General features: G+C 72.9%; 51 protein-coding genes and 1 riboswitch (1 of these 52 cut by a window edge). Of the genes, 22 read left to right on the forward strand and 29 right to left on the reverse strand.

The annotated features are described in order from the left end of the window. Nucleotides 1–114, reverse strand: a 114-nt coding sequence (locus B073_RS48960) for a helix-turn-helix domain-containing protein (protein WP_267881449.1), incomplete at its 3' end; no start/stop codon positions are given. Nucleotides 115–381: 267 nt separating this feature from the next. On the opposite strand from B073_RS48960, the gene B073_RS0137280 reads away from it, so the two are divergent. The 3 genes from B073_RS0137280 (at nucleotide 382) to B073_RS49515 (ending at nucleotide 2799) form a co-directional block, all read left to right on the forward strand. Further along, entirely contained in the window at nucleotides 382–864 is a 483-nt protein-coding gene (locus tag B073_RS0137280) for a nitroreductase family deazaflavin-dependent oxidoreductase (protein WP_018543150.1), read from the forward strand. An 88-nt stretch (nucleotides 865–952) separates the two neighbouring features. Further along, nucleotides 953–1378 carry a MerR family transcriptional regulator gene (locus tag B073_RS42485; RefSeq protein ID WP_018543151.1) on the forward strand — a complete coding sequence of 142 codons (426 nt, stop codon included), beginning with the start codon at nucleotides 953–955 and terminating at the stop codon, nucleotides 1376–1378. Nucleotides 1379–1527: 149 nt separating this feature from the next. Next, complete coding sequence (locus tag B073_RS49515; RefSeq protein ID WP_078508400.1) at nucleotides 1528–2799, forward strand: CHAT domain-containing protein; 1272 nt, start codon at nucleotides 1528–1530, stop codon at nucleotides 2797–2799. Here B073_RS49515 and B073_RS0137295 read toward each other — a convergent pair. Next, nucleotides 2700–3989: a cytochrome P450 family protein gene (locus B073_RS0137295; protein WP_018543152.1), complete on the reverse strand. Its 1290-nt coding sequence runs from the start codon at nucleotides 3987–3989 to the stop codon at nucleotides 2700–2702. The genes B073_RS49515 and B073_RS0137295 overlap by 100 nt on opposite strands. Nucleotides 3990–4073: 84 nt before the next feature. Further along, nucleotides 4074–4838 (reverse strand): TetR/AcrR family transcriptional regulator, encoded by a 765-nt coding sequence (locus B073_RS0137300; protein ID WP_018543153.1) that lies wholly within the window; start codon nucleotides 4836–4838, stop codon nucleotides 4074–4076. A gap of 246 nt (nucleotides 4839–5084) precedes the next feature. Between B073_RS0137300 and B073_RS0137305 the strand changes: the two genes are divergently transcribed. The 3 genes from B073_RS0137305 (at nucleotide 5085) to B073_RS0137315 (ending at nucleotide 8203) form a co-directional block, all read left to right on the forward strand. After that, the gene (locus B073_RS0137305; protein WP_018543154.1) at nucleotides 5085–5777 is read left to right on the forward strand and encodes an RraA family protein; all 693 of its coding nucleotides are present in this window, start codon (nucleotides 5085–5087) and stop codon (nucleotides 5775–5777) included. Nucleotides 5778–6352: 575 nt separating this feature from the next. Next, nucleotides 6353–7531, forward strand: a complete 1179-nt coding sequence (locus B073_RS0137310) for a PP2C family protein-serine/threonine phosphatase (protein ID WP_018543155.1) — start codon at nucleotides 6353–6355, stop codon at nucleotides 7529–7531. Nucleotides 7532–7762: 231 nt separating this feature from the next. Further along, nucleotides 7763–8203, forward strand: a complete 441-nt coding sequence (locus B073_RS0137315; RefSeq protein ID WP_026248094.1) for an SRPBCC family protein — start codon at nucleotides 7763–7765, stop codon at nucleotides 8201–8203. An 89-nt stretch (nucleotides 8204–8292) separates the two neighbouring features. On the opposite strand, the gene B073_RS0137320 is transcribed toward B073_RS0137315, so the two are convergent. Continuing rightward, nucleotides 8293–8580: a hypothetical protein gene (locus B073_RS0137320; protein WP_018543157.1), complete on the reverse strand. Its 288-nt coding sequence runs from the start codon at nucleotides 8578–8580 to the stop codon at nucleotides 8293–8295. A gap of 254 nt (nucleotides 8581–8834) precedes the next feature. Between B073_RS0137320 and B073_RS0137325 the strand changes: the two genes are divergently transcribed. Together B073_RS0137325 and B073_RS0137330 are read left to right on the forward strand one after the other, a co-directional pair. After that, a complete protein-coding gene (locus B073_RS0137325) occupies nucleotides 8835–9968 on the forward strand; it encodes a site-2 protease family protein (protein ID WP_018543158.1) in 1134 nt (377 codons plus the stop codon). 87 nt (nucleotides 9969–10055) lie between these two features. Next, nucleotides 10056–10844: a PP2C family protein-serine/threonine phosphatase gene (locus B073_RS0137330; RefSeq protein ID WP_037814171.1), complete on the forward strand. Its 789-nt coding sequence runs from the start codon at nucleotides 10056–10058 to the stop codon at nucleotides 10842–10844. Between the two features lie 176 nt (nucleotides 10845–11020). Here the strand turns inward: B073_RS0137330 and B073_RS49520 are convergent, their stop codons facing one another. After that, nucleotides 11021–11173 (reverse strand): hypothetical protein, encoded by a 153-nt coding sequence (locus B073_RS49520; RefSeq protein ID WP_420706495.1) that lies wholly within the window; start codon nucleotides 11171–11173, stop codon nucleotides 11021–11023. Between the two features lie 149 nt (nucleotides 11174–11322). After that, the gene (locus B073_RS0137335) at nucleotides 11323–12210 is read right to left on the reverse strand and encodes a hypothetical protein (RefSeq protein ID WP_018543160.1); all 888 of its coding nucleotides are present in this window, start codon (nucleotides 12208–12210) and stop codon (nucleotides 11323–11325) included. A 283-nt stretch (nucleotides 12211–12493) separates the two neighbouring features. Here B073_RS0137335 and B073_RS0137340 point away from each other — a divergent pair, with 283 nt between their 5' ends. Then, complete coding sequence (locus B073_RS0137340; protein ID WP_026248095.1) at nucleotides 12494–13579, forward strand: sugar ABC transporter substrate-binding protein; 1086 nt, start codon at nucleotides 12494–12496, stop codon at nucleotides 13577–13579. A 73-nt stretch (nucleotides 13580–13652) separates the two neighbouring features. Here the strand turns inward: B073_RS0137340 and B073_RS0137345 are convergent, their stop codons facing one another. Then, on the reverse strand, nucleotides 13653–14141 hold the full coding sequence (locus tag B073_RS0137345) for an Lrp/AsnC family transcriptional regulator (protein ID WP_018543162.1): 489 nt from the start codon (nucleotides 14139–14141) through the stop codon (nucleotides 13653–13655). 200 nt (nucleotides 14142–14341) lie between these two features. Between B073_RS0137345 and B073_RS0137350 the strand changes: the two genes are divergently transcribed. Further along, complete coding sequence (locus B073_RS0137350; protein ID WP_018543163.1) at nucleotides 14342–14869, forward strand: DUF6624 domain-containing protein; 528 nt, start codon at nucleotides 14342–14344, stop codon at nucleotides 14867–14869. A 10-nt stretch (nucleotides 14870–14879) separates the two neighbouring features. On the opposite strand, the gene B073_RS0137355 is transcribed toward B073_RS0137350, so the two are convergent. Next, entirely contained in the window at nucleotides 14880–17204 is a 2325-nt protein-coding gene (locus B073_RS0137355) for a glycoside hydrolase family 3 N-terminal domain-containing protein (protein ID WP_018543164.1), read from the reverse strand. 247 nt (nucleotides 17205–17451) lie between these two features. On the opposite strand from B073_RS0137355, the gene B073_RS0137360 reads away from it, so the two are divergent. The 3 genes from B073_RS0137360 to B073_RS0137370 all read left to right on the forward strand — a co-directional run bounded on the left by B073_RS0137360 (nucleotide 17452) and on the right by B073_RS0137370 (nucleotide 21085). Continuing rightward, on the forward strand, nucleotides 17452–17979 hold the full coding sequence (locus B073_RS0137360) for a GNAT family N-acetyltransferase (RefSeq protein WP_018543165.1): 528 nt from the start codon (nucleotides 17452–17454) through the stop codon (nucleotides 17977–17979). Nucleotides 17980–18292: 313 nt separating this feature from the next. After that, on the forward strand, nucleotides 18293–19795 hold the full coding sequence (locus B073_RS0137365) for an FUSC family protein (RefSeq protein WP_199788239.1): 1503 nt from the start codon (nucleotides 18293–18295) through the stop codon (nucleotides 19793–19795). 198 nt (nucleotides 19796–19993) lie between these two features. Further along, complete coding sequence (locus tag B073_RS0137370) at nucleotides 19994–21085, forward strand: lactonase family protein (RefSeq protein WP_018543167.1); 1092 nt, start codon at nucleotides 19994–19996, stop codon at nucleotides 21083–21085. Between the two features lie 19 nt (nucleotides 21086–21104). Here B073_RS0137370 and B073_RS0137375 read toward each other — a convergent pair whose 3' ends face one another. From B073_RS0137375 to B073_RS0137405, 7 genes are all read right to left on the reverse strand, one after another. Continuing rightward, nucleotides 21105–21461, reverse strand: a complete 357-nt coding sequence (locus B073_RS0137375; protein ID WP_018543168.1) for a nuclear transport factor 2 family protein — start codon at nucleotides 21459–21461, stop codon at nucleotides 21105–21107. A 355-nt stretch (nucleotides 21462–21816) separates the two neighbouring features. Further along, entirely contained in the window at nucleotides 21817–22755 is a 939-nt protein-coding gene (locus tag B073_RS0137380) for a hypothetical protein (protein ID WP_018543169.1), read from the reverse strand. Between the two features lie 72 nt (nucleotides 22756–22827). Beyond that, a complete protein-coding gene (locus B073_RS0137385) occupies nucleotides 22828–23868 on the reverse strand; it encodes an N-acetylglucosamine kinase (RefSeq protein WP_018543170.1) in 1041 nt (346 codons plus the stop codon). Next, entirely contained in the window at nucleotides 23861–24892 is a 1032-nt protein-coding gene (locus B073_RS0137390) for a phospholipid scramblase-related protein (RefSeq protein WP_018543171.1), read from the reverse strand. Before B073_RS0137390 ends, B073_RS0137385 begins: the two co-directional genes overlap by 8 nt. A gap of 39 nt (nucleotides 24893–24931) precedes the next feature. Further along, complete coding sequence (locus B073_RS0137395) at nucleotides 24932–25609, reverse strand: uracil-DNA glycosylase (RefSeq protein WP_026248096.1); 678 nt, start codon at nucleotides 25607–25609, stop codon at nucleotides 24932–24934. Nucleotides 25610–25664: 55 nt separating this feature from the next. Next, on the reverse strand, nucleotides 25665–26750 hold the full coding sequence (locus B073_RS0137400) for a WD40/YVTN/BNR-like repeat-containing protein (RefSeq protein WP_018543173.1): 1086 nt from the start codon (nucleotides 26748–26750) through the stop codon (nucleotides 25665–25667). Nucleotides 26751–26841: 91 nt separating this feature from the next. Beyond that, nucleotides 26842–27945, reverse strand: coding sequence for an NADH:flavin oxidoreductase/NADH oxidase (locus B073_RS0137405; protein ID WP_018543174.1), 1104 nt, complete (start codon nucleotides 27943–27945; stop codon nucleotides 26842–26844). A 206-nt stretch (nucleotides 27946–28151) separates the two neighbouring features. Between B073_RS0137405 and B073_RS0137410 the strand changes: the two genes are divergently transcribed. Then, a complete protein-coding gene (locus tag B073_RS0137410) occupies nucleotides 28152–28523 on the forward strand; it encodes an ArsR/SmtB family transcription factor (RefSeq protein WP_018543175.1) in 372 nt (123 codons plus the stop codon). 45 nt (nucleotides 28524–28568) lie between these two features. Here B073_RS0137410 and B073_RS0137415 read toward each other — a convergent pair whose 3' ends face one another. After that, nucleotides 28569–29942 carry an FAD-dependent oxidoreductase gene (locus tag B073_RS0137415; protein ID WP_037814140.1) on the reverse strand — a complete coding sequence of 458 codons (1374 nt, stop codon included), beginning with the start codon at nucleotides 29940–29942 and terminating at the stop codon, nucleotides 28569–28571. A gap of 138 nt (nucleotides 29943–30080) precedes the next feature. Between B073_RS0137415 and B073_RS49525 the strand changes: the two genes are divergently transcribed. Further along, entirely contained in the window at nucleotides 30081–31013 is a 933-nt protein-coding gene (locus B073_RS49525; protein WP_018543177.1) for a DUF6214 family protein, read from the forward strand. A gap of 197 nt (nucleotides 31014–31210) precedes the next feature. On the opposite strand, the gene B073_RS0137425 is transcribed toward B073_RS49525, so the two are convergent. Both B073_RS0137425 and B073_RS0137430 read right to left on the reverse strand, forming a co-directional pair. Next, complete coding sequence (locus B073_RS0137425; protein ID WP_018543178.1) at nucleotides 31211–31858, reverse strand: TetR/AcrR family transcriptional regulator; 648 nt, start codon at nucleotides 31856–31858, stop codon at nucleotides 31211–31213. 1156 nt (nucleotides 31859–33014) lie between these two features. Continuing rightward, nucleotides 33015–33746 carry an MgtC/SapB family protein gene (locus B073_RS0137430; protein ID WP_018543179.1) on the reverse strand — a complete coding sequence of 244 codons (732 nt, stop codon included), beginning with the start codon at nucleotides 33744–33746 and terminating at the stop codon, nucleotides 33015–33017. Nucleotides 33747–34127: 381 nt separating this feature from the next. Beyond that, nucleotides 34128–34298: riboswitch (M-box (ykoK) riboswitch) on the reverse strand. Between the two features lie 143 nt (nucleotides 34299–34441). Here B073_RS0137430 and B073_RS0137435 point away from each other — a divergent pair. The 3 genes from B073_RS0137435 to B073_RS0137445 all read left to right on the forward strand — a co-directional run bounded on the left by B073_RS0137435 (nucleotide 34442) and on the right by B073_RS0137445 (nucleotide 41028). Further along, complete coding sequence (locus tag B073_RS0137435) at nucleotides 34442–35221, forward strand: hypothetical protein (protein WP_018543180.1); 780 nt, start codon at nucleotides 34442–34444, stop codon at nucleotides 35219–35221. A gap of 447 nt (nucleotides 35222–35668) precedes the next feature. Beyond that, nucleotides 35669–39628, forward strand: coding sequence for an epsilon-poly-L-lysine synthase Pls (pls, locus tag B073_RS42490; RefSeq protein WP_018543181.1), 3960 nt, complete (start codon nucleotides 35669–35671; stop codon nucleotides 39626–39628). Next, a complete protein-coding gene (locus B073_RS0137445; RefSeq protein WP_018543182.1) occupies nucleotides 39625–41028 on the forward strand; it encodes a M1 family metallopeptidase in 1404 nt (467 codons plus the stop codon). The genes pls and B073_RS0137445 overlap by 4 nt, the downstream gene beginning before the upstream one ends. 87 nt (nucleotides 41029–41115) lie before the next feature. On the opposite strand, the gene B073_RS0137450 is transcribed toward B073_RS0137445, so the two are convergent. The 4 genes from B073_RS0137450 to B073_RS0137465 form a co-directional block, all read right to left on the reverse strand. Then, a complete protein-coding gene (locus tag B073_RS0137450; RefSeq protein ID WP_018543183.1) occupies nucleotides 41116–41598 on the reverse strand; it encodes a DUF5709 domain-containing protein in 483 nt (160 codons plus the stop codon). 83 nt (nucleotides 41599–41681) lie between these two features. Then, nucleotides 41682–42098 (reverse strand): DUF2795 domain-containing protein, encoded by a 417-nt coding sequence (locus tag B073_RS0137455; protein ID WP_018543184.1) that lies wholly within the window; start codon nucleotides 42096–42098, stop codon nucleotides 41682–41684. A gap of 179 nt (nucleotides 42099–42277) precedes the next feature. Continuing rightward, the gene (locus B073_RS0137460) at nucleotides 42278–43717 is read right to left on the reverse strand and encodes an MFS transporter (RefSeq protein ID WP_018543185.1); all 1440 of its coding nucleotides are present in this window, start codon (nucleotides 43715–43717) and stop codon (nucleotides 42278–42280) included. After that, the gene (locus B073_RS0137465; protein WP_018543186.1) at nucleotides 43714–44661 is read right to left on the reverse strand and encodes a nucleoside hydrolase; all 948 of its coding nucleotides are present in this window, start codon (nucleotides 44659–44661) and stop codon (nucleotides 43714–43716) included. The genes B073_RS0137460 and B073_RS0137465 overlap by 4 nt, the downstream gene beginning before the upstream one ends. A gap of 291 nt (nucleotides 44662–44952) precedes the next feature. Here B073_RS0137465 and B073_RS0137470 point away from each other — a divergent pair, with 291 nt between their 5' ends. The 3 genes from B073_RS0137470 (at nucleotide 44953) to B073_RS0137480 (ending at nucleotide 47724) form a co-directional block, all read left to right on the forward strand. After that, nucleotides 44953–46017 carry a LacI family DNA-binding transcriptional regulator gene (locus B073_RS0137470; RefSeq protein WP_018543187.1) on the forward strand — a complete coding sequence of 355 codons (1065 nt, stop codon included), beginning with the start codon at nucleotides 44953–44955 and terminating at the stop codon, nucleotides 46015–46017. A gap of 61 nt (nucleotides 46018–46078) precedes the next feature. Continuing rightward, nucleotides 46079–46594, forward strand: coding sequence for a lytic polysaccharide monooxygenase auxiliary activity family 9 protein (locus B073_RS0137475; RefSeq protein ID WP_018543188.1), 516 nt, complete (start codon nucleotides 46079–46081; stop codon nucleotides 46592–46594). 182 nt (nucleotides 46595–46776) lie between these two features. Further along, the gene (locus B073_RS0137480; RefSeq protein ID WP_018543189.1) at nucleotides 46777–47724 is read left to right on the forward strand and encodes a hypothetical protein; all 948 of its coding nucleotides are present in this window, start codon (nucleotides 46777–46779) and stop codon (nucleotides 47722–47724) included. A gap of 198 nt (nucleotides 47725–47922) precedes the next feature. Here the strand turns inward: B073_RS0137480 and B073_RS0137485 are convergent, their stop codons facing one another. From B073_RS0137485 to B073_RS0137495, 3 genes are all read right to left on the reverse strand, one after another. Then, nucleotides 47923–48309, reverse strand: a complete 387-nt coding sequence (locus tag B073_RS0137485) for a DUF779 domain-containing protein (protein ID WP_026248097.1) — start codon at nucleotides 48307–48309, stop codon at nucleotides 47923–47925. Between the two features lie 213 nt (nucleotides 48310–48522). Then, nucleotides 48523–49449, reverse strand: coding sequence for an aminoglycoside phosphotransferase family protein (locus tag B073_RS0137490; RefSeq protein WP_018543191.1), 927 nt, complete (start codon nucleotides 49447–49449; stop codon nucleotides 48523–48525). 356 nt (nucleotides 49450–49805) lie between these two features. Next, nucleotides 49806–50759 (reverse strand): ScbA/BarX family gamma-butyrolactone biosynthesis protein, encoded by a 954-nt coding sequence (locus B073_RS0137495; protein ID WP_018543192.1) that lies wholly within the window; start codon nucleotides 50757–50759, stop codon nucleotides 49806–49808. Nucleotides 50760–50866: 107 nt separating this feature from the next. Between B073_RS0137495 and B073_RS42495 the strand changes: the two genes are divergently transcribed. Beyond that, nucleotides 50867–51520 carry a ScbR family autoregulator-binding transcription factor gene (locus tag B073_RS42495; RefSeq protein WP_037814184.1) on the forward strand — a complete coding sequence of 218 codons (654 nt, stop codon included), beginning with the start codon at nucleotides 50867–50869 and terminating at the stop codon, nucleotides 51518–51520. Between the two features lie 24 nt (nucleotides 51521–51544). On the opposite strand, the gene polX is transcribed toward B073_RS42495, so the two are convergent. The 4 genes from polX to B073_RS0137520 form a co-directional block, all read right to left on the reverse strand. Beyond that, complete coding sequence (polX, locus tag B073_RS0137505; protein WP_018543194.1) at nucleotides 51545–53275, reverse strand: DNA polymerase/3'-5' exonuclease PolX; 1731 nt, start codon at nucleotides 53273–53275, stop codon at nucleotides 51545–51547. A 91-nt stretch (nucleotides 53276–53366) separates the two neighbouring features. Next, nucleotides 53367–54353 (reverse strand): NAD(P)H-dependent flavin oxidoreductase, encoded by a 987-nt coding sequence (locus tag B073_RS0137510; protein WP_018543195.1) that lies wholly within the window; start codon nucleotides 54351–54353, stop codon nucleotides 53367–53369. 167 nt (nucleotides 54354–54520) lie between these two features. Continuing rightward, the gene (locus tag B073_RS0137515) at nucleotides 54521–55453 is read right to left on the reverse strand and encodes a LysR family transcriptional regulator (RefSeq protein WP_018543196.1); all 933 of its coding nucleotides are present in this window, start codon (nucleotides 55451–55453) and stop codon (nucleotides 54521–54523) included. A 221-nt stretch (nucleotides 55454–55674) separates the two neighbouring features. After that, nucleotides 55675–56419, reverse strand: partial view of an aldehyde dehydrogenase family protein gene (locus tag B073_RS0137520; protein ID WP_018543197.1) — the end only. The gene runs 779 nt beyond the window's last position; the window shows 745 of its 1524 coding nt (coding positions 780–1524); its start codon lies off the right edge, out of view; the stop codon is at nucleotides 55675–55677.

Consider the following 56419-nt stretch of genomic DNA (forward strand, 5'->3'; position numbering starts at 1 on the left):
CGCGTTGAACCGGTGCAACCACCACCGCACCGCCTTGCGACCGCACCCCAGCTCAGCCGCGATCGCCGATACCCGCATACCCGCCCAACTCAGATTCACGATTCGCGCCCGCATCACCAGATCAGCCGGCGCCTTCCGCGCTCCCGCAAGTTTGTCGATCGCCCTCTGCTCGTCAGTCCCCAAAGCCTCCCGAGCCCACAACAACGCCGGCACATCCACCCCCTACGCGATCCCAACACACCTCTTATGCCCGCAACTTGAGGAATTAAGCACTAGGGCACGGAAAAGCGGAACGGGATCGTCCCACCGGACCGGCATGACCTTCCGACTTGACCTTCCGACTTGACCTTCACCCCGGCGTGAAGGTCGAGGGTGACGCCCATGAGCACCAGCATCGCGACCACCTCACACCCCTCACACCGCTCGGCCGAGGCTCCCGAGGAGGGCAACGACTTCAACCGCCGTGTCATCGCGCAGTTCCGCGCCAACGGAGGCGTCGTCGGCGGCCCGTTGGCGGGGCACCCACTGCTCCTGCTGACGACCACGGGTGCCAAGTCCGGCCTGCCGCGCACCACGCCCGCCTGTTACCTGGCCGACGAGGACGGCCGGTTCGCCGTGTTCCCCTCCAATGGGGGCGCGCCCACCCCACCCGCCTGGTACCGCAATCTGACCGTCCACCCAGAGGTCACCGTGGAGGTCGGCACCCGCACCTTCCGGGCCCGCGCCACAGAGGCCACGGGGGCGCCCCGGGACCGCCTCTGGGACCGGCAGGTGGCCGCCGATCCGCAGTTCGCCACCTTCCAGGCCCGCGCCGGGCGGCTCATCCCGGTGATTGTCCTCACCCCGCTCGGCGACCCGGCTTGACGTTCACGTCCGCGGCAAGGTTTACGCTCCCCCTGACGGCGGCCACCAGGGCCGAACGTCCTGTCGGCAGTCACCAGGAGGGGCAACCATGCGCATCGGGGAACTCGCCCGCGCCACCGGCGTCACCACCCGGGCGCTGCGCTACTACGAGGAGCAGGGCCTGCTTCGCCCGGAGCGGTCCACCAACGGCTACCGCAGCTACGGGGAGAGCGCGGTGCGGGTCGTGGCCAACATCCGGCTCCTCCTGGCCGCCGGTCTGACCACCGACGACCTGCGGCTGCTCGACGGCTGCCTGCGCGACGAGCTGACCGGCGCGCACACCTGCGTCGACCCCAGCCCCAAGATCGAGGTCTTCGAGCAGCGGCTCGCTCTGCTCCAGGCCCGTATCAACGACCTGGTCGCGGTCCGGGACCAGCTCCTGGACCGGCTGTCCGACCTCCGCGGGCAACCGGACCGGGCCGGGCGGCCGGCCTGCCCGGCCTCCGCGCACTCCGAGCCTGCCACCGCGGCCTGATCCGCAGGGCGGGCCCGACGACGGCCCCGCGGGCGGGGGTTGGCGTCATGCCTGGAGTTGGCGTCATGCCTGGGGTCTACGGATCGGGCCTGACAAGTACGACCCTGGGGTTGACGTCGGTCGCCGTTCCCGCCAGGCACCGTTGAGCCATGAACACAGCCATCCGACTGACCAAGCACCCCCGCGACACAGACATCGACACCGCACCGCCACCGCCACCGGCACCGGCACCGGCACCGACACTGAAACCGACACCGCCGCAGACAACGGCGCTGGCACCGGCACAGACAACGGCGCCGGCATCACAGCCGAGGGCCCATCGCTCAGTCCGCCAGCAGCCGCATGGCCGTCCCGGGCACGGCGCAGCGCGGGCGTTCGTCGCTCGGTTCCCGGGGCACCGCGCGCCCGCACCGCCCGCCCGGATCCCCGACCCGCACCGCGACCAGACAGTCCGCCAGCCCCGCCGCCCTTGCGGCCACAGGCCCCGCCCAGCTGCCCCGCCTCTGGCTCTCCGCCACCGGCCCGCTGGCCCTGCTCCCGCTGCGCGCCGCCGGCCACCACACCGACCCGGACCGCGCGTGCTCCCCCTGGAGCGGGCGGTCCCCTCGTACCCCCGACGGCCGCCGCCCTCGCCGCCGCCGTCCGCGCGACCCCCGCCGCGGCCGGCGGCCCTTGCACCTCGCGCCGCTCGGTCGTGGCGATACCGGAGACGCCAGGATTCGCGCCCCTGGCCGGCGCCCTCACCAAGGCCCGCGCCGCCGCCGACCGCTACGGGCCCGGCACGCCCTCGTCACCGGTGCCCGGCCACCCGCGCACGGCTGCTGGCCGTCCTGCCCGCCAGCACGCACGACCCCTTCGCCTGCCACGCCGTCGCCGACGCGAGCAGCCCGTACGGCAGTCACCTGATCCGCCACGACCCGCCGCTGACCGTCGCCGAGATCTCCCGGCTCCGCCTCCCGCACGGCGGGTTCTGCTATCTCTCGGCCTGTACCACCGCCGGTTCCGGCCGCGTCCCCGACGAGGCCGTCCACATCGGCGGCGCCTTCCACCTCGCCGGCTTCGGCCAGGTCGTCGCGACCCTCTGGCCCGTCGAGGCCGCCACCGAGGCCGCCCGCCTCTTCCACACCAGCCCCCGCCCGCGTCCTCCACGAGGCCATACGCACCCTCCGGGCGAACACCCAGCTGCTGCCGGGCAGATGGGCGGGTCACCTCCACATCGAGCCGTAGGCGGCGGACACGCCGGCGTCACCCGCCCGAGCCGGGGCGGGTGCCACCGGGCGGAGCCGCGTCGACGCGAGGTCCCGCCCGGTGGTGGCGACCGTCAGCCGAGCCGGATCGGCAGTGCGGCCAGCCGCCAGTTGCCCGGCAGCGGTACGCGCTGGAGGGCCTCCGGTTCCACCGCCAGCGCCACATCCGGGTAGCGGGCGAGCAGCTTGCCGAACGCGACCTCGCCCTCCTGGCGGGCCAGGCCGGCACCCAGGCAATAGTGCATGCCGTGCCCGAAACCGACGTGGTTCTCGGCCCGGCCCGCCGGATGGCGCGTGAGGTCGAGCCGTTCGGGGTCGGCGTAGTGGCGGGGGTCGAAGTTGGCCGCGACCAGGATGGGCGTCACGGCCTCGCCCTTCTTGATCTGCACCCCGGCCACCTCGACGTCCTCGGTGGCGTACCGCATCTGCGTCAGCTGCGCCGGACCGCACCAGCGCATCAACTCGTGCACGGCACGGGGCAGCAGTTCCGGATCGGACTTCAGCAGCTGCAGCTGATCGGGATGGGTGAGCAGTGCGGCAGTGCCGTTGCCGATGAGATGGGCGGTGGTCTCATGACCGGCGAGGACGAGGGTCAGGACCATCGTGACCATTTCGATGTCACTGAGCCGGCCGCCGTCGTCGTCATGCACCCGGATCAGTTCGCTGAGCAGATCGCCGGTGAGCGCCGCGCGCCGTTCCCGGATCAACTCGTGAATGTGCTCGACCATCGCCGGGAATGCCTCGCTGAGTGGCTTCGGTTGCAGTGAGACGAGCTTGGCACCCCATTCCCGCCACTGCGGCCGGTCCGCCTCCGGAATTCCCACCAGTTCGCAGATGACCGTGATGGGCAGTGGATAGGCGAAGTGCTTGATGAGGTCGACGACGCCGTCCTCGGCGTGTTCGGGCAGTCGGCGCAGCAGATCGTCCGCTATCTCCTCCACCCGCGGCCGCAGATCGGTGATCTTGCGGGCGGTGAACGCCCGCGAGACGAGCCGCCGGAGCCGGGTGTGATCCGGTGCGTCCATGTTCAGGATGCTGCCGGAGAAATACACCCGGTAATGCTCGGGCAGCCCCATGAGTTCCAGCAGCCGGTCGGTGGGCGTCTCCCCGCCCTCGCCACCCGCCGCGCACTTCGGGTTGTTGGCGAAGCGCTGGTCGCGCAGCACGTCGCGGACCTCGTCGAAGCGGGTGATGAACCACACCGGCGTGTCGTCCACGAACCGGCCGCGGACCACCGGTCCCCGCTCGCGCAGCTCCCCGTATCCGGTGAACGGGTCGGTGAGCAGGGCCGGTTCCATCATATTCGGCTCGCCGGGGTGTTTGCCGACGTGCTTGCTGAAGGGCGATTCCGCCAGTTCGCTCATGGCTTTCTCCTGTGAAATGAGCCTGGGGCGGCACGGATGCCGCGATGAGTTGCGGCCGGATTCGTGCCGCGTCCGTACGGGCGTTCAGTCACGCAGTTGCCGGCGCATCTCCCGGGCGCCGTACTCCTCCACCTGCTCGTACAGCGGAATGATTTCGCGCGCCGCGGAGGCCAGTGCCTTCTGTACGGTCGCGCCCCGTGAGAGGGCGGAACCGGACGCGGAAACGGCCCCGGCGTCCGGCACGCGGAAATCCTCCGCCGGTATTTCCAATACGCTGCGGATCGTCTCGGCGAGCAGGGCGCCGCGCACCTCCGGAGTGTCCGGCGCGCGGTCGTGCAGGGTCGCCTCGGCCATGAAGAAGCCGGTGGTCGTGGACAGCAGAATGTACTGCTGGTGCCGGACGTCGGTGTCGGTACGCACCAGCCCGTGTTCCCGCAGCACTTCGAGATAGCGCAGGCCCACCTGGTTGGTGAACTCGATCAGGTCGGCGAATTCCTTCTTGGCGGCGTCCCGGAGCCGGTCGAGAATGTCGACGTCGTCGGTGTAAAGGGCCCGCAGGACCGGCTCCTCCAGGAAGTTGCGGTAGTAGCCGTGCATCATCCGGCTCGGCAGGACATCCCGTGCATCGGCCCGCATCCGCGCCAACTGCCGCTGCTGACCGTGCCATTGGGCCTTCAGGACGACGGCCAGCAGCAGGGAGTCCTTGGTCTTCCAGTGCAGATAGACCGTCCCCTTGCCGACCTTGGCGCGGCGGGCGATCTCGTCGATCGTCACACGCCGATAGCCCCAGGCGAGCAGCAGTTCCCCGGCGGCCTCCAGGATGCGCTCACCGCGCTCGGCCCGTTCCACGTACCCCCTCCTCCGTGTCCGTGACCAGATTTTGAATCTGGTCACGGAGTCAAAGCTAGGCCGGGACCGGTTGCCCCATAAGGCGGTTTCCGGCCACGCGCGGCCGGTGGAGAGCGGGAGTTGGCGCCTCGATGTCATTGGCGCCTTGGCGTATCGGGCCCGAACGGCCGGGAACCATGGCATCGTTCGCCAGAGCCTGCGCCGACCGCGCCGAGGCGGTGACGGGACCGAAACGAGGAGAACGCCATGCTGAAGACCTTCGCCGAGCTGTCCACACCCCTGGTGGCCGATGCCTGCGTCCGGCTCGGCGTCCCGCTGCGCGCCGCCCCGCCCGGCATCGGCGCGGTGGTATCCGGCCACCGGATCGCCGGACGCGCACTGCCCGCCCGCCACTACGGGAGCGTCGACATCTTCCTGGAGGCGTTCACCGACGCCGGGCCCGGCGACGTCCTGGTCATCGACAACGGCGGCCGTCAGGACGAGGCATGCGTCGGCGACCTGCTGGCCCTCGAGGCGCAGGCAGTGGGTCTGGCCGGCGTGGTGATCTGGGGGCTGCACCGGGACACCCCGGAACTGGTCGAGATCGGTCTCCCGGTCTTCAGCTACGGGCGCCATGCGCCGGGCCCGGTCCGGCTCACCGAACGGGAGCCGGACGCCCTGGTCAGCGCGCGCTTCGGCGCCCACCTGGTCACCGCCGCCGATGTCGTCTTCGGTGACGACGACGGGGTGCTGTTCGTCGCCGCGGACCGCGCCGAGGAGGTACTGGACACCGCACGCACCATCTGGGAGACCGAACGCGAACAGGCCCGCAGGATCCGTGCCGGCGAGACCCTGCGCCGGCAAACCGCCTTCGACGACTTCCTTGCGCGCCGCGCCGCCGATCCGGCCTACACCTTCCGCCAGCACCTCCGGCGCATCGGCGGAGCGGTGGAGGAATAGCGAGGTCAGGGGGAGGGCCAGAGGCGCCGGTCGACCGCAGGGGCGCGGCCGGCGCCTCGCGTACAACCTGGGGTTGACGCCGCGTTACCACCCTCGGGTTGACGCCCCCGGACGGCGGATCGCGGACAGTGGAACACGTCGCGGGGCGGCAGGGAACCGCACCGGACGGACCCGACCGACTGTCCGAAAAGAGGGGGCATCATGAACGACTTCGCAGCACACCGGCCGGCACATACGGAGCGGCGTACGGGACGGCGTGGGGAAGGGCGCACGGAAGGGCGGCCGACGCCACGAACGGGAACCGTGCACGGCACGGCCAGGGGCGCCCGCGGCCGACGGGAGACGGGCCGAGAGGAGGTGACATGCCGCCGATGGCGTAATCGTCGGGCTGGCTGGCCGTGCGCGTCAGGCTGTGGGCCTTGGGCACGGTCTGGCAGGAGCAGGAGTCCGGCAGGAGCCGGTGGCGGGAGCCCGTGTGAACAGGTCGCGTGAGTGGGTCGTCGAGCGGTGGCGCTGAAGGCCAGGATGACGGCGTTGCCGGGTCCGGACCCTGCGGCGCGGCAGGAGCCGCCGCCGTGAGGCTGTCGCATCGTGGCCGCCCGGTCCAGCGGATCTCCGGACTGGTGGACAGCAACGGATTCGAGGCGCCGACGGTCCCCACGTGGATGCGCTGGCTGCCCGGCCTCTACGTCCTGGCCGTACTGCTGGTGGAGTTCATCACCCCCACGCAATGGGCGGTGAGTTCCCTGCTGATCGCCGTGCCGGTGCTCGCCGCCTTCACCCACGGTCCGCTCGGTGTCGCCGTCGTCACCGCCTTCGTCGTCGTCCTGGAAGGCGTGCTCGCGGGAACGCCGTGCTGCACGGGCCACAATCCACATCAGCTATGGGGGAACCACTATGTCGCGACGTATATCTCCACCATCGTCGTAGGGATCATGGGCGTGGCGCTGGCCTGGTACCGGCAGCGTCAGCAGCGGCACCTGGTGCGGGTCAACTCCGTGGCCGAGGCGCTGATGCGGACCCTGCTGCGGCCGGTGCCCCACCAGGTCGGCAAGGTGCTGGCGGCCGGTCTCTACCGCTCGGGCGAGATCGGCACCATGGTGGGCGGAGACCTCTACGACATCCGCGCCACGAAGGCCGGCGAGCGGGCCATCATCGGCGATGTCCGAGGGAAGGGGTTGCAGGCGGTCCGCACCGTCGCGGACATCCTCGGCAGCTTCCGCGAGGCGGTCCACGACCCGGGGGACCTGCTGGCGGTGGCCACCCGGATGGAACGCCGCCTGGCTCACGAGGCGGCCGAGATCCCCGACGACGAACTGTTCGTGACCGCGGCCCTGATCGAGTACGACGCCCGCGCCGAGCAGGTGACGATCATCAACCACGGGCACATCGAGCCGGTGCTGATCTCCGGTGGGAAGGTGAGCGCCCTCACCGGGCCGCCCGCCCTGCCGCTGGGACTGGGCGGGTTGGCCGCCGACCCCCCGGTCTCGTACACCCACCGCTTCACCTTCGGCGATGTGCTGCTGCTCTGCACGGACGGACTGATCGAGGCCCGGGATCACACGGGTGCGTTCTATCCGCTGCTGGACCGGCTCGGCCAGCGGTTCGGGGGCCGGTCCACCCCCGGACCGGCCGACGTCATCGACTTCCTCAACGCCGACCTGCCCCGCCACACCCGCATCCTCCACGACGACGTGGCGATCCTCGCCATCGCACCTTGCCGGAAGGACCCCATCGTGGAGGGCCCCGCCTGACGGACCCGGCCTGACGGACCCGGCCTCAAGGGTCCCGCCCAGGCGCCGCACGGGGCACGTGCAGAGGTGGCGGAGGCGGGGGCCGGGGCGGCAAGGCGGTCGGGGACGGGGCAACCGCCGCTGGTCAGGGCGTTTGTAAGTACGCGTAAGCGCACTCGGGTCGCTTCCGGCCCTTGGGCGGAGGACCCTGGAGACGTAATGGGGGGCAGTGAAGAGGTTGTGAGGTGTCCGATGAGCACTCTCGAAGAACACATCGACATCGGTGTTCCCCTCGAAACAGCCTGGGATTGCCTCCATCGTGCGGAGAGCTATCCCCGCTTTCTGAACGGCGTGCGGGAGGCCCGGCCAGAGGGTGAACGGCGGGCGCACCTGGACGTCGACGCGGGCGGCCGAGCCCAGGCGTTCGACGTGGAGATCGTCGACCGGGAGATGGAGAACGTGATGACGTGGCAGACCACGAGCGGCCCCGATCTGGCCGGGACGTTCTCGCTGCTGCCCATCGACCGGGGGCACACCCGGCTCCAGGCCCGGTTCGAGTACGACCCGGGCACGATCAAGGAGACCTTCGGCGGGCCCCAGGGGTTCGCGCAGGCGGTCGCGATCGAGCGGGGTGTGCGCACCGATCTCCAGCAGTTCAAGGAACTCGTGGAGACAGAGGGCAGGACCAAGTAGAAGCACGAGAGAGGAAGAGAAAAGGAGAATGAGGGGGACGTCGGGACGGGGGTGACGGGACGGTGCTCCGGCCGGGGTGGTGCTCGGGCTCAGACGAGGAAGCGTTCGGGCATCGGGCGCTCCACGCCGTCCAGTTCGAGTGTGCAGCGGGGAGCGGTGGGGACGAGCCGCGGCTCCCGGACGCGTACTCGGAACAGCCGGGCGGGGTCGTCGGGAAGTTCGCCGGTCAGGAGGTTCAGGCCGGTGCTGTGTTCCTTCTGGTAGGCGACGACCTTGCCGTTGACCAGGAGTTCTATCTCGCCGTCCCGGCCCGGGCCGACGTTCACGGTGATCGAGTGGCCACCCTGATCGAGGTGGAAGTGATGGCTGCGTCCCATGGCCCTCGCCTCCGTCCCAGGGCGGTACGCGTTTCCGTATCGGCGGCCGCACAGCCGGGCGTCCGCACCTCCAGGTTAGTTCGGGGGACGGGCCGGCACCGGCCGAGGCGGCGACGGAGTTCGACGACGACGGAGTTCGGCAGGGGAGGGGGCGAGCGACAATGGGGGGTGAGTGCCGTGCCGGGCGGTCCGTGGAGTGCGGGGCGTGGGGCCCTGCCCGGAGAAACCACCGCCAGGACCGGCGGGAGACGCTGATGAACGGCTCGGTCCGGATCGGACATGTCGTAGGGGTGCCGCTTCGCATGCACTGGAGCGTGCCGCTGCTGGTGGTGCTCTTCGCGTACGGCCTCGGACGGCAGACGCTGCCGGTGATCGCTCCCGGCCGTTCGGCCCTGGTCTATGCCGTGGCCGGGGTCGTCGGGGCCGCGCTGCTCACCGCCAGTCTGCTGCTGCACGAGACCGCGCACGCCGCCATCGCGCGGCGCAAGCAGATCTCCGTCGAGGACGTGACGCTGTGGGCGCTGGGCGGGATCACACGGATGGGGCGGCCGCAGAGCGCCTCCGCGGCCTTCGCCGTAGCCGTCAGCGGGCCGCTGACCAGCCTGGTCATCGGTGGCGTGGCGCTGGGGGCCGGCTTCGGGCTCAGCGCACTGTCGCTGGGCGCGGTGCCCGCGGTCGTCCTGGTGTGGCTGGGCTGGGCCAATGTGTTCCTGGGCGTGTTCAATCTGCTGCCGGCCGTTCCCCTGGACGGGGGCCGGGTGGTGCAGGCGCTGCTGTGGTGGCGCACCGGCGACCGCGACCGCGCCGATCTGGCGGCCTCCAGGGGCGGGCAGGTGATGGGCGGGCTGCTGGTGGCAGTCGGCTGGATATCCGTACTGCGCGGCATAACGGGCGGGCTGTGGCTGGCGGTGATCGGGCTGTTCATCATGGTCGTCGCCGGGTCGGAGCGGCGCCGTGCGACGCTGCAGTCGGCATTGCGCGGGGTGCGGGCGGCCGATGCGATGTCCAGCCCCGTGACGACCGGGGCGGACTGGCTGACGGTCCAGCGTTTCATCGACGAGGTGGCGGTGCAGACCGGGCACTCCACCGTCCCGTTGCTGGACTTCGAGGGCCGGCCGAGCGGTGTGGTGCAGCTCCGCAGACTCGCGTCGATACCGCTCGCCCAGCGCGAGGAACTCCGTGTACGGGACGTGGCGACGCCGCTGTCCCAGTGCGCGGTGGCCGCGCCGGACGATCTGCTGACCGAGGCGCTGGACCAGCTGTCCCTGCGGACCGGGATGCGGATCCTGGTCGTCGACGCGGGGCATCTGGTGGGGATCATCACCGCGAAGGACGTCTCCCGGCTGATGCAGCGGCACACGCTGAGCGGCCGGGCGGGGACCGGTTGAGCCCGTGGGCCCGGGGCGAGGCCGGATGCGTCGCGGCGGGCCCGGCGGGGGAGCGACCGCGAGGGAGCGACGGCCATGGACACGCCGATGCGGTACATCACGGTGACGGCGCTCAGCCACACCGGCCTGATCCGGGAGCACAACGAGGACAGCCTGGTCGCCGGACCGTGGACGCTGTGCGGCACGGTGACCGAGAATCCCCATACGCTGGTGTTCCCGGTGGGCAGCCCCCTGGTGGTGGCGGTCGCCGACGGCATCGGCGGGCAGCCGGGCGGTGAGGTGGCCAGTGCGCTGACCGTGGCGCATCTGGCGGCCCTCGGGCCGTCGCTGGACAGCGAGGACGCGGTGCGGCAGGCGCTGACCCGGTGCAACCGGGCGGTGTACGCCGCGGCCGAGCGGGACCGGGCGCTGACGGCGATGGGCACCACGGTGGCCGGCGCCGTGATCCTGCCCGATGCGCTGCTGGTCTTCAACGTCGGCGACAGCCGCGTCCTGGAGGCCGGCGACGACGGGCTGCGCCAGGTGAGCGTGGACGACAGCCCGCCGCTGCGGGAGGGGCAGCGGACCACGTCGCTGGTGACCCAGGCGATCGGCGGCGCGCCTCGGTTCAGTGCGATCACCCCGCATGTGCGGTCCGTGCCGCTCGCCCAGGACCGGCGGTACGTGGTCTGCACCGACGGACTGACCGACCCGGTCCTGGAGGAGGAGATCGCCGAGGTGCTGCGGGCGCACGACGGCGGGCGGGCCGTCTTCGAGCTGTGGAAGGCGGCCATGGAAGCGGGCGCACCGGACAACATCACGCTGGCATTGGTCGCCGTAGAGGGAGAGGAAGAGCCGCAAGTCGAGGGCGAGGAGGGACCGGAACGGGCCCGCTGATCCGGCCGGCCGCGCACGCCGACGGAGCCCCGGACGGTGATGGTGGGCGCGCGGGCGGTCGCCGGGTGCCCCGCGGTGGTCTCGTCGAGCCGGTCGCGCCCCCCTTCCGACCTCCCGGCCTCCCGGCTCCCGGGTGTCCACGGTGCCGGCATGTATAGGCGGCGATGGGCGATGCCTCACGGCTGACGACGACGTGCGTCAGCCCGCGGTCTGTCCTGATCGCTGCCAGCGGAGCCATGACTGCCACGGCGATGTCCGGGGCGAGCGCGCGTCGAGGTGACCTCGTCGCACAGCGGCGCGTCCGGTTCGGCGGCCAACGTGCAGGCGATGGCGACCCGTTGGCGTCGGCCGCCGGAGAGCCCACCGCTGTCCCCCTGCTGCGCCGCTCACGCCACCGCCCTGCGCACCCGCCCCACCATCACGCCCGCCCTGCCCGCCCGGCCGCCCCCGGCGCCCGGCCCGTGGACCCGACCAGCCCCTACGACCGGTCGCGAGGTAGTGACGGCAACCCCAGCCGCTCGCCGGTGTCCTCGTCGAATTCCGCGCAGAACGCGCCGATCGCATCCTCAAGATGGGAGAAAGACCGCGCCGCGAACAAAACGGATTGATAGCTGGAAATACGGTACGGAGTGCTGGCTGCCTGGCAGATGTCCAGTTCGCGTACTTCCCGGGCGTCTTGGGCGGCGATCTCCCCGTATGACGACAACAGTGCCGCACCGTAGGCTTTCGGCACGCCGGATTCCGTGATCAGCCCGTATTCGAGGGTGTACCAATAGACCCGGCTCAGAATGTCCAGTGCCTCCGGGGTGCGCACCCGGTTCGCGGCCCGCCCGATGACCCGGTACAGCTCCGCGATGCGCGGTGACGACAGATGGATCCCGTGCCCGAACACGTCGTGCAGGACATCCGGTTCGGGGGTGTACAGCGGCACGGCCGGATGGCGTACGAACTGCACCGCATGGAAGTAGCCGTGCTCCATCGCGCCCAGGAACCGCTCGTTGGGCACCACGCCGCCGGCCAGGGTGAGCGCGAACCCGGTGCGAGCCCGCAGCCCGGGGGTGATGTCGGTGTGCTGCGGAACCCCCTCGGCGGGGATCTCGGCGTCGGCCAGCGCTGCCAGCACTTCCCGGCAGGCGTGCGCACGGTGCGCCGGGGCCAGTGCCCGGTGCACCGTCCGCCAGGTCCGGTGCTCCTCCTCGGTGTACGCGACGCCCGGATACGGCGTCCCCACCTGGTGGTTCTCGGCGCGGGCCGCCAGGGCGTCGCGGCGCTGCCGATAGACGTGGTCGCAGCGCCCGGGATGCTCGTTGGCGCGTCCCAGCCGCCCCTCCGCGGAGATCGGGGTGTACTTCCGTGCCGTGCTCATGGCTGTGAACCTGCCCCGCCACGGGGCGAAGTTCACCTGGCGTAGCCCGCCGCACCGCGGGGCACCGGCCGGCACCGGCCCGCCCGCCGCGCCCCGTTGCATCAGTCGACGTCACACCCTTCGGCATCTCAACGCAGATCCCGCTTCCGGATCGTTATTGCTTCGTTTCTTGACGATTCGGGCTTCGGTGACGTTCACTCAGCCATTCATGGGCCGAGTCAGGGCGGCCCCTGTGGAGGTACATTTCATGAGGCCGATGAAGGCAATGGACGCAGTGAATGTGATGAATGCAACAATACGTCGCCGCGTCGTCGTCAGCGTGCTGGCGCTTTCCCTCGCCGCCCCCTTGGCGGCCTGCGGAAGTGATCAACAGGAAGCGCCCGAAGGGAAGGACCACATCGGCCTCCTCCTTCCCGAGAGCAAATCGACGCGCTACGAGAAATTCGATCACCGCATCATTTCCCGGAGGGTCGCCGCGCTCTGCCTCGAATGCACGGTGGACTACGGAAACGCCGAGTCCAGCGTCGAGAGCCAGCGCACCCAGTTCGAGGCCCTGGTGAAGAAGGGCGTCAAGGTGATCATCCTGGACCCGGTCGACGCCCGTGCCGCCAAGGACTGGGTGGACTCCGCCGCACGTCAGGGCGTACAGGTCATCGCCTACGACCGGCTCGCCGAGGGCGATGTCAAGGCGTATGTCTCCTACGACAACGAGAAGATCGGCCGACTCCAGGGCGAGGGAATTCTGGCCGCGCTCGGCTCCCGGGCGGCCACCGCGAACGTCGCGATGTTCAACGGCTCCCCGGACGACCCGAATGCCCCGTCGTTCAAGAAGGGCGCGCACGCCGCCCTCGACGGCAAGGTGCGCAAGATCGTTTATGAGAAGGACATCCCCGGGTGGTCCGACGCCACCGCGAAGAAGGAGATGACCGATCTCCTCAACGCCCGTGGCGCACAAGGCGTCGACGCGGTCTACTCGGCAAATGACGGGATGGCCGGAGGTATCGCCGACGCGCTGAAGTCCGCCGGGGCGAAAAACGTTCCGCTCGGTGGTCAGGACGCCGAACTGCCCGCCCTGCAGAGGGTGTTGAACGGCACTCAGTCGTTCACCATTTACAAGCAGGTGCGGCCGGAGGCGGAGACCGCCGCGGAGCTGGCCTTCCGTCTGCTGCGGGGGCAGAGCATCGCCTCGCTCACCTCCACCACCGCCGACAGTGCCAGCCGGACCGGCATCCCCGCCAAGCTCTTCAAGGCCGTGATGGTCACCAAGGCGAACATCAAGGAGACCCTCGTCGACGACGGCGCCGTCCGCACCGATCTGCTGTGCACCCCGGCCGTCGCGTCGGAGTGCGCCTCCCTCGGCATCAAGTGAGCCACCCCCGGGGCCGGCCCGCACCACTACGGCCGGCCCCGGGCACCACCCCGCACACCGCGGCCCGCCGGCTTCAACCTGTCTGCCTGGCCGCCGTCGTCCCGCCCACGGCCTCGACCAGCGGCAGCATCCGATGCGGCACCCGCTCGCGCAGCGCCATCTCCGTGCGGGTGCGCACCACCCCCGGCAGGCTGATCAGCCGCTGGATCACATCCTCCAGATGCGCCGCGTCCCGGGCCACCACCCGCGTCAGCAGGTCCCCGCCGCCGGTCGTCGAGAACGCCTCGATGATCTGTGGCACCGCGGCCAGCGCGGCGGCCACCTCCTCCAGGTAGCCCTGCGTCACCTCGATGTGCACGAAGGCCAGCAGCGGGTGGTCCAGCGCGGCGGGCGAGAGTCGCGGGACGTAGGCGGTGATCACCCCGTCCCGCTCCATGCGGTCCAGCCGCGCCTGCACCGTCCCGCGGGCGACACCCAGCAGCCGGGCATACTCCCGCACGCTCGTCCGCGGCTGCTCCAGCAGCAGTCGGAGGATCTTCGCGTCCAGCGCATCCACGGACATCGGCCCACGGCCTCCTCACGGTCGGCGGGTTGGTCGGCGGTGCGCCGAAAGTGCTCGGAGCGTTCCGGGGGTAGATCCATTATCCAGCCGCCGAGCCCCTGCTGTCACCGTACCCAAGAACGATCTTTTGTGCCGATTCAGGCGTTTAGCGTGGACGCACCCGGCCCGACGCAGGGTCACCGACGAAGTCTGGAACGCAGATGACGCACGACGTACCGCAGCACCCCACCGACGACGATCTCGCAGCGGTGGCCGCCGAACTCGTCGCCATGGCCGCCGAGGACAACGCGGCCGCACCCCGCGCCAACAGCGACGACTTCGCCGACCAGTTGGCCTGGCGCCGGCTGACCGCCCGGCACGCCGACCGGCTCACCGAGATCCTCGACGCCCACGGCTGGCCCACCGCGGACCGCTTCGGCGCCGACGCCGCCCGCGCCGCCTGGCTGATCGCCCAGCACGCCGACCGCCAACTCGACGTGCAGCGCCGCGCCTTGAGCCTGCTCGAACGCGCCGTGACCGACGGCCTGGCAAGCCCCCGCGACCTGGCCTTCCTCCAGGACCGCACCCGCGTCAACGACGGCCGCGAACAGCTCTACGGCACCCAGATCGCCGGCGTCCGCAACGGCGCTCCCATCCCCTGGCCCTGCCAGGACCCGGAGTCGATGGACCAGCGCCGGGCCGAGGTGGGCATCCCGCCCTTCGACGACTACGTCGCCCAGTTCTCCTGAGCCCCCCGCCTCAGACCACCGTGAGCGTCGTCCTCGTCGCGGTGGTCGAGCTGGTGCCCACGTAGAGGTCGAAGCTGCCGGGCTCCAGGCGGAAGTCGCCGTGCGGGTCGTTGCTCCAGAAGCCGAGGTCGTCGGCGGCCAGACGGAACGTCACCGTGCGGGTCGTCCCCGGGGCCAGGGTCACCCGCCGGAAGCCGCGCAGGCGGCGGACCGGCTGGGCGAGGCTGGCGGCCCGGTCGTGGAGGTAGAGCTGGACGACCTCGTCGCCGGTCCGGGAGCCGGTGTTGGTGACGGTCGTCGCGACCTCGACGGTTTCGCCGCGGCGGAGGGCGCTCGCCGCGATCCGGTCGGTGCTCACCTCGGGCGCACCGGTGCGGAACGTCGTGTAGCTCAGCCCGTGGCCGAACGGGAACTGCGGCCCGTCCGGCAGGTCGAGGTACTTCGAGGTGTACTTGTCGTCCGGGTCGTAGGGGCGGCCGGTGTTCTCGTGGTTGTAGTGGATCGGGAGCTGCCCGGCCGAGCGCGGGAACGACACCGGCAGCTTGCCGCCCGGGTTGGCCGTGCCGAACAGCACATCGGCGATGGCGTGGCCCGCCTCGATGCCGGGGTGCCAGGCCACCAGCACCGCCGGGGTCCGCGCCAGCCAGCCGCCGAGGGTCAGCGGCCGGCCGCTGACCAGCACCACCGCGAACGGCCTGCCGGTGCCGGCGATCGCCTCGACCAGCCGCTCCTGGGCGCCCGGCAGCCCGATGTCGCTGCGTGCGGCGGCCTCCCCGCTGAGCGCCGGCGGTTCGCCCAGCACCACGACCGTCACCTCGGAGGCGGCGGCCGCCGCGACGGCCGCCGGGATGCCGCCAGTGTCGCCGCCCTGCGGGTCGACGCCGGGGGCGTACCGGACCGTGCTGCGCGGAGCTGCCTGCCGCACCGCTGCCAGCACCGTGCCGGCCGGGAACTTCCGGGCGGCGGGCGGCATCACCCATGTCCCCAGCAGGTCGGGGGAGTCGGCGAACGGCCCCACCACCGCGATCGAGCCGGCCGTGGCGCGCAGCGGCAGCACCCCGCGGTCGTTCTTCAGCAGCACCATCGACCGGCGCGCGGCGTCCCGGGCCGCCGCCCGGGCCTCGGCCGACGGCTCGCCGATCGCCTTCCCCTCGTCGGCATACGGGTGCGCGAACAGCCCCAGCGCGTACTTCAGCCGCAGCACCCGGGTGACCGCCTCGTCCAGCCGGCGCGCACTGATCCGCCCCTCCTGGAGGAGCCGCCTGCCGTGGGTGACCAGGGTGGTGCTGGTCATCTCCATGTCGACGCCCGCGCCGAGCGCCAGCCGCGCGGCGTCCGCGTCGTCCTCCGCGACCCCGTGCGGCACAAGTTCCCGCACCCCGTTCCAGTCGCTCACCACCATCCCGTCGAAGCCCCACTCCCGTCTGAGGACGTCGGTGAGGGTGTGCGGATTGGCGTGCGCGGGGACGCCGGCGATGGTGTTGAACGAGGCCATCACCGTGGCCACCCCGGCATCCACCGCGGCCCGGAACGGCGGGAGGTAGAGGTTCCGCAGCCGGGACTCGGAGACGTCCACGGTGTTGTAGTCGCGGCCGCCCTCGGCGCCCCCGTATGCCACGAAGTGCTTGGCGCAGGCGGCGATCCGGTCTGAGTCGGCGAGCCGGTCCCCCTGGTAGCCGCGGACCTTGGCGGCGGCGAACGCGGCGGTCAGGTACGGGTCCTCGCCGTTGCCCTCCGCGATCCGGCCCCAGCGCGGTTCGTGCGTCACGTCCATCATCGGCGCGAAGGTCCAGTGCACGCCGTTGGACCGGGCCTCCCGCGCCGACACCTCCCCGTCCCGCGCCGCGACCCGTGGATCGAAGCTGGCGGCCTGCGCCAGCGGGATGGGGAACGTCGTCCAGAAGCCATGGATGACGTCGAGCCCGAACAGCAGCGGGATGCCCAGCCGCGACTCCTCGACGGCGATCCGCTGGAGCGCGTTGCAGGTACGCGCGCCGAAGATGCTGAGTACCGAGCCCAACTTCCCGTTGCGGGCGGCCTCTTCGACCACCTTGGTCCCCGGCCCGCCGGGCCCGGTGTCGTACGCCCACGGGAGCTGCTGCAACTGCCCCAGTTTCTCCTCGGGGGTCATGCGCGCCAGCAGTGCGGCGACCTTCCGGTCGTACGGGCCGGGGCGATCTCCAGCAGCCGGCGCGGCCTCCGTCACCCCGGTCGCCCCGGTCGCGGCCGTCCGGGGGTGCGCCGATGCCTGGGACGTTCCGGTGTTCGCCAGACCGGCGGCCGCCGCGGTGCCGCCGGCGGCGGCGAGCAGAGAACGACGTCGCAGCCCACCCATGCCTCCACCTTTCCATCCGAAGCGGGGTAAAGGTTTACTCAAAGGCGCCAGGAGCGGGAGTGACGGTAAGTGTGCGGGCGTTGACCGTCAAGAGTCGTGCAAGGGTCACAAGAGTCATGCGCGGGCCGGTATGTGGACCCGTGTCGGATCTGCGCCGGATCTGCGCCGGATGTGCGTCGGATGTGCGTCGGATCCGTGCCCGGTTCCGTGCTGGCCGCGGAACCGCGCGGCGGATCATGATTCCGGCATGACGAAGCTCCCCACGCCGCTCGCCGCCGCTCGGCTCGACGACTTCACCCCCGGCCACATGACTGAGATCCTCGGCGACGGCCCCGACCCCTTCGGCGTCGACGACGCCGGCCTGACCTGGCTGCCCAAGGAAGAGCACTTCGGCATCCGGCTCGACGGCCGCCTGGTGGCACACGCCGGCCTGCGGCGACTGCCGATCGAGATCGACGGGACCGCGACCTCGGTCATCGGCATCGGTGGGGTCGCGGTGGCGTCCGACCTGCGCGGCCTGGGGCTTGCGCGGCGGGTGGTGGCGGCCGCGCTGGACCACGCCCGCACCATGGGCCCCGACCACGGCCTCCTCTTCTGCCGCCCGCCGCTGGTCGCCCTCTACGCACGGCTCGGCTGGCGGGAGGTCCGCGCGGAGGTGCGGGTCGAGCAGCCCTCCGGGCCGGTGGTGATGCCGCTGCGGACGATGTGGACGCCGCTGCGCGACGGGGCCGGGTGGCCGTCCGGCCCGGTGCGGCTGCGCTCCCTGCCCATGTGACGGCGCCGCGCGGGCCGGCGGTTCGGATCACGCCGCCCCGGCTGGACCGTTGGCCCGCTGTTGGCGCACCGAATGCCCTTCGCATTGGACCAATGGCCCAGCATTTTCGTTCTCTCTTGAGCCAACTGGCCGCTTGATGGTGAGATGGTCCCGTCGATGGCGCTGCGGATTCCGCGGCGCCTTTTTTATGCGTTTTCCATGGGTTCCATGGGTTCCATCGGTTCCGTGGGGTTTCCATGGGTTGTTTCCCGCGCCGGCGCACCGGCCGGCGCGGACGAGGGATGCACACGAAGGGGAGGCCGTGCTGAAGAGGATGTTCGTGGCCCCGGATCCCGGACGGCTGCGGCTGCGCAGCGCCGCCCGGGCCGTCCTGGGCGTCGGGGCCGCGGTGACGGTGGCGGGTCTCGTCGTCCAGTCGCTGCCCGCGGCCGTCGCCGGCGGGGTCGCCGCCCTGCTCGCGCTCTTCACCGTCGGCGACCCCACGGTGCGCGGCCAGGCCGTGACCACCGCCCTGCTGCCGGCCGCCGGCCTCCCGGTGCTGGTCGCGGCGGCCGCGCTCCACGGACACCCCCTGCTGCGCGACGCGGCGTTCCTCGCCGTCGTTGGCGCCGGCGTCTACGCGCGCCGCTGGGGCCCGCGCGGGCACGCCCTGGGGATCTTCGCGTTCATGATGTTCTTCATGGTGCAGTTCCTGCATGCGACCCCGGCCCGGCTGCCGGAGCTGTGCGCCGCGCTCGCGCTCGGATTGCTCGCCTCGTCGTCGGTCCGCTTCGGCCTGTGGTGCTACGAGCGCCGGATGCCGCCGCCCGCCGCGGTGCCGCAGCCCGCCGGCCGCGGCCTGGCCCGGATCACCACCCGGCAGGCGGTCCAGGCGACCGCCGCCTGCGGCTTCGCGCTCGCCGTCGGCCAGGTGCTGTCCCAGGACCGCTGGTACTGGGCCGTGGTGTCGGCCTGGTGGATCTTCGTCAACACCGCCTCCCGCGGCGAGACCCTGGTCCGCGGCTTCCGGCGGGTCCTGGGCACCGTCACCGGCATCGCGGTCGGCCTGCTGGTCGCGATCCCGCTGCACGGCGCCCCGGTTCCCACGGCCGCGCTGGTCGCCGTCTGCGTCTTCGGGATCTTCTACACCGCGGGGCCGTCCTACAGCTGGATGATGTTCTTCGTCACCGTCATGGCCGGGCTGCTCTACGGCCTGCTCGGGGTCCTGCACCCGGGGCTGCTGGCGCTGCGGCTGGAGCAGACCGCGGTCGGCGCGCTGGGCGCCGCGCTGGCGGTGGCGCTGGTGCTGCCGGTCACCACGCACGCCGCGACCGACGCCTGGATCCAGCGCGCGGTGCACTGCGTACGGGACTGCACCGCGGTCGCCGCCCGTCGGCTCGCCGGGGACGACGGGGCCGACCCCGCCCCGCACGTCGCCGAGCTGGAACTCCTGCTGGCCCGCGTGCGGCTGTCCCTGGTGCCGTTGCTGCACCCGCTCAACCCGTTGCGGCACCGCAAGGCCCGCGCCCGCCAGGTCGTGGCCTGCCTGGACGAGTGCGCCGCGCAGGTGCGGGGCCTGGCCGAGGTGGCCGCCGACCCGGCGGCCTCGCACGACGCCCGGCTGACCGCGGCCTGCCAGCGGGTGGCGGCCGTGGTGGGCACGCTGTTCGCGCCCGGTCCGGACACCGGCGCCGCGCTCGACGGCCCGGCCGCCGCCCCGGCCCACCACCCCGGCGCCGAACGCGCGCTGGCTCATCTGCACGGCCTGGAGTCCGCGCTGACCGCACTGGCACACCCGGTGCGCAGTTCGCCCCGGGCGCCGTTCGCCGCGTCCTGACGCCGGCCGGGCCCGTGGGCCGGGGCGGGGCGGCGCCGGCCCACGTACCGTCCACTCCCAGCCATCGCCGGGCGCCGCCCCGACCCGCCCTGTTAGCGTCGCCCGCACAGCGGGACACCGCCCGGACGGCACACCCCGCGCCGCACCGGCGCCCGGCCGGGCGGCCCCCACAGACAGGCGGACGAAGGGCGGCGACCAGTGGCGCCGACGGGACCAGCGGCCGAGCCGACCACCGGCGGACCGGCGTACGGGGACGGCCCGCGCGCCTACCTCGGCTCCTTCACCACCGCCGGTGGCCCCGGCATCACCACCGCGGCCGTCGACCCGGATTCCGGGGCACTGACCCCGCTGCACTCCACGGATGCCGTCCCCAACCCCTCCTACCTGGTGCCGGACCCCGGCCGCCGCCTCCTCTACGCCGTCAGCGAGACCCCCGACGGCGCGGCCGCCGCCTTCCGCCTCACCCCCGAGGGCCCCGCGCTGCTCGCACCGCCGGTCCCCGTCGGCGGCGCCGGCCCCACCCACCTCACCCTGACCGCCGGCCACCTCGTCACCGCCAACTACGGCTCCGGCGACGTCAGCACGCTCCCCGTACGGGACGACGGCACCCTCGGCGGACCGGCACAGATCCTCGCCCACCACGGCAGCGGCCCCCGGACCGACCGCCAGGAGGGCCCGCACGCCCACTGCGTGCGGCCCGACCCCGCCGGCCGGTGGCTGCTCAGCGTCGACCTCGGCACCGACGCGGTCCGGGTCTGCACCCTCGACCCGGCGACCGGCACGCTGACCGTGCGGCACGAGACGCCCCTGCGCCCCGGCGGCGGGCCCCGCCACCTCGCCTTCCACCCCGGCGGCGACCTCGTCTGCGTCGTCAACGAACTCGCCCCGACCCTCACCCTCTGCCGGTGGGACGCCGACCGCGGCACGCTGACGCCGCTGGGGGAGACCCCGCTGCTCCCCGACGGAGCCGCGCCCACCGGACCGACGTTCCCCTCCGCACTGGTCCTCTCCCACGACGGCCGGTTCGCCTGGGCCGCCAACCGTGGGCACGACAGCATCGCGGTGCTCTCCCTGGACGCCGCGGCCGGGACCGCGGAGCTCGTCACGACCGTGCCGTGCGGCGGCCACTGGCCCCGCGACCTCGCGCTGCACCCCGACGGGCGGCACCTCTACGCCGCCAACGAACGCTCCGGCGACGTCACATGGTTCACCCTCGACCCGGCGACCGGCGTCCCCGTCCGCGGCGGCTCGGTCGCGGCGCCGGCCGTCTCGTGCGTGGTCTTCGCCTGACGGACCACCGGGCAGCCGGTCACCCCCGGGGGAAGCGCCCGCCGAAGTACACCTCGGTCTCGGTGAGCTTCCCGTCCCGCACCGTCATCACCTCGACGTTGCGGTGGCGTTCGCCGGTCGTGAGTTCGTACGCGTACCGGACGAAGACCTGGCCGTCGCCGAACGGCACCGCGTCGAGGAGCTTCTGGGAGTGCAGGCGGTCCGCGGTCGGGAAGCAGACCTCCAGGAACGCCTCCCGCCCGATGCGGTCGTCCTGCGGACTGGTGAAGACGAACTCCTCGGCGAGCAGCCGTTCCATGGCCGGCCGGTCCTGGGCCAGGTACGCGGCGAAGCAGGCCCGGACGACGTCCTCGGGAGCGGGGGTGGTGTCCGGCACGGTGGCCTCCTACGGGGCGGAGTCGCGGGGAGGGGCGGAAGGGCGGTGCCCCGACGGTAGACGAGGCGGCCGTGGCCGACACCGGGGCCGTGCGGACGGCCGGGGCGCGGGCGATGTGCCGCGGGGCGCACGGCGGCCGCGGAGCGCCCCGCTCGGGGCTCGCCGGCCTCGCCGGGCCCCCCGGGGGTCCATTCCGCTTTCACGGGCCGTCTGACGGGCGTTCATGCCGCTCAGCGGGGTGCGGACGAGGGCGGGGAGGCGCCGGGCAGCGCGGAGGGCCGCCCCGCGCTCGGCGCGGGACGGCCCTCGGTGAACGGAATGCGGCTCCGGCTCGTGCCGCCGGTGCCGTGCGGGCCTACCGGACGGGCGACCCCAGGCCCTGGCCCGGCAGGGTGATCCCCACCGCCGCCGCGTAGTTCGACAGGGCCAGCCGGCCCACCGCGCCGTATGCGCCCAGCGCTTCGGCCGAGGCGCAGCCGGCCTCCTCCGCGGCCGCCCCCAGCAGGCCGTCGGCGAGTTCCGGACCGATCAGGTACGGGGCCAGCGCCAGCTGCTGCGAGCCGGACGCGCGCAGCTGCTCCGCGGTGCGGGCGATCGCGCCCTCCTCGTCCAGGCCGGCGGCCAGCACCGGCACGGCCAGCCGGGCGGAGAGCAGCATGCCGGTGATCCCGGCGGCCTGCACCGCTTCCTCGCCGCCGACGGTGGCGAGGATGATGCCGTCCGCCGCGGTGGCGACGGTGAACAGCCGGGCCCGGTCGGCGCGGGCCAGCCCGGCCTCGGACAGCCGGACGTGCAGCGCCTCGGCCAGCAGCGGGTGCGGGCCCAGGACGTCGGTCAGTTCGGCCCCGGAGGCGCTGTTCAGGACGGCCTGGCGTATCCGGCGCAGCAGCGCGCTGTCCGGGCCGGCCAGCAGCGGGACGACGACCGCGGCCGGGCCGGGGTCGGGCTGGCCGGTCTCGGTCGCCCGGGCGTTCTGCTCGGCGGCGGCCGCGGCCAGTACCGCCTCCAGGGACGGGAACTCCTCGTCGCCGCCGTCGACGTAGCCGATCCGCGCGTCGAGGCCGGGCAGCTCGGAGCGGGCGATGCTGGAGACCTCCTCCGCCAGGCTGCGCGAGGTGGCGGACGGGGTGCCGGGCACGGCCAGGACCAGGGCGGGTGCGCCCTCGGGTGCGGCGAGCGGCTCCGGCTTGCGGTGGCGGCCGGAGGGCCGCGTGCGCGGCGTACGAACGGGCAGGCCGGGGGCTGCGGCGTCAATGCGGGGCGAGCCGGGTGCGGGCCCAGTGGGGGAACTCATGGCGCCGCATGCTAACGCCTCGTCGCGCCCGGCCGCCGAGGGAGGGTTCCGCCACGAGGTATCCGTCCCGTTTTATCCCGCGCGTCGTGGCGGCGGGGCCGCCGCATGCCCTGTGATCTGCAACAACTTGCCGTCGACGGGCAGTGCCAGGCGGTCCGCGGCCAGTGCCGCCGCCAGTGCCAGCGCGCCGTCGAGCGGGCTTCCGGACGCTTCGATCGGACGCGCGCCGGGCGGCCGTTCGGTGAGCGCGGCGCGCAGCGGGGAGAGCAGCGGTTCGCCCAGTGCGAGCAGGCCGCCGGTGAGCGCGACCGCGGCGCCGGGACCGGGCGGGCAGACCGCGGCGGTGGAGTCGGCGATATGGCGCGCGGCGTCCGCCAGGATCCCGGCGGCGACCGCGTCCCCGTCCGCGCAGCGCGCCACCTCGGGGGCGAACGAGGCCAGTACGGCGGGCCGGTCGGGCCTCGGATAGAGCGCGGCGGGCAGCCCGGTGACCGGACCGAACACCGCCTCCGCCCGGGCCAGCAGCGCCGGTGAACCACCGGGGCGGCCGTCGTGGGCGCGCAGCGCCGCCTCCAGCCCGGCCCGCCCGATCCAGGCGCCGCTGCCGCAGTCGCCCAGCAGATGCCCCCAGCCGTCGGCCCGGCGCCAGCCGCCGGCCGGCGTCAGGTCGGTGCCCAGGGCGACCAGTCCGGTGCCGGCGGCGACCACAGCACCGGGTCGCTGGCCGAGCGCCCCCGCATAGGCGGTCACCGCGTCGGCCGCGAGCGCCAGGCGGCAGACCCCGAAGGCGGTGGCGAGCGCCTCGGGCAGCCGGGCGCGCAGCGCGTCGCCGAGGGTGCCCATACCGGCGGCGCCGACGCACGCTGCGACGAACCGGTCCGCCCCCGCCTGCTGCGCCAACTCGGCGCCGGCGGGAAGGAGTTGGGCGAGCAGGTGGTCCGCGTCGATGCCGTCCGGGCCGGTGCGGACCGGCTCGCGCGAGGTGAACGTGGCCGCCGGCCGGGGCGGTTCGCCGCCGGCGCCCACCCGGGCCACCGCGATCCGCAGCCCGGACCCGCCCGAGTCCACCCCCAGGACGTGGTCCCCGGCGCGCGCCCCCGCCGACTCAGCCAAGGCCGCGGGAGTCCTGCTTGAGGGCGGTGTCGACGGTCAGCGCGGTGGCCACGACCAGGCTCGACAGCGGGTCGGGCAGCTGCCGGTGGATCTGCAGGACGTAGTTGTCCGCCGTGGTGAACATCGTCTTGGCCAGGCCCTCCCAGGTCTTGGTGATCCGGGCGATCTCGGTCTCGGTGTGGTCGACGATCGCGAAGTTCCAGGCGCGCCAGTTCTCCGCCTTGATGGCGCCGACCTGCCGGCCGTCGACCGTCATCGCGAAGTTGATCTTCCCGATGGCGTTCTGCTGGACGATCTCGCCGACCGGCCGGCCGTCCGGACGCGCCACCAGCACCTTGGACTTGATGAGCTTCGCGGGCCGGGTCAGCACCAACTGCGGCTGCCCGTAGGCGTCCCGGATCTCCAGCTTGTGGGTCATGTACTGGTCGAGGCTGGAGACCACCCGGAACACCTTCCGCGCGGTGCTCTGGCCGATCTCGACGACCGAACCGAGGGTGTTGCCGTTCTGGTCGTAGACCGCGTACTCGTTGCTCACCTCGATGAGCTTGGCCTTCTGGTTGACCACCAGCACGGGCTCGGAGAAGAGCGTGCCGCCGCCCGGCCCGGTGGGGCCCACCCCGGCCTGCTGCTGCACCTGGCGCTGCACACCGGCCTGCTGCTGCGCCTGGTGGTGCGCCTCGGCCGAGTACGGACCCGGCTGGCCCGGCTGCTGCCCCGGCATCTGCTGGGGGTGGCCCCCCTGCCGGCCGTAGGGGGCGCCGCCGGGCTGCTGTCCGTACGGGGCCTGGGCCGGCTGCTGCGCGTACGGCTGCGCCTGCGGCTGAGGTGCCTGCTGGGGCACCTGCTGCGGCGCGGGCTGTGCGGCGTGCGGGGCGGCGCCCGACGGAGCGGCCTGCTCCGGTGGCTGTGCCTGCTGGCCGGGGTGGGTGTGCCCCGTCCACTGGGAACCGTCCCACCAGCGGAGCTGATGGGGGGTGCCCTGCGGATCGGCGTACCAGCCCGCAGGGATGTTCGCATTCGTCATGTGCGGAACACTATCCCCGGCCGCTGAGCACGGCGCGGGTCAGGGCAGCCGCCAGTCCACCGGCTGGGCGCCCTGCCGGACGAGGAGGTCGTTGACCCGGCTGAACGGCCGCGAGCCGAAGAAGCCGCGGTCGGCGGACATCGGGGAGGGGTGTGCGGATTCCACGGCCGGCATCCCGCCCAGCAGCGGCCGCAGATTGCGCGCGTCGCGCCCCCACAGCACCGCCACCAGCGGGCCGCCGCGCGCCACCAGCGCCCGGATGGCCTGCTCGGTGACCTGCTCCCAGCCCTTGCCGCGGTGCGCCGCCGGCTTGCGCGGCGCGGTGGTCAGCGCTCTGTTCAGCAGCAGGACGCCCTGCTGGGTCCACGGGGTGAGGTCGCCGTTGGCCGGCCGGGGGAGCCCGAGGTCGGAGTGCAGCTCGCGGAAGATGTTCTCCAGGCTTCCGGGCAGCGGCCGGACGTCCGGCGCCACGGAGAAGCTCAGCCCGACCGCGTGCCCCGGCGTGGGGTAGGGGTCCTGTCCGACGATGAGCACCCGCACCTCATCGAAGGGTTGCTGGAAGGCGCGCAGCACATTGCTGCCGGCCGGGAGGTACGTCCGGCCCGCGGCGATCTCCGCCCGCAGGAAGTCGCCCATCGCGGCGATCTGTCCGGCGACCGGCTCAAGTGCCTTGGCCCAGCCTGGTTCGACGATGTCTTGGAGAGGTCGTGCAGCCACGGCATCACCCTACTGGCCGATGTGCCCTCCCTCTCACATCCCGGTCAACCGCCGCTCAGGCCACCGCCGCCGCCCGCACGCACAGCACGTCCGGCAGATGCGAGGCGAGCTGCCGCCAGCTGTCGCCGTCGTCGGCGCTGGCGTAGAGCTCGCCGCAGCGGTTGCCGAAATACACCCCCGCGGGGTCCGCGTCGTCGACGGAGAGGGCGTCCCGCAGCACCGTGCCGTAGTGGTCCTCCTCGGGGAGCCCGGCGCTCAGCGGCTCCCAGCTCGCACCGGCGTCGGAGGTGCGGAAGACCCGGCAGCGGTGCCCGGCCGGCACCCGGTCGATGTCGGCGGTGATCGGGAAGAGGTAGGCGACGTCGCCTCTGCGGGGGTGCGCGGCCACCGCGAAGCCGAAGTCGGAGGGCAGCCCGCCGCCGACGTCCGTCCAGGTCGCCCCCGCGTCGTCCGACCGGTAGACGCCCCAGTGGTTCTGGAGGTAGAGCCGGTCGTGGTCGACCGGGTCCGGCGCGATCTTGTGGACGCACTGGCCGAACTCGGGGTGCTGGTCGGGCAGGAAGACCGCCTTGACGCCGGAGTTGGACGGCTCCCAGCCGGCGCCGCCGTCGCGGGTGCGGAACACCCCTGCGGCGGAGACCGCGACCGTCACCCTGGCGGCGTCCCGCGGGTCGGTGACGACGGTGTGGACGGCCAGGCCGCCGCCGCCCGGCACCCACCGCTCGCGGCTGGGGTGCTCCCACAGTGCCCGGACCAGCTCGAAGGTCTCGCCGCGGTCCTCGGAGCGGAACAGTCCGCCGGGCTCGGTGCCGGCGTAGACCACCTCGGGCGCCGCCGGGCCCGCCGGGTGCAGCTGCCACACCCGCTCCAGCGAAGTCCCGGTGTCCTTGGGGTACTTCACGGCCGGGCGGGCCGGCTCCTGCCAGGTGTCGCCCAGGTCGTCGGAGTGGAAAACCGACGGGCCCCAGTGCGCGCTGTCGGCCCCGGCCAGGAGTCTGGGCCGTGCGCCGCGGGTGTCGATCGCGAGGGAGTAGACCGCCTGGGCGGGGAAGTGCGGTCCGCTCAACCGCCAGGCCCCGCGCCGCCGGTGGCCGATGAACAGCCCTTTGCGGGTGCCCACCGCGAGGAGTACGTCTGTCATGCCGGAACACCTCCGGGACGCCGTTGTCTCAGATGGTTGCCAGTGTGCACCCGGCCACTGACAACGGCGTCCCGATCGGTGTCCGCGCAGGTCAGATGGCCCGGTGATACTGCTGCGGAATGTGTACGGCGGCGCGGAGTTCGCGCGCGGCGTGCTGGGCGAAGCTCGGCGAGCGCAGCAGCTCGCGGCCGAGCAGCACCGCGTCGGCCTGGCCGTCCGCGATGATCTTCTCGGCCTGCCGGGCCTCGGTGATCAGCCCGACCGCGCCCACCGCGAGGCCGGCCTCCTTCTTGACGCGCTCGGCGAACGGCACCTGGTAGCCCGGCGCCACCGCGATCCTGGCGTTCGGGGCGTTGCCGCCGGTGGAGGTGTCCAGCAGGTCGACGCCGTGCTCCTTGAGGTCACGGGCGAACCGCACGGTGTCGTCGGCGGTCCAGCCCTCGCGGTCGTCGCCGTCGTCCTCGCTGAGCCAGTCGGTCGCCGAGATCCGGAAGAACACCGGCAGGTCCTCGGGCCACACCGCGCGCACCGCGTCGACGATCTCCAGGGGAAGCCGGGTCCGGTTCTCGTAGGAGCCGCCGTAGGCGTCGGTGCGCCGGTTGCTGTACGGGGAGAGGAACTGGTTGATCAGGTAGCCGTGCGCACCGTGGATCTCGGCCACCTGGAAGCCGGCGGCGAGCGCCCGGCGCGCGGTCTCGGCGAACTTCCCGACCAGCTCGGCGATCTGCGCCGGCGACAGCTCCTCGGGGGTGGTGGACGCGTCGTCGAAGGCCAGCGGGCTCGGGCCGACCGGCCGCCAGCCGTACTGCTCCTCGGGGCGCAGCGGGCGGCTGCGGTCCACCCAGGTGCGCTCGGTGGACGCCTTGCGGCCGGCGTGGGCGATCTGGATGCCGGGGACGCTGTTCTGGGCCTTGATCGCGTCGGTGATCCGGCGGAACGCCGCGGTCTGGGTGTCGTTCCACAGCCCCAGGTCGTAGGGGCTGATCCGGCCCTCGGGGGCGACCGCGGTCGCCTCGGTGAGGATCAGGCCGGTGCCGCCCGCGGCCCGCGCCGCCAGGTGCTGGAAGTGCCAGTCGCCGGGGACGCCCTCGGCCGGCCCCTCGGGGGCGGCGCTGTACTGGCACATCGGCGCCATCCACAGGCGGTTGGGGACGGTCAGCGACCGAAGACGGAGGGGATCGAAGAGTGCGCTCACGGCAGGCTCCTGTACCGGGACGAGGACGATGGACGGGGCCGCGACGGCCCGCCCTTCTACGATAGGCATCGTATTACGGCAGGTGTCAAACTACGATGGTTCTCGTACAATGAGGGCCTCGGAGGTCGCAGGAACACCGGGAACGCCGTGCGCGAGTGCGCCACCGATCAGCCGCCCGTCAACAGATCCGCAGGTCAGGAGCCGTCATGACGACCGAAACCGCAGTCGCCGGGGCCGCCTCGGGCGCCCGGTCGCTACCGCACCCGGAGCGCGAGGACATCCGGCTCGCCCAGGTGCTCCACGCCCTCGCCGACCCGATGCGGCTGCGGATCGTCTGCGCCCTGGCCGCCGCCGAGGGCGAGCTGAACTGCGCGGACATCGAACTCCCGGTCAGCAAGTCGACCTGTACGCACCACTACCGGGTGCTCCGCGAGCACGGCGTGATCCAGCAGTTCTACCGCGGCACCGCCAAGATGAACGGCCTGCGCCGGGCCGACCTCGACGAGCTGTTCCCCGGCCTGATCGACGGCGTCCTCCGCGCGGCCGACCTCCAGGAGCGTCGCCTCGGCGAACGCTGAACGGGCCCGCGCCGGCGACGGCACGGGCCCGGCGGGCACCACGCCTCAGCGCCCCACCATCGCCGACCGCGCCGCGCGCAGCAGCCCCTCCCAGTCGGCCAGCTTGACCGTCCCGCGGCCCAGACCGCGGCCCCGCTCCGCCTCCGCCGCCTCGATGGCCAGCCAGCCCCGCCAGGGCACCGGCCGCGCCCCGGCCCGCTCCAGCGCCGCCACCGGATCCGCCGCCACCGGCCGCCGCGCCAACTCCGCCGCGTCCGCCAGCAGGGACGTCGCGGTTTCCTTGGCGCACGGCCGGTTGGTGCCGATCACCCCGGTGGGGCCGCGCTTGATCCACCCCGCCACATAGACGCCCGGGTACGGCTCCCCGTCCCGCAGGACCCGCCCGCCCGCGTGCGGCACCGTCCCGGTCGCCTCGTCGAACGGCAGCCCCGGCTGCGGCAGCCCCCGGTAGCCGACCGACCGTAGTACCAACTGCCCCTCGATCTCCTCGTGTTCGCCGGTCCCCGTGACCCCGCCGCGCCCGTCGGGCACGGTCCGCTCGAACCGCACCGCCCGCACCCCGGCCGCCGGATCGCCGAGGATCTCCACCGGCCGCAGGAAGAACCGCAGATGGATCCGGCGCGGCCGGCCCACCCCCGACGCCATGGCCACCGGCCGCTCGGCCCAGTCGTGCAGCACCTCGATGTTCCGCCGCACCGGGGCGGGCAGCGCGCTCGGGTCGCGGTACCCCGGGTCCAGCGCCAGTTCCTCCGGCCGGACCAGCACCCGCGTACCGGGCAGCGCGCCCAGCTCCCGCAGCTCCTTGGTGGTGAACTTGGCGTGCGAGGGGCCCCGCCGCCCCACCATCCACACGTCCTCGACCCGGCTGTCGGCCATCGCCCCCAGCGCCCCCTGCGGCATGTCGGTGGCGGCCAGCTCGGCGGCCCCCCGGGACAGCATCCGGGCCACGTCCACCGCGACGTTCCCCACCCCGATCACCACCGCCGAACGGGCCGTCAGCGTGAAGCCGTCGGCCGCCGCGTCCGGGTGCGCGCTGTACCAGGCGACGAAGTCGGTGGCCGGGTGGCTGCCGGGCAGCTCCTCCCCGGGGATGTCCAGCCGCCGGTCGGTGGCGGCGCCCACACAGAACACCACCGCGTGGAACATCTTCCGCAACTCCGCCAGGCCCACCCCGGCGTCGCCCACCTCGATGTTCCCCAGGAAGTGCACCCGGGGGTGCTCCAGCACCGTCCGCAGGTTGTTCTGCAGCGACTTGATCTTCTCGTGGTCCGGTGCCACGCCGTACCGCACCAGCCCGTACGGGCAGGGCAGCCGGTCCAGGACATGGACCTCGATGTCCGGGACGGCCTCCTGTCCGACCAGCGTCTGGGCGGTGTAGACACCGCTCGGTCCGGAACCGATCACAGCGACACGAAGCACGGGTGGCCCCTTCCGCGGAGTAACCCCAGGATCGCACCGGCGGCCGTGCGGCGGGAGAGCTGCGCTATCGGGGTTGCTCCCGGTCCGATGAGCGTGCCGCGCCCCTTGGCCGGGTGAGCTGGAGGCTAGGTTTTGTTTGTGTCGGAAAGTGAGTTTTATACCGATAACCCCCGATATAAAGCGCAAGGTGGGGCACTGGCGTGGCCCGACTGGGAGCTTCAGGCGCATGGCTCGGCAGCGCCCGAACTGGGCCCCTGGTTCAGTGCCCGGCTGTCCTTCCCCCACGGCGCCCGGATCGACGTCCTGGTCACGGTCAACGGCGACCGCCTCACCGTCGAGGACGTCCGCGCCGACCCGCCCCTGACACTCGACGACCTCGCCTCCCTCGCCCACTGGATCGAGGGCCCGCTCGACGATGCCTGCCGGGCCGCCACCGGACGTCCCCCGAAGTCCCCGGCCGGCGCCGCGGCGGCCCCCGATCCGGCGCCCGGCCCGGCACCCGCCGCACCGGAGCAGCGCGAGGGCACGGCCCGGCCCCGGCGGACCCGCGCCGGCACCAACGCCCCGGCGGGCGACGTCGTCCACGGCGAGGGCGCACTCTGCGGCCCGGCCACCGCACCGGCGGCCGCCGCCACCCCGGCAGCCCCGGCACCCGACGACGCGACACTCGCACCGGCGCCCGGTGCCACACCGGACGACGCCCCCGGCCCGGCGCCCACCGACGCAACCGAGGCGGCCCCCGGCACGGCGCGAACCACCGCAACCGCCGAGGGCGACGCCCCGGAGCCGGAGACCGGCCCGCACCCCGCGCCGGGCGCCACCCCGGACGACGGGGCGGGTTCCGACGCCGCCGGGCCGCCCGCCGAACCGCGCTCGGCCGTCCTCGTCCGCTCCCGGGCCGGCGAACGCCGCAAGATCGCCGCGGCGGCCTACCGCGCGGCCCAGCAGGACGGCCGCGACCCGATCCAGGCCGTCATGCACGCCACCGGCCGCAACCGCCGCCGCGCCCTGCGCCTGATCGCCGGCGCCCGCGACGCGGGCCTGCTGACGCCGCGTCACAACAAGCGGTAGGTCACCCAGTGCGGACTACGACACCCGAACCCCCCTACAAAACAGAGGAGTTCACGACCTCAGCACCCAAAACGCTCGAAGTGCGTGAAACGCTCGAAACGTCCGCAAGGCCACAGTGCCTTCGGTGCGGCCAGTGTCCCCAGTGCCCGCAGCACCCGCAGCACTCACATCGGCCCGGAGGCTGCCGGTCCCTCCCGTCACACGCCGGGGCGTCCACGCGTCGTCGCGCCCTCGGGAGGCCGTTCGCCCGGCGGGACGCCCATCTCCCAGGAAAGTCCGTACCGTTGGAAGAGTTCGGCGCGCAGCCGGACCCGCGGCATCTGGGCGCCCGGCAGCAGCATCGGCACCACCGAACCCATCAGTAGCGCGCGGAGCATCGGATAGTCCGTGTCGGGATCGGCCGACCCGTACGCCGCCACCGTCTCCCGCAGCAGCTGGGCCAGCCGTTGCTGCTCCGGGCACTGGATGAATCCCGGGGACATCAGGATGCCGGCCATGTGGGTACGCATCAGCAGCGGTTCGTCGTGGGCCAGTCCCAGGATCGCGTCGATCGCGCGGGCCAGCAGCTCCCGTCCGGCGTCCGGGCCCGTCGGGCGGGGGGCGCGCTCCAGGGCGGCCTGCAGCGTGCGGTGCATCAGCCGGTGCACCGCCGACTGGAGAAGCTGGTGCTTGCCGGGGAAGTAATACGAGATCAGCCCGCGGGCCGCCCCCGCGCGCTGGGCGATGTCGCCGAGCGTCGTGGCCTCGTAACCGCGCTCGCCCACCAGCTCGACCGTCGCCTGTAAGAGTCGCTCGCGGGAGCGCCGCCGCAATTCTTCGTTGACCGATGCGCTGCGGGGGGACATGCTGTAACTCCTGCGTTGACTGGCTGAGAGCCAATATACTCAGTGCAGGTTCCGGAGGCCCGCTCGCGAGGGCGGTGAATCCGGCCAGGCTGTCTGGTTCGGGCGATGCGGGGGATCGCCCGAGTCAGGCTGAGGTGGGGCCGGGGTTGGCCTCGTGGCCGGCGTGTTGCCAGGTCAAGGGTTAACCCCGGTTCACGTCAGGTTGCAGGTTCGCTCACCTCTGGTCGGTTCTGATCACGCCTTGCGGATCACATCTTGCTGGCTCGTTGCTGACTTCCTGACGCCCAGTCAGTTCCCTCTAGGTGCCCTGCAGATCCCTCCGCGGGCGATCGTGGCCCTTCAGTGGTGCCGGCCGCGCGAGCCCGTCCGCTGGACGGCTTGACGTCACGATTTCCCTCTCGGGCGCTCTGAAGTCGCACTTGCTGGTCAATTGATTCCCGTCTCTGCTCTCTGTGTTGACGCCATCCTGAAGTGCCCGCAGAGACCTTCCCGGGTGTCGTTCGCCGGGTGTCTGCAGTTGCGGGCGGCGAGTGACTGATGGCTCGTCAGGAAGCCTCCGAGGGTGTGTGGTGTGGCTGGGAGTCGTGCGGGGTGGGTGTGGTCTCCTGGGGCAGGGGTTGAGCGTGGGTTTCCCGCATGCGGAAGGCGGCCGGGAGGCCGAGGAGGGCTGACGGCCAGGGCAGCAGCAGGGCGAGGCGGTAGTCGCCGAGGTGGCGGATGGTCCTCGGCCACCTGCGCCCTTGCCCATCGGCGTGGTGAAGACCGGGAGGGCTGCCGTCTGTTGCACGGCCGCGAGCTGCGCGCACGCGTCGGAACCGGGTACTCCGACGCCGGCGGTCACGATCGGCCGTTGTCCCCGGGCCGGCAGTTCGGCCGCCTCGCGCACCGCGGACGAGTCCGGGCACGGCCGGTCCGGCGGCACCCGGTCCAGTCGGGCCGTCCGCCGGCCACCGGCGCCTGCGGCTCGGCCGGTGCTCGCCCGAGAACGTCCTTCGGCGCCAGCAGCACGGCCGGCCCGGCCCGGCCGCCGCGGTGAACGCCATGTCGACGTAGTCGTCGGCGCGTTCCGGGTCGTCCACCGATAAAGGGTCTTTATCGCACCTTCGGGGGCCGTAAAGGAGCTTTCGCCGAAGGGAGTTGGGGGCGGGGGGGCGGATCAGGCCAGTGCGCCTTGTTCCGTGGGGAGTTCGGGCTCGTCGAGGTGCCAGTGGAGGTCGCGGACGTCCGGTTCCAGGGAGAGCCGGGCGATGACCTGCTCCAGGGCCTGGGCGGGGGTGCCGGAGACGGTGACCGCGGCGCGGATGCCGGTGGTGTCCTCGGCGTCCCGGCGGGCCCGCAGGCTGACGGGTGTCAGTCCGGAGGCGGTGAGCGCCTGGAGCAGGAGGGCGCGGATGTGGGTCTCCGCCCGGCGCTCGCAGACCACGTGCACGGTGGCGTGCACCGCCGCGTCCGGGTCGGAGCCGGCGGCCGGGGCCCGGTCGAGCAGCCGCCCGGCCGGGCGGAGCACGAGGTGGACGGCGAGTACGGCGAGGGTGCCGAGGACGGCGAGTTCGAGTCGTCCGGAGGCGGCCAGGACGCCGGCCGCCGCCGAGCACCACAGCGTGGCGGCGGTGTTCAGCCCGCGGACTCCCGCCCCGTCCCGGAGGATCACCCCGCCGCCGAGGAAGCCGATGCCGGAGACGACGTAGGAGGCGACCCGGGTGGGGCTGCCGGAGTCCCCGACGGCGGTGCTGTAGAGGACGAAGAGGGTGGCGCCGGTGGCGACGAGGGCGTTGGTGCGCAGCCCGGCCATCCGGGCGCGCCACTGGCGCTCGACACCGATGAGCGCTCCGCAGGCCACGCCGGTGGCGAGCCGGACCAGGAAGTCGACGACGGTCAGGGTGTGCATGGGAGCACCTCCTCGGAGACGGGGGAGGGGGACGGGAGAGGGGGACGTCGGTGCGGACGAACGGGCAGTGGCACAGGGCGACTTGCCGGCCCAGGGGGCCCTGTGCCGACCGCCCTGCGCCGACCGCCCTGCCCCGACCTCCCTGCGCGGACGCGCAGCACGGTGACCCGTGACGGCGGGCGGCCGTACGGGGGCGCGGTGCGGCGGGGTGGCCGCGCTGGGAGGGCGGTTACCGTGTGCCGGAAGGGTGCGAGGGCGGGCGGAAGCGGGGCCGATGACGACCCGGATCACTGCAATCCATGTCTCTCGCCTCCTTCCGGCCGGGGTGTGCCCGGGGCGCCGTCGTCGATCCGGAAAGGAGCGGACCGGTCGCCGTCGACCGGCTCACCCCATACTCGTCAGAGCTTTGGCACGTCACGGCGTAGCCCCGTGCGGGCAGCCACCTGGGGTCACCCCTTGTGCCGGGGAGACCTGTCCTGATCCGGAGCGTCTCTCGACGGGTGGGATCAGTGGCCGGTGTCCGTGGCGACGCCTCACCGAACGAGGTGATCGCTGCGTCGAACCTCCAGGAGTGTAGCCCCTTACTTGCGTATGCGTGCAAGTCTTGACCGATTCTTGATGCCGGGCGGCTCCGCCCCGCTGGTCCGGGGTGCGGCGCTGGACACCGTCCCGGGCCTCGGGTGAGCATGAGGCGCATGTCCCACGACCCCGAGCCTGGCGAGACGGGCCGTGCCGGCTCCGAAGCCGAGCGCCTGGACCGCATCGAGGCACTCCTGGCGCCCGCCATGGCGGGGGTGGAGGAGGCCGGGCGGCGGCTGCGGCCGGCCTGGCGGCGGGTGACCCGCGGCGAGCCCCGCTGGCCGTCGACCCTCGCGGTGCTGGTGGCGGCGGCGCTGCAGGGGCTGCTGCCGGCGCGGCTGACGATCCATCCGGCGTGGCTGCTGCCGGGGCTGGAGACCGCGCTGGTGCTGGTGCTGGTGGTGGCCGATCCGTTCCGCATCGAGCGGGTCTCCCGGCTCTACCGGTGGGCGGGGCTGGTGCTGATCGCGATGATCAGCGCGGCGAACGGCTGGTCCGCGGTGCATCTGGTGATCGGCCTGGTGCGCGGTACGGAGGGCGAGGACGCCGGGCCGCTGCTGGCGACCGGCGGCGGCATCTGGGCCACCAATGTCATCGTCTTCGCGCTGTGGTACTGGGAGTGGGACCGCGGCGGCCCGGTCGCCCGGGTCCACGCCGTGCACCGCTACCCGGACTTCCTCTTCCCGCAGATGGCGACGCCGGAGCTGGCCGCGGAGCACTGGGAGCCGCAGTTCGCCGACTACCTGTATCTGTCGTTCACCAACGCCACCGCCTTCAGTCCCACCGACGTGATGCCGCTGACCCGTTGGGCGAAGTTGCTGATGCTGTTGCAGTCGGCGGTCTCGCTGCTGACGGTCGTTCTGGTGGTGGCCCGTGCGGTCAACATTCTCAAGTAGCGTGCGCCGGGCATCCCGCGGGGCGCACGGGGCGTCAAAAAAGGTGTGGGGGCGGCGTGATGAGGGTATGGCGGCGTCATGACGGGTCGATGAGACGGCCGTGAGAATTCGATGAAGACTTGCTCAGTTGCGCAATCCTTGATCAAGACTTGACCGGGTGCCCCGTAACCGTTCGACTGCAAGGCTCTGACCTGCGGTTTTGAGGGTCGGGAGAGTGGTGCCGAAAACAATCCCCGGCAGCGGTCAATTCTTCCCCATGGCATGGTCAGGTGCCGGTGCCGGATTCCGGACGCTGCCTGCCCAAGCGCCCGGCTCCCCCTTTCACAACACGTTCGATTGGGGGAACGGGGAACCCGAGCCGCGAACCGGTGCCCGGGCGGCGGCATCTCTAGTGGCGAACGTCCGAGGGTTTCCAACCCACCGGCACCGAACAACAGAGGCATATCGATGTCGTCGCCCCTTCTCGAATCGTCCTTCGAGCCGTCAGAATCCGTGCCCTCACCGGCCGTCTACCGCACCGCCGGCACCCCGGCCCCGCGAACCCTGCTCGACGTGCTCGATGCCACCGCCGCCGCACATCCCCAGGCGATCGCCCTGGACACGGGCTCCGAAGTGCTCACCTACCGCGACCTGTGCACCGAGGCCGAACGCCGCGCACGGCAGCTCAGGGACCGCGGCATCGGTCCCGGCGACCGGGTCGGAGTCCGTGTGCCTTCGGGGACCGCCGAGCTGTACCTGTCCATCCTCGCCGTCCTGCGCAGCGGAGCGGCCTACGTTCCGGTCGACGCCGACGACCCCGACGAGCGGGCCGCCACCGTCTTCCGCGAGGCCGCCGTCTGCGCCGTCCTCGGCCCGGCCGGCCCGCCGCCCGGCCTGGCCCGGCCCGCCGGGGCCGCGCGCGCCCCGGGCCTCCGGGACGACGCCTGGATCATCTTCACCTCCGGCTCGACCGGCGCGCCCAAGGGTGTCGCGGTCAGCCACCGCTCCGCCGCCGCCTTCGTCGACGCCGAGGCCGGACTGTTCTGCCAGGACCGGCCGCTGGGCCCCGGCGACCGGGTGCTGGCCGGGCTGTCCGTCGCCTTCGACGCCTCCTGCGAGGAGATGTGGCTCGCCTGGCGGCACGGCGCCTGCCTGGTGCCCGCGCCCCGCTCGCTGGTCCGGGCCGGCCATGAACTCGGCCCGTGGCTGGTCGAGCGCGGCATCACCGTGGTCTCCACCGTGCCCACCCTCGCCGCGCTCTGGCCGGACGAGGCGATGCGTCGGGTCCGGCTGCTGATCGTCGGCGGCGAGTCCTGCCCCGCCGGGCTCGTCGACCGCTTCGCCGGCCCCGGCCGCGAGATGTGGAACACCTACGGCCCCACCGAGACCACCGTCGTCGCCTGCGCCGCCCGCCTCCTGCCGGGCGAGCCGGTCCGCATCGGCCTGCCCCTGGAGGGCTGGCAGCTCGCCGTCGTCGATGGGGCCGGGCGGCCGGTGCCGTACGGAGCGGAGGGCGAGCTGCTGATCGGCGGCGTGGGCATCGCCCGCTACCTCGACCCGGTCAAGGACGCCGAGCGCTTCCGGCCCGACGACGTGCTGGACACCGACCGCGCCTACCGCACCGGCGACCTGGTCCGCGCCGAACCCGAGGGCCTGCTCTTCGTCGGACGCGCCGACGACCAGATCAAACTCGGCGGCCGCCGGATCGAGCTGGGCGAGATCGACGCCGCGCTGGCCGCGCTGCCCGGCGTCCGCGGCGCCGCCGCGGCCGTCCAGACCACCCCGGCCGGCACCCAGGTCCTGGTCGGCTACGTCGTCCCCGACCGGCCAACCGCCGACGGCTCCGGCTTCCAGCAGGACAAGGCCCGCGCCCTGCTCCAGGAACGGCTGCCGGCCCAACTGGTGCCCGTCCTGGCCGAGGTCGAGAGCCTGCCCACCCGGACCTCCGGCAAGGTCGACCGCAAGGCGCTGCCCTGGCCGCTGCCGGCCGCCCCGCTCGCGGCCGGCACCGACGACCCGGCCGCGGCCCTGCACGGCACCGCCGCCCGCCTCGCCGAGATCTGGACCGACCTCCTCGGCGTCCGCCCCGGCCCGGACAGCGACTTCGTCGCCCTCGGCGGCACCAGCCTCGTCGCCGCCCGGATGGCCTCCCGGCTCCGCGCCCACCACCCCGGCGTCTCGGTCGCCGACCTCTACCGCCACCCGGTGCTGCGCGACATGGCCGAGCACCTCGACTCGCTCGGCGGCCCGGTGGACGAGGTCCGCCCGGTCCGCCCCGTCCCGCGCCGCACCGCCGTCGTCCAACTCCTCGTCCAGACCGGCCTGTACGGCATCGCCGGGCTGCGCGGACTCGTCGGTCTCGCGCTCGCGGACAACATCCTCGGCTGGCTCGCCCCGCAGGTCTGGGCCCCGCACACCGCCTGGTGGCTGATCATCGTCGGCTGGGTGGTGCTCTACAGCGCCCCGATGCGCTGCGCCCTCGGCGCCCTCGCCGCCCGGACACTCGCCGGCTCCCTCCGCCCCGGCGCCTATCCGCGCGGCGGCGCCACCCACCTGCGCCTGTGGACCGCCGAACGCGTGGTCGCCGCCTTCGGCGTCCCGTCCCTGCTCGGCACACCCTGGGCGCGGCTCTACGCCCGGACGCTGGGCTGCGCCACCGGCCGCGACGTGGCACTGCACACCATGCCGCCGGTCACCGGCCTCGCCGAACTCGGCGACGGCTGCAGCGTCGAACCCGAGGCCGACATCTCCGGCTGGTGGCTCGACGGCGACACCCTGCACATCGGCACGGTCCGGATCGGCGCCGGGGCCCGGGTCGCCCACCGCAGCATGCTGATGCCCGGCGCCGTCGTCGGCCGGGACGCCGAACTCGCCGCCGGCGGCTGCCTGAACGGCGAGATCCCCGACGGCGCCTGCTGGACCGGCTCCCCGGCTCGCCCCGCCGGCGCCGCCGAGCGGATGGCCGGCGCCGCCTGGCCCGCGCCCCGGCGGCACCGCTCGCGCCGCTGGACCGTCGCCTACGCGCTCGCCCTGCTCGGCCTGCCGCTGCTGGCCCTGCTGTCCGGCGCCCCCGCACTGGTCGGCGCGTACTTCCTGCTCCGCGACAGCGGCACCCTGGGCACCGCCGCGGTGCGCCTGCTGGTGGCCGCACCGGTCTTCACGGTCCTCACCACCGGCTGCTCGATCCTGGTGACCGCCGGCGTGGTGCGGCTCCTCGGCCGCGGCATCAAGCCCGGCCTGCACCCGGCCGGCGGCGGCGTCGCCTGGCGCGCCTGGCTGGTGACCCGCCTCCTGGACGGCGCCCGCGGCAGCCTCTTCCCGCTCTACGCCAGCCTCGGCACCCCGCACTGGCTGCGGCTGCTCGGCGCCAAGGTCGGCAAGCACGCCGAGATCTCCACCGTGCTGCCGCTGCCCTCCCTGCTGCACGTCGAGGACGGCGCCTTCCTCGCCGACGACACCCTCGTCGCCCCCTTCGAACTCCGCGGCGGATGGCTGCGGCTGGGCACCGTCCGGATCGGCCGCCGGGCCTTCGTCGGCAACTCCGGCATCGTCGACCCCGGCCACGACGTCCCCGACCACAGCCTGGTCGGCGTGCTCTCCAACGCGCCCGCCGACGGCGAACCGGGGATGTCCTGGCTGGGCCGCCCGGCCATGCCGCTGCCCCGGGTGGCGGCCCAGGCCGACCCGGCCCGGACCTTCGCACCGCCGCGCCGGCTGGTCCTGGCCCGCGCCGCCGTGGAAATGTGCCGGGTGCTGCCCCTGATGTGCGCAGTGGCCCTCGCCGAGGGCGTGTTCCTCACCGAACAGGACGCCTTCACCCACGGCGGCCTCGGCCTCGCGGCGCTGATCGGCGCCCCGCTGCTGCTGGTCGCGGGCCTGCTGGCGCTGCTCGTCACCACCGCCGCGAAGTGGACGCTGGTCGGCCGGTTCACCGCCGGCGAGCATCCGCTGTGGTCCTCGTTCGTGTGGCGCAACGAGCTCTACGACACCTTCGTCGAGTCGCTCGCCGTGCCCTCGATGGCCGGCGCCTTCACCGGCACCCCGGTGCTCAACTGGTGGCTGCGCACCCTCGGCGCCAAGATCGGGCGCGGGGTCTGGCTGGAGAGCTACTGGCTGCCGGAGACCGACCTGATCACCCTCGCCGACGGCGTCAGCGTCAACCGCGGCTGCGTCCTGCAGACCCACCTCTTCCACGACCGGATCATGCGCCTGGACACCGTCCGCCTCGCCGAGGGCTCCTCGCTCGGCCCGCACGGCATCGTGCTCCCCGGCACCGACGTCGGGGCGCGCGCCTCGATCGCACCGTCGTCCCTGGTCATGCGCGGCGAGAGCGTGCCCGCCCACACCCGCTGGGCCGGCAACCCGATCGCCGGCGAACGCCCGGCCCGCCCCACCGCGGCCCGCGCGGAAGGCGGGGCGGCCGCGTGACCCGCTGCAGCAGGCGCGCGCTCCTCCGGGGCGCCGCCCTGCTCCCGCTCGCCGCGACGGCCGCGGACGGCCTCGCCTGGTCGCTCTCCGAGCGCTACTTCCCGCGGCACGGCACCTACGCCCACGACACCGTCTCCTACGACCTGCACCTGACCTACCGCCCGTCCGACGGCGGCCTCCAGGGGCGGGCCCGCATCGAGGCGGTGGCCAACGGGCCCCTGGACCGGGTCGAGTTGGACCTCTCCCGTCTGACCGTGCACACCGCCCACATCGACGGGACCCGGGTCCGCACCCGCCAGCAGAACGGGAAGCTCTACCTGGCGGCCCCCTACCCGCTGGCCACCGGCGCCCGCTTCACCATGGACATCGGCTACCGCGGCCGGCCCCGCCCGGTCCGCTCGCCGTTCGGCCCGATCGGCTGGGACCGCACCGGCGACTCGCACGGCGGGACCCTGGTCGCCTCCCAGCCGCTCGGCGCCCCGTCGTGGTTCCCCTGCAACGACCGTCCCGACGACAAGGCGGCCTTCACCTTCCGGATCAGCGTCCCGCACGGCCAGCACGCCCTCGCCAACGGCACCCTGCTCGAACGCCGCCGCAGCGGGCCGCACGAGTGCTGGACCTACCACCACCCCGGCCCCATGGCGCCGTACCTCGCCGCGCTCTACACCGGGCGGTTCCGGCACGACAGCGGCACCGCCCGCCTCGGCCCGGACCACCCGGCGATCACGCTGCACAACTCCTATCCCGCGCGGCTGGCCGAGCAGGCGGCGTACGACCTGGCCCGTCAGCCGGACATGCTCCGGGCGTTCAGCGACCACTTCGGCCGCTACCCGTTCGAGGCGTACGGCGCGGTGGTCGTCGACGCCGAACTCGCCGCCCCGGTCGAGAACCAGACCCGGTCGGTGTTCGGCAGCAACCACATCGACGGCCAGCGCGGCGCGGAGACCCTGGTCGCGCACGAGATCGCCCACCAGTGGTACGGCAACAGCGTCAGCCTGCGCGACTGGCGCGACATCTGGCTCAACGAGGGCTTCGCCACCTACGCGGAGTGGCTGTGGTCCGAGCACATCGGCGAGGACACCGCCGACGAGATCGCCCGCCGGGAATGGCGCACGCTGCGCGACCGCCCCCAGGACCTGCGGATCGCCGACCCCGGCCAGCGCCGGATCTTCGACGACCGGGTCTACGTCCGCGGTGCCTGCGCCCTGCACGCGCTCCGCCGCGCCGTCGGCGACCAGCGGTTCTTCGCCGTGCTCCGCAGCTGGCACAGCGCACACCGCGGCGCCAGCGCCGACACCGGGGCCTTCCTCGCCCACGCCGAACGCTGCGCCGGCCCCCGGGCTCGGCCGCTGCTGCACACCTGGCTGTACGAGAAGCCGCTGCCTGTACTGGCGGCCTGAACACCCCGCGTCCCCGGGTGGCGGGGCGGGCGGGTGCCCCGCCCGCCACCGGGGACGCCCGGCTCAGCCCCGCCCCTCGGTCAGGCCCTACAACTCACCTTCGACCGACCCGCCCACGTCGTGGGCGATGTGCACCGCCGCCTCCTCGGCGGACGCGGCGCCGCCGTCGATGCCGACGTCGCGGGCGGTGATGTCGTTGCTGCCGCCGCCGCGCCAGAAGCCCTCGTCGTGGCTGACGATCCGCCCGGCGCGCTCGTCGCCGACCTGGTCGTCGTAGGGCTCGCCCTCGCCGTCCGGCAGATCGCCGATGCCGTCGCCGTCCCGCGCGCACACGTCCGGCAGCTCGATCGAGAGCCGGTGGGCCAGCGACTCGCGGTCGTGCTGCTCCTGCGCGGTGGTCCCGTCGTGGTTCACCACGAACGGGCGCTCCGGCGGCGAGTAGCCGGTGTCCAGCGTCTCGTCGAGCCCGGGCTCGTCGAGGGCGTCCTCCATGTCGAGGTCGTTGGGGTTGTCCTCGGGGGCAGATCTGGGCGGCTGGTAGACCTCGTCGCCCATGGCGTCGTCGGACATTGCCGCCCTCCTTTTCGCCTCCGTGCGGGGTCGGTGGGTGCGCTCCGTCATGGCCATTGTCCGCCGGTGAGCGCCGCTCGGCCTCAGGAGCGCCGGTCCTCGGTTCCCAGCCCGAGCGACTCGGCGATGCCCTGCACGTTTCCGTAGCGGTGGTGGGCGGGCAACTGCTCGGCCATCGTGACCAGGCGGTCCGGGGCGTGGTTGCCGCGCAGGGTGCGGATGATGTCGCCGCGCTCGGCCGGATAGACGCTGCGCCCGAGGTACTGGGCCAGCTCGGAGCGCAGGCCGACATCGCGCTCGGACATACCGTGCGGGGTGCCGCCCCGATAGACGCTCTCCGGAGAGGGGGCCGCCACCGGCTGGTCCTCGCCGGCCGGCTCCAGCTCGCGGCTCTCGTCCGTGCGCAGGGAGCGGTCCAGCGACATCTGGCCCCGAAGCTGCTTCTTCATCATGTCGTCCCGGGCGGGACCGGTCTTGTCCATACCGTGTTCCATGACCATTGCTGCCTCCGTTGCCTCCCTTTCCAGTCTCCCTTTTCCCCTGGCCCTGACAACAGGGCGGGACGGGATGGACAGGAATGAACAGGGAGGGACCGCGCCGCTCGTACGACGCGACCGCCCGCCGCCCCGGGGTCCGGGTGCGGCGGGCGGTCGCGTCGTAGGGCCCGTGCCGTCGGTCGTCAGCCGTTGGCCTCGGCCGCCACCGGCTTCGGGATCAGGAACGACGTCGCGATGGCCAGCGCCAGGATGACCACACCGGCGATCATGCCAGCGGTGTAGCCGCCGGCCGAGGCCGGGTCGGCGGGCGTCAGCGCGGTCTTCACCGCGTACAGCGCAGCGAAGCTCAGCCCCGCGCCGAGGTTGAAGGCGCCCGCGTTCAGACCCGGCAGGAAGCCGGGGTTCTCGCCGGGGGAGAGGACGATGCCCAGCCCGTTGAGGACGATGTTGGCCACGCCCGCGTAGGTGATGCCCACCAGCAGCGAGGTCACCAGCAGCAGCACATGCGACTGGCTGTGCATCGTCAGCAGCATCAGCACCACCGACCCCACGGAGCCGAAGAGGCCCAGCCGCAGGATCCGGCCGTAGCCGAAGGTCGCGGCCAGCCGGCCGGCCACCGGGCCCATCGCCAGCCCGGCGAGCGCGTACGGCGACAGCGTCCACCAGGCGGACTGCTCAGCGGACATCCCCAGACCGGCCTGTGCGTCCTGGGCGAAGGCCGGGATCAGGCCGTTCATCACCGCGAACACACCGGTCATCGTCAGCACCGTGGTCAACAGCAGCGACCAGGTGGCGCGCTGCTTGAGGTGCCGGGTGGCGACCAGCGGGTGCCCGCTGCGGTTCTCGGTCCGCCAGAACAGCGCGAACGCGACGGCGGCCAGCACCACCAGTACGGCGATCATCGTCCAGTCGGCGGCGGCCAGCTTGCCGGCCTCGTTCAGGGCGATCAGCAGCGCGCCGACCGAGACGACCAGCAGTGCCGCGCCGGGCCAGTCCATCCGGGACGCGGCCGCGGCCTTGGACTCCGGGGTCAGGGTGGCCACCAGGGCGGTCGCCACGGCCGCCACGACCGCCATCGCCCAGAAGACCGACTCGAAGCCGTGGTGGTCGGCGAGGTAGCCGCCGGCCAGCGAGTCGATGCCGGCGATACCGCCGTTGACGGCGGTGATCACGCCCAGCAGCGTGCCGTACTTCTTGGGCTCCTTGACCTCGACCCGCAGCATGATCAGGCACAGCGGGACGACCGGCCCGCTCACGCCCTGGATGATCCGCCCGGCGAACAGCATCGGGACGCTCGTCGCCAGCGCGGCGACCACACACCCGACGGCCATCAGGGCCAGCATGCCGGCCAGCACCCGGCGCCGGCCGAGGACGTCGCCCAGCCGGGGCAGGAAGAGTGAGAACAGCGCGGCGGAGGTGAAGAACGCGGTCTGCGTCATGCCCACTTCGGCGGAGCTGGCACCGAGCGAGTCCTCGATGCTCTTCAGCGCCGGGCTGAGCATGCTGGCGTTCAGCTGGAAGGCGAAGCAGGCCGCCAGCAGCGCGGTGACCAGTACGCCGATCCGGACGCCGGACCCGACGCCGGAGACCTCGGTGGTACGTGGTGCGGTGGAGAGGTTCATGCCCGGCCTTCGCCGATCCGCTCCAGGGCGTCCACGACGAGGTTCCAGAACCGCTCGTGGTCCAGCTTGACCGCGACCTGGGTGTGGCAGTCGGCCGGCGCCGGCGCCCGGAAGTCGGTGACGGTCATGCCCAGGGTCAGCGCGCCGCGCAGCTCGATGTCGACCGGCGCCTTGCGGACGGTCATCACGTCCGGGTCGATGACGTACGCCACCGCGCACGGGTCGTGCACCGGCGGGTGGTCGAAGCCCTGGTTCTCGCGGTACGCCTCGCGGAAGAAGTCCAGCAGCTCCAGCACGAACCGGGACGGTGCGGTGCCCAGCGCGGCGATCCGCGCCTCGACCTCGGGGGTGGCCAGCGCCTGGTGGGTGAGGTCCAGACCGACCATGGTGACCGGCCACTTCTCGTTGAAGACGATGTGCGCGGCCTCGGGGTCGATGATGATGTTGAACTCGGCGACCGCGCTCCAGTTGCCCTCGTGGTAGCCGCCGCCCATCAGGACGACCTCGCGCACCCGCTCGGCGATCCGGGGCTCCTTGCGCACGGCCATCGCGATGTTGGTCAGCCCGGCGGTGGGGACGATGGTGATCTCGCCCGGCTCGTGCGACATCACGGTGTCGATGATGAGGTCGACGGCGTGCCGGCGGTCCAGCTCGAAGGCCGGCTCGGGCAGTTCGGGCCCGTCGAGGCCGGTCTCGCCGTGGATGTCGGGGGCGGTCTCGATGGACCGGACCAGCGGACGCGGGTTGCCCGCGGCGAACGGCACACCGGTGATCCCGGCGATCGCCGCCACCGACAGCGCGTTGCGGGTCACCTTCTCCAGCGTCTGGTTGCCGACCACGGTCGTCACGGCGACCAGTTCGACGTCGGGATTGCCGTGGGCCAGGAGCATGGCGATCGCGTCGTCATGCCCCGGGTCGCAGTCGAGGATGATCTTTCTGGCCAACGGGCGAGCCCCTTTGCTCTGCGGAACGGTGAAGCGGGGTGAACTCGATCTCTGGGGCGCGCCGCAGCAGGCAGCTACCTCGGGAAAACGTTCTCCGGAAATTTCGCTCATACGCCGCGGAGATGTCAATGAAACGTCAACGAAGTGTGAGGCAGGTGACCCGGCTACCCACTGGTATCGAGCCGTACGGAGCTGGTACGCCTGTGCACGGGCGGTGATAACGTTTGCCGCCATCGTCCGGGACGGCGCCGTTCGCACGGCCGCCGTCCCGAAGTGGAAGGGCACGCCGTCGTGGCCGAAGTGACCTTGCGGGACGTCGCGCACGCGGCGGGCTGCTCCGTCGCCACCGTCTCCCGCGTGCTGGCCGGCACCCGCCCGGTCGGCGCCGAGACGGCCCGCGCCGTGCGCGAGGCGGCCGACCGTCTGGGCTACCGCCCCAACGAGGTCGCCCGCGCGCTGCGCAGCCGCTGCACCGGCACCGTCGGCCTGGTCCTCCCGCAGATCACCAACCCCTTCTTCCCCTCCCTGGTCCGGGAGTTGGAGCACGTCCTGCACGCCGAGGGCCGGGCCGTCCTGCTCGCCGACTGCGACGACGACCCGGAGACCGAGGCCGCCCGGATCGCCGCCCTGCTGGGCCGCCGGGTGGACGCCCTGCTGCTGATCCCGGTGGACGAGCGGCGCAGCCGGGACGCGGTGGCCGCCGCCGCGGCACAGGTGCCGCTGGTGCTGCTGGACCGCGGCTGCGGCCCCGGCGTCGCCGACTCGGTCGCGGTCGACAACGCCGCCGGGATGGCCCTCGTCCTGGACCACCTCGCCGCCACCGGCCGCCGCCGCCCGTGCTTCATCGGCGCCGCCGGCACCGCCTCCGCGGCGGTCGAGCGGCGCACGGCCTACGCCGCGGGGGCGGCCGCCCTCGACCCGGCCGCGCCCGCACGCACGGTGCTCGGCGACTTCTCCGTGGAGTGGGGCCGGGCTGCCGTGGACCGCATCTGGCCGGCCCGGCCGGACGCCGTGATCTGCGCCAACGACCTGATCGCGGCCGGCGCCCTGCAGCGCCTGCGCCAGCTGGGCGCCGACGTCCCCGGCGAGGTCGCGGTCACCGGCTTCGACGACATCCCGCTGGCCGGTCTCGCCGATCCGGCGCTGACGACGGTGCGCCAGCCGGTGGCCGAACTCGCCGCCGAAGCCGCCCGGTTGCTCGCCCGTCGCCCCGCCACGGCCCCGGTCCCCGGCCCCCGCCGCCCGGTGCGCACCGTCCGCCTCGCGCCGGAACTGGTGGTCCGGGTCTCCAGTGCGGTGGGTGGGGCGCGTGGCGAGCATGTACGACCTCTTGACCGTACGCGGTCAGAGCATTAAGTCTGGACCAATCGCTCGGCACGTCTTCACGTCAACCACCCCCCTACGCGAAAGGGTTGACATGGACAAGAAAAGAAGGCTGGCCCTCGCCATAGGCGCCGGCATCGCCCCCCTCCTCGTCGTCACCCTGCCGGCCGGCCCGGCCAGCGCCCACGGCTATGTCTCCTCGCCGCCCAGTCGGCAGGCCCAGTGCGCCGCCGGCACCGTCGACTGCGGCCCCATCAAGTGGGAGCCGCAGAGCGTCGAAGGGCCCAAGGGGCTGACCAGCTGCAGCGGCGGCAACAGCCAGTTCGCCGATCTGGACGACGACTCCAAGCCGTGGCAGGTCACCCCGGTCAACAGCAGCCAGACCTTCACCTGGCGGTTCACGGCCCGTCACGCCACCAGCAACTGGCAGTACTTCGCCAACGGCCGGAAGGTCGCCGAGATCGACGGCCACGGCGCCCAGCCTCCGGCCGAGGTCTCCCACACCGTGGACTTCGGCGACATCAAGGGCAAGCAGAAGATCCTCGCGGTCTGGAACATCGCCGACACCGCCAACGCCTTCTACGCCTGCATCGACGTCAACATCGGCTAGGACCACCCGCTCGTCCGGCTCCGCATTCCCTTCTGTATTCCCTTCCGTCTCCCCTCCGCTCACCGTCCCCACGGTCGCCCCGCGTCCCCGTCCCCGGCCGCGGGGCGACCCCGCTGACGGAGGCACCCGTTACCATCGGCGCATTCAAGGCCGATGCGGCCGGCCGCAGCCGGGAGGAAGAGATGGGTCTGTTCCGCCGAGGACCGAAGCGGGATCCCCGCGAGCTCGCACGCGACGAGGAGTTCGGCTTCTTCTCGGAGCGGGAAGGCCGCTTCTTCAGATCCGAGGTCCGGCAGGCGTTCGCCGAGCGCGGCCTGGAGGTCACCGTCTACGCCGGCGTGGTCACCGACTCCGCCGGCCGTCAGTTCGGCCTGGGCAATCTGGCCGCCGTCTGCCATCGTGACCGCCGCGGCGAGCGCTGCTGGCCGGGGCTCGTCCGCGACCACGTCGGCAAGGTGCTGCGCACCATGGACGGCCCGCAGCCGCTGGAGATCCTCTCCCACGACGAGATCCGGGCCTGTCTCTATCCCCGGATCGTCGCCCAGGAGACCCTGCCCGCCTCCGACTCCTTCCACTACGGCCACGAGCCGGCGCCCGGCCTGTGCGAGGTGCTCGCCCTCGATCTGCCCGAGGCCGTCCAGATGCTCAGCGAGGACTCCCTCACCGACCTCGGGGACGTCGCGGAGCTGCGGATCCGCGCCATGAACAACCTCCGCGCGCTGCCCGTCGAGGGGCACGAGACGGTGCGGCGCGGCGACGGCTCCGCGTTCGAGGTGCTGCTGGGGGACTCCTTCTTCACCGCGAGCCGGGTACTGGTCCTCGACGACCTGGTCGAGCGCCTGATGGGCACCGCCCTCACCCCCGACGGCGCCCTGGTCGCCCTGCCCTTCCGCCACCAGCTGGCGTTCCACCGCATCCACGACGCCCAGGTCATCCCGGCGCTCCAGGCGATGGCGCAGTTCGCCGCGGCCGGCCATGAGGACGCGGCGGGCGCGATCAGCCCCCGGGTGTACTGGTGGCGGCGCGGACGGATGACACCACTGAGCGAACCGGACGGCGACGGCCTTCGGGTGGTGGTCGACGTGGAGTTCCAGGACATGCTGGAGCGCCTGGTCCAGGACGAGCCGTAACCGCCCCGCCGCCCGCCCGGAGGCCCGGGGTCCCGCCCGTACGGAATTTTTCCGCACTCTTCCGCGAATCTTCACCGGGCGGGAACTCCGGCCGCCGCCGGCCCGTTGGGCCCGGTGAGACCCCGCGCTTTCCCCCGTGCGCGGGGTCTCACCGTTTCCGCCGGAGCCTTTGCTCCCGGCTCCCGCCGACCCGGGGCCTTATCCGTCGAGCCGCGCCCGCTCCTCGTCCGTGAAGAGCCGCGAGCGGATCAGAAAGCGCACCCCCTCCGGCGCCTCCAGCGAGAAGCCGCTGCCCCGCCCCGGTACGACGTCCACTGTCAGATGGGTGTGCCGCCAGCGGGCGAACTGCTCGCCCGACATCCAGAAGTCCACCGTCTCGGGCACGCCCGCCACCGCCAGCCGCCCCAGCCGCACGTCCGACCCGCCGGTACGGAACTCCCCGGCCGGGTAGCACATCGGCGCACTGCCGTCGCAGCAGCCGCCGGACTGGTGGAACATCAGTGGCCCGTGCCGCTCGCGCAGCGTGCGCAGCAGCGCGGCGGCGGTGTCGGTGAGCGCGATCCGCGCGGCGCCGTCGTGCGGCAGGCCGGTTCCCCGGTCGTCCGTGGCGCCTGTGACGTCCGTGTCGTGCACGTGCTGCCCCCTTCGTCGGCCGGACACCTACGGTGCCCCCGCCGGGCGGGGAGGCACCCCGCCCGGCAGCATGGCAGACGCCGCCCGCATCACGGAACACGGCGCCGCACGACGGCCCGAGGGCCGCACGCTCCCTCAAGAGACCTCAGACCCGGTCGACGGGCCTCACATCCGGTGCTCCAACAGGGCGGTGGCGATGGCCACTTGGTCGGATTCGAGCGCGGACTCGCCGTCCTCGATCTCCCACAGGGCGTTCTGCAGCACCCGGCCGAGCGTCCAGCCTGCGGCCCGTTCGCGGTCCAGGCCGACCACCTCCGTCAGCAGGTCGAAGCGGCGCAGCACCGCTCGCCGCACATCACCGGTGGCCACCATCTCGTCCCACCGGTTGCGCAGGGCGGGCATCAACTCGAAACCGGGGTCGCCGGCCAGCGGCTCCGGATCGATGGCCAGCCAGGGCTCCCGCTCGCCGGCCAGTACGTTGTCGTAGTGCAGGTCCCAGTGGAGCAGGCGGTCCCCGCTCTCACCGAGCAGACCGGCCACGACGGACGCGCAGCAGCGCACCAGTTCCCGTTCGGCCGGGTCGTGCAGCGCGCCGACGGCCCGCGGGGCCTGGTCGAGCATGGCGGCGGCGACGTCCGCGAGCCGCCGCAGCCCCGGCGGGGCCGGTACCGCCACCAGCCGTGCCATCAGCCCGGCCAGGATCAGCAGCGCCTCGGTGTCGTCGGGCACCGCGGACAGCGGCCGGGCGGCGTCCAGCCGCTCCAACAGCAGGGTGGCGCTCGCCTCGTCGTGGTCGAGCAGCCGCACGATGCCGTTGCCGCCCCAGGTCCGCAGGCCGATCGCGGCGCCCTCGGTCTCCTCCCGCGCCTGCTGGAGCTTGAGCGCGGCCGGCGTACCGTCCGGCCGCCGTACCGGCAGCACGAGCGAGGCCATGCCGTAGCGGGCGGGGCCGTCCGGCCGCAGCGCCCAGCGGTCGAGGAACTCCGCGCCGAGCGCGGGCAGTCGGGCGAGCCAGGCGCGCTCCGCGGCGCCGTGCGCACCGTAGGAGGCGGCGAACGCCTGGGGGACGTCGATCGGGGTCGACGTGGTCATGAGGAACTCTCCTTCGTGGATCCGGAGCCGGATTCGGCGTGTGATGCGGCAACGAAGGAGTAGGCGGGGGTGCCCGGGCTGCGGGCAGGCGTCAAAGCATGGGTCCACCCTAACGCGGGGGGCCGTGATGGGGGGCGGCGGTGCCTGGCACACGGGCCGGGACGCCCGCCCGGGGCGCGGCCCCGCGACCGCCTCCGGTAGAGCAAATCCCGTGTGTTGCAAGGGAGTTGGCGTGATCCGCCGGTGCCGTACCCATCATCGGAACCGAGGCCGGGGGCCTGGCCGCGCCCGGCGCCGGAACATGACGATCACTACGTTGCCGCGATCGCTACGCCGCGGAGGGCCACGCAACGGGGTCAGTGGCTGGATGAAGGTCCGCGTTTTACGCCCTGTGCGTAACTGAGGGTGCCGTAGGCCGTTGGTGTGCCGCCCTGGACGACGCGGAACACGCAGGTCGCGTGGTGCCGGGTGCACAGGACGCGCGCGGACGGCGCGAGTTCGGTGAACCGGACCGCCCTCAGCCGCCCGGCGCACGGCCGGGCCAGTGCGCCCCCGCTGCGGTAGGCGACGGCCTGCCGGGCCGCCTCCAGCAGCACCATCCCGGGTACGTGGTCGGTGGGGTGGTCGAAGAGGAACGGGTGCAAGGGGTCGGCCGGTGCCACCAGAAGCCCTTCCCCGTCCTCGGCCAGTACCGCGTCCTGGGGGTGGTTCACCGTCAGTGCGGCGGTGTCCGGCCGGTGCGCCGCCGGGGGCATACGCGGCGCCGGGTCGGCCGCGCCCCGTGCCCGCAGTGCGGCGTAGCCCGCCCGGTGCACGAACCGCACGCCGCCGCCGCCCCACCCGAACACCACCCCGCGGGCGGCGAAGACGGCGGACAGGCGCAGGCCGGTGACGGAGCCGTTCGGAGCCCGCCGGACGCCGTTGACCTCGGTACGGCAACTGACCTCCGTCGCGCCCGGCCCGGGCGCCGGCTCGCTCGCCGGCACCAGGCGGAAGTGCAGGTCGGTGATGATCGCCCGGTGTGCCGGGGGCACCCCGTGGAACCGCAGCGGCACATACAGCCCGAGCTGGCGCAGGGTCTCGACCAGGACCAGCGGACTGTGCCGCTGCGATCCGTCGCGGGGGAACGTCGTGTGGGCGCGCGGCCAGCACGCCGCCGCCTCGAAGACGTCCGGGGCGGCTGTCCGCCGGACATCCGTGAGCAGGACCTCCGCCACGGAGGTCCGGTGCACCAACTCCCGCTCGACGGTGCGGGACCAGCTCAGCGGTCCGGGCCCGCCGCCGGCGCTGCCGACAGGTGACGTACTCATATGACCAGGGAATATCGAATCTCGAACACGCGCACCTGTGAATGTGCGGGGTCCGGGCGCGCGGTACATTTCCTGCCGAGGGCACGAGGACGACATCCGAGGTGCATGTGCAGAGCCGGGCGAAGACCACCCGCAGGTTCCTTCTGGAAGCGGCCGCGACCCTGTTCGACGAACGGGGCTATGCCGGGACGAGCATCAGCGATATCAGTTCTCATTCCGGCCGCACCAGCGGCGCGATCTATTTCCACTTCGCCAGCAAGGAGAAGCTCGCCCTCGCCATCGTCGAGGAACACTTCGTCACCTGGCCGCAGTTGATCGGCCGCTACCGGCAGACCGGAGTGCCGGCACTGGAGAAACTCGTCGGGCTGAGCTTCGACGTGGCGCGGGCGTTCCGGGACGACATCGTGGTCCGGGCCGGGGCCCGCCTCTGGGCCGAGCGCAAGGCCATCGAGACCCAGCTGCCGACGCCGTTCCTCGGCTGGATCGAGGCCGTCACCCAGCTGCTGGAGGAGGCCGACCGCAACGGCGAACTCGCCGTCGGTGTGGCGCCCGCCGCCACCGCGCACGGCGTCGTCTGTGCCTTCTTCGGGCTGCACACCGTCTCCGACGCCCTGGAGGGGCGGCGGAACATCGAGCGGCACCTGGGCGACCTGTGGCTGCTGCTGCTCCGCGGCCTCCAGGCCGAGCCCGACCCCGCCGCCCTGCTGGACCGGGTGCACCGACGGGCCCGTGCCCGGCAGCCGGCCCCCGAGCCGGCCTGACGCACCAGCCGACGGGGTTGGTCGCTATGCCCGGCGGCCGGCGCGCAGAAAACGCCGGAGCTTGGTGAGCGGCCAGGTGTTGATGACGTCGTCCGCGGTGAGCCAGCCGCGCTGCGCGGTGCCCACCCCGTACCGCATATACGGCAGATGCGTGGTGGAGTGTGCGTCGGAGTTCACCGCGAATTTCACGCCGTGGCGCTTGGCGCGCAGAATGTCCTCGTCGCACAGGTCCAGCCGCTCGGGATGGGCGTTGATTTCCAGTGCGGTGCCGGTCCGCGCGCAGGCCGCGAAGACCTCGTCGAAGTCCGCGTCGATTCCCGGGCGTTTGCCGATCAGCCGGGTGGTGGGATGGCCGATGATCGCGACGTACGGATTCTCGCAGGCGCGGACGAGACGGCGGGTCAACGCCTTCCGGCTCTGGTTGAAGTGCGAGTGCACCGAGGCCACACAGAGGTCGAATTCCGCCAGGAATTCATCGGGCCAGTCGACCTCCCCGTCCGGGCCGATGTTGAGTTCGGTGCCGTGCAGCAGCCGCATACCGCGGTGTTTACGGTCCAGCGCGTGCACCTCCTCCCGCTGCGCCAGCATCTTCTCGTCGGTCATCCGCTGCATGTAGAGGTTGGGGGCGTGGTCGGTGACCGCGTAGTACTTGTAGCCCCGGGCGGCGGCCGCGACGACCATGTCCTCCAGGGAGGACAGCCCGTCGGTGAGGTCGGTGTGGGTGTGCAGATCGCCCCGGACGGCGTCCTCGGCCACCAGGTCGGGCAGTTCGCCGCGCAGCCCGGCGGCGACCTCGCCCCGGTCCTCACGCAGCGGCGGCGCGATCCACGGCAGCCCCAGCCGGGCGTAGATCTCCTCCTCGGTCTCCGAGGTCACCAACTCCCCGCTCTCGGCGTCGAACAGCCCGTATTCCGACAGCTTGAGCCCGTGCCGTACCGCGATCGCGCGGGTGCGGATGTTGTGCGCCTTCGCCCCGGTGAAGTACTGCAGGCCCGCGCCCCAGGACGCCGGCGGCAGCACCCGCAGATCGACCTGGAGGCCCTTGGTGGTGCGGACCGAGGTCTTCTTCTCGCCGTGCGCGATGACCTCGGCGGTGGACGGGAGTTCCGCCAGCGCCGCCATGAACGGCGCGGAGTGCTCCGCCGCCACCAGGATGTCGATGTCCCCGATCGTCTCCCGCATCCGGCGCAGCGAGCCGGCGTAGGTGCACCGCTCACAGCCGGTGACCCGGGACAGCTCCCCGGTGATCTGCTCGGCGACGTCCATCGCGGCGCTGATCAGGATGCGCCCGCCGCCCGCCTTCTGCAGCAGCGAGATCCCGTGCAGGATGTTCTCCTCGGTCTTCTCGCCGAATCCCTTCAGATCCCGCAGCCGCTCCTCGTGGACGGCGTCCAGCAGCTGGTCCACCGAGGTGATGCCGAGGTCCTCGTAGAGCACCAGGGCCTTCTTCGGCCCCAGGGTCGGGATGGTGATCAGCTCCCGGACCCCCGCCGGGATCGTCGCCCGGGTCTCCTCGATCACCGACACCCGGCCGGAGTGCAGATACTCCACCACCTTCTCCGCGATCGACGCCCCGACGTGCGGGATCTCCCGCAGCCCCGTCGCGTCGAGCTTCGAGACGTCGGCGGGATGCCCACCGATGGCCCGGGCGGCCTTCTCGTACGCCCGGGCCTTGAAGGCGTCACCACCACTGATCGCGATGAGGTCGGCGTACTCCTGGAGCAGCGCCTCGACCTCCTCATTGGCGCGGACCATATCTCCAGGGTGCCCCCACCACCCCGGCGCGGCATGCGCAGACCACCGGAGGGTTGCCGGCCCCCCTGGTCCGTGTCCCGAGAACGCCGGCTCAGCCGCCGAGCGCCGCAGTCCGCGGAGCCCACCGGCCCAGGCGGGCGGCGGCGTCCTGCGCCATCCGGCGCACCACCTCTCCCGCGGGCAGGATTTCCCGGACCAGGCCGACCCCCTCGCCGACGATCACGTTCGCGAGGTCGAAGTCCTGCTCCGCGAGGGCGGCCGTGAACTCCGCGGCGACCTCGGTGAGATGGGCGTCGAGTTCGCTCTCCCGGCCGTGCCACCGCTCGACGAACTGGTTGCGCAGCAGGCGCGCGTCGTACGGCGCGGGCCAGTCGTACCGGCGCACTATGTCGTAGACCGTGGTGCGCAGGGTGTCGTCGCCGTCGGCCGCCACCGCCCGGGCCTGGGCGCGAGCGGAGGCGTCCGCTTCCTCCGTCGCCCAGAACCGGGTTCCGACGAGGACACCGTCCGCGCCGAGGGCGAGTGCGGCGGCCAGTCCGCGACCGTCCGCCACCCCGCCGGCGCCCAGCAGAAGAGTGCCGGGGGAGCGGTCGGCGATCAGGTCCGCGATGTCCGGCACGAGGGTGAACGTCGAGCGGGTGCCCGCTCCGTGCCCGCCGGCCTCGCCGCCCTGCGCGACGACGACGTCCGCACCGGCGTCGAGGGCCTGCCGGGCCTGGTCGAGCGTGTGGACCTGGCAGATCAGCGGTACGCCGGCGGCGCGGATGCGGTCGGCGAACGGTGCCGGATCGCCGAAGGACAGCATCACGGCGGCGGGCCGGTGCTCCAGGGCGATGTCGAGAAGTCCGGGACGGCGGGCCAGGCTCCAGGTGATGAAGCCGCACCCCACGCGGGTGCCGGCTGCCGTGGCGAACTCACGCTTCAGCCACCGCTCGTCGCCGTAGCCGCCGCCGAGGAGACCGAGTCCGCCGGCGTCGGTCACCGCCATGGCGAGCCGGGCCCCGGAGACGACGTCCATGGGGGCGAGTACGACCGGGTGCTCGATTCCGAAGGCGTGGGTGAGGCGCGTGGTCAGCATGGCGAAGTCTCCTTGGTCCGGGGCAGCGTCCGTCGGCTGAGCGGCGGGCGGTGCGGCGTCAGGAAAACGGTAGGTTCGCCGAGAGTTCCGATCCAACGATTGATGGCGATGGGAGCCATCGCCGAAAGAGAACTCTCCGATGGCCAACGGGCCAACGGGCCAACTGGTCAGCGGGCGCGCCGGATCGGCGAACCGTCCGTCGCCGTGGAACCCCCGGCCATGCGCAGGACGGGCGGCCCCGGATCCACCGCCTGCGCATGCGTGAGGAACCGCGTCAGGGCGGGCATCGGCGGTGCGTCGGCGCGCTGGACGAAGACGGTCTGCGCGCGGGCCTCCTGCTCCGGCAGCTCGTGCACCCGGACCTGTTCGCGGGCGGCGTGCCGCTCGACCACGGCAGCGGGCAGCAGACTGATTCCCATCCCGGCCCCGACGCAGCCGAGGATGCCGTCCAGCGTCCCCAGCTCCATACAGCGAACGCCGACCGCGCCCCGCGCGTGCAGGACGCTCTCCAGACGCCGTCGATAGGAGCAACCGGAGCGGAAGACGAGGATCGTGGGATCAGCAGGCACCGAGTCCAGGTCGGTGACGCGGCGCGCCGTGAGCAGGACGAGGCGCTCCTCGAACACCGGCGTCTCCACCACGCCGGGCTGCCGCACCGGGCCGCTGACCAGCGCGCCGTCGAGACGGTACCGCAGCACGTCCCGTACGAGCTGCTCGGTCGGCCCGGTGACCAGCGACACCTCGACGCGGGGACAGTCCTCGGCGAAGGTGGCCAGCACTCCGGGCAGACGCAGGCCCGCCGTGGTTTCCAGGGCCCCGATCCGCAGCGGTCCACTCGGATCCGTCTCGTCGCCGACGGCCTGCCGCGCCTCGTCGACCAGCCTGCTGACGCGTTCCGCGTACGGCAGCAGCCGCTCGCCCACGTGCGTCAGCGCCACCCCCCGGGCATGGCGGCGGAACAGCGGAGCGCCGAGTTCCTTCTCCAGCGCGTGGATCCGGGCGCTGACGTTCGACTGCACGGTGTGCAGTTCCCGAGCCGCTCTGGTGATGCCGTGTGTGCGCGCGACGGCCAAGAAGATCCGCAGGTCGGACAGTTCCACGTTGACCTCCGCATGAGCCGGGGCAGCCGGCGGCGCAACCGTGCGGCCACCCTGCCGCGCACAGGGCCGGTTGACGGTCCCCACACCGTGATCATCCCACCCGCTCGGCCGGGCCGACCACCTCGTCGAGCACTCCGTACAGGAAGGGGACGACCCCACCGGCCGACGAGGAGCGGCGCCTGCCCGGCGAGAGCCCGGGTCAGGCGCCTGCTCTGGAGCGTTCAGAAGAACCCGAGCTTCTTCGGCGAGTACGACACCAGCATGCTCTTCGTCTGCTGGTAGTGGTCCAGCATCATCTTGTGGTTTTCGCGGCCGATGCCGGATTGTTTGTAGCCGCCGAAGGCGGCGTGGGCGGGGTAGGCGTGGTAGCAGTTGGTCCATACCCGGCCGGCCTGGATGGCGCGGCCCGCGCGGTAGGCCGTGGAGCCGTCGCGGGTCCAGACGCCGGCGCCGAGGCCGTAGAGGGTGTCGTTGGCGAGGGTGATCGCCTCGTCGAAGTCGCCGAACGGGGTCACCGCCACGACTGGGCCGAAGATCTCCTCCTGGAAGATCCGCATGTCGTTGTGGCCCTCGAAGACGGTCGGGCGGACGTAGTAGCCGCCCTCCAGTTCACCGCCGAGTTCGGCCCGGGTGCCGCCGGTGAGGATCTTGGCGCCCTCCTTCTGGCCGATGTCGAAGTAGGAGAGGATCTTCTCCAGTTGGTCGTTGGACGCCTGCGCACCGATCATGGTGTCGGTGTCGAGGGGGTGCCCCTGGACGATCTTCTCGGTGCGGGAGACACCGGCCGCCAGGAAGTCCGCGTAGTGCCCGCGCTGGATCAGCGCACGGGACGGGCAGGTGCACACCTCGCCCTGGTTGAGGGCGAACATGGTGAAGCCCTCCAGGGCCTTGTCGTGGAAGTCGTCGCTCGCGCGGGAGACGTCGTCGAAGAAGATGTTGGGGCTCTTGCCGCCCAATTCCAGTGTC

The sequence above is a fragment of the Streptomyces sp. MspMP-M5 genome (genome assembly GCF_000373585.1).
Taxonomy (GTDB): Bacteria; Actinomycetota; Actinomycetes; order Streptomycetales; family Streptomycetaceae; genus Streptomyces.

What these genes read in the sequence shown, in the direction of transcription:
- B073_RS0137280 (WP_018543150.1), top strand. Translation starts at nt 382, where the DNA reads ATGAGCACCAGCATCGCGACCACCTCACACCCCTCACACCGCTCGGCC.
- B073_RS42485 (WP_018543151.1), top strand. Translation starts at nt 953, where the DNA reads ATGCGCATCGGGGAACTCGCCCGCGCCACCGGCGTCACCACCCGGGCG.
- B073_RS49515 (WP_078508400.1), top strand. Translation starts at nt 1,528, where the DNA reads ATGAACACAGCCATCCGACTGACCAAGCACCCCCGCGACACAGACATC.
- B073_RS0137295 (WP_018543152.1), bottom strand. Translation starts at nt 3,989, where the DNA reads ATGAGCGAACTGGCGGAATCGCCCTTCAGCAAGCACGTCGGCAAACAC.
- B073_RS0137305 (WP_018543154.1), top strand. Translation starts at nt 5,085, where the DNA reads ATGCTGAAGACCTTCGCCGAGCTGTCCACACCCCTGGTGGCCGATGCC.
- B073_RS0137315 (WP_026248094.1), top strand. Translation starts at nt 7,763, where the DNA reads ATGAGCACTCTCGAAGAACACATCGACATCGGTGTTCCCCTCGAAACA.
- B073_RS0137320 (WP_018543157.1), bottom strand. Translation starts at nt 8,580, where the DNA reads ATGGGACGCAGCCATCACTTCCACCTCGATCAGGGTGGCCACTCGATC.
- B073_RS0137325 (WP_018543158.1), top strand. Translation starts at nt 8,835, where the DNA reads ATGAACGGCTCGGTCCGGATCGGACATGTCGTAGGGGTGCCGCTTCGC.
- B073_RS0137330 (WP_037814171.1), top strand. Translation starts at nt 10,056, where the DNA reads ATGCGGTACATCACGGTGACGGCGCTCAGCCACACCGGCCTGATCCGG.
- B073_RS0137335 (WP_018543160.1), bottom strand. Translation starts at nt 12,210, where the DNA reads ATGAGCACGGCACGGAAGTACACCCCGATCTCCGCGGAGGGGCGGCTG.
- B073_RS0137340 (WP_026248095.1), top strand. Translation starts at nt 12,494, where the DNA reads ATGAATGCAACAATACGTCGCCGCGTCGTCGTCAGCGTGCTGGCGCTT.
- B073_RS0137345 (WP_018543162.1), bottom strand. Translation starts at nt 14,141, where the DNA reads ATGTCCGTGGATGCGCTGGACGCGAAGATCCTCCGACTGCTGCTGGAG.
- B073_RS0137350 (WP_018543163.1), top strand. Translation starts at nt 14,342, where the DNA reads ATGACGCACGACGTACCGCAGCACCCCACCGACGACGATCTCGCAGCG.
- B073_RS0137355 (WP_018543164.1), bottom strand. Translation starts at nt 17,204, where the DNA reads ATGGGTGGGCTGCGACGTCGTTCTCTGCTCGCCGCCGCCGGCGGCACC.
- B073_RS0137360 (WP_018543165.1), top strand. Translation starts at nt 17,452, where the DNA reads ATGACGAAGCTCCCCACGCCGCTCGCCGCCGCTCGGCTCGACGACTTC.
- B073_RS0137365 (WP_199788239.1), top strand. Translation starts at nt 18,293, where the DNA reads ATGTTCGTGGCCCCGGATCCCGGACGGCTGCGGCTGCGCAGCGCCGCC.
- B073_RS0137380 (WP_018543169.1), bottom strand. Translation starts at nt 22,755, where the DNA reads ATGAGTTCCCCCACTGGGCCCGCACCCGGCTCGCCCCGCATTGACGCC.
- B073_RS0137390 (WP_018543171.1), bottom strand. Translation starts at nt 24,892, where the DNA reads ATGACGAATGCGAACATCCCTGCGGGCTGGTACGCCGATCCGCAGGGC.
- B073_RS0137400 (WP_018543173.1), bottom strand. Translation starts at nt 26,750, where the DNA reads ATGACAGACGTACTCCTCGCGGTGGGCACCCGCAAAGGGCTGTTCATC.
- B073_RS0137410 (WP_018543175.1), top strand. Translation starts at nt 28,152, where the DNA reads ATGACGACCGAAACCGCAGTCGCCGGGGCCGCCTCGGGCGCCCGGTCG.
- B073_RS0137425 (WP_018543178.1), bottom strand. Translation starts at nt 31,858, where the DNA reads ATGTCCCCCCGCAGCGCATCGGTCAACGAAGAATTGCGGCGGCGCTCC.
- B073_RS0137430 (WP_018543179.1), bottom strand. Translation starts at nt 33,746, where the DNA reads ATGCACACCCTGACCGTCGTCGACTTCCTGGTCCGGCTCGCCACCGGC.
- B073_RS0137435 (WP_018543180.1), top strand. Translation starts at nt 34,442, where the DNA reads ATGTCCCACGACCCCGAGCCTGGCGAGACGGGCCGTGCCGGCTCCGAA.
- pls (WP_018543181.1), top strand. Translation starts at nt 35,669, where the DNA reads ATGTCGTCGCCCCTTCTCGAATCGTCCTTCGAGCCGTCAGAATCCGTG.
- B073_RS0137450 (WP_018543183.1), bottom strand. Translation starts at nt 41,598, where the DNA reads ATGTCCGACGACGCCATGGGCGACGAGGTCTACCAGCCGCCCAGATCT.
- B073_RS0137455 (WP_018543184.1), bottom strand. Translation starts at nt 42,098, where the DNA reads ATGGTCATGGAACACGGTATGGACAAGACCGGTCCCGCCCGGGACGAC.
- B073_RS0137460 (WP_018543185.1), bottom strand. Translation starts at nt 43,717, where the DNA reads ATGAACCTCTCCACCGCACCACGTACCACCGAGGTCTCCGGCGTCGGG.
- B073_RS0137475 (WP_018543188.1), top strand. Translation starts at nt 46,079, where the DNA reads ATGGACAAGAAAAGAAGGCTGGCCCTCGCCATAGGCGCCGGCATCGCC.
- B073_RS0137480 (WP_018543189.1), top strand. Translation starts at nt 46,777, where the DNA reads ATGGGTCTGTTCCGCCGAGGACCGAAGCGGGATCCCCGCGAGCTCGCA.
- B073_RS0137490 (WP_018543191.1), bottom strand. Translation starts at nt 49,449, where the DNA reads ATGACCACGTCGACCCCGATCGACGTCCCCCAGGCGTTCGCCGCCTCC.
- B073_RS0137495 (WP_018543192.1), bottom strand. Translation starts at nt 50,759, where the DNA reads ATGAGTACGTCACCTGTCGGCAGCGCCGGCGGCGGGCCCGGACCGCTG.
- polX (WP_018543194.1), bottom strand. Translation starts at nt 53,275, where the DNA reads ATGGTCCGCGCCAATGAGGAGGTCGAGGCGCTGCTCCAGGAGTACGCC.
- B073_RS0137510 (WP_018543195.1), bottom strand. Translation starts at nt 54,353, where the DNA reads ATGCTGACCACGCGCCTCACCCACGCCTTCGGAATCGAGCACCCGGTC.